General features: G+C 61.4%; 39 protein-coding genes and 3 pseudogenes. 23 read left to right on the top strand and 19 right to left on the bottom strand.

The window, feature by feature from the left end; genetic code table 11:
* From HX869_RS31765 to HX869_RS00220, 20 genes and pseudogenes are all read left to right on the top strand, one after another.
* Nucleotides 1-69: hypothetical protein (locus HX869_RS31765; protein WP_371317765.1), on the top strand; the 69-nt coding region annotated here is incomplete at its 5' end.
* A gap of 142 nt (nt 70-211) precedes the next feature.
* On the top strand, nt 212-1,651 hold the full coding sequence (locus HX869_RS00310) for a cytosine permease (protein WP_087692903.1): 1,440 nt from the start codon (nt 212-214) through the stop codon (nt 1,649-1,651).
* A pseudogene (locus HX869_RS00305) lies at nt 1,638-1,785 on the top strand (histidine ABC transporter substrate-binding protein); the annotation flags it as partial. The gene HX869_RS00310 and the pseudogene HX869_RS00305, both read left to right, overlap by 14 nt.
* A 71-nt stretch (nt 1,786-1,856) precedes the next feature.
* A complete protein-coding gene (locus tag HX869_RS00300; protein ID WP_178902582.1) occupies nt 1,857-2,708 on the top strand; it encodes a proline/glycine betaine ABC transporter permease in 852 nt (283 codons plus the stop codon).
* On the top strand, nt 2,705-3,529 hold the full coding sequence (locus HX869_RS00295; RefSeq protein WP_003209262.1) for a glycine betaine/L-proline ABC transporter ATP-binding protein: 825 nt from the start codon (nt 2,705-2,707) through the stop codon (nt 3,527-3,529). The genes HX869_RS00300 and HX869_RS00295 overlap by 4 nt, the downstream gene beginning before the upstream one ends.
* Nucleotides 3,530-3,675: 146 nt before the next feature.
* Nucleotides 3,676-5,199, top strand: a complete 1,524-nt coding sequence (gene hutH, locus HX869_RS00290) for a histidine ammonia-lyase (RefSeq protein ID WP_178902581.1) — start codon at nt 3,676-3,678, stop codon at nt 5,197-5,199.
* A 114-nt stretch (nt 5,200-5,313) separates the two neighbouring features.
* Nucleotides 5,314-6,852, top strand: a complete 1,539-nt coding sequence (gene hutH / locus HX869_RS00285; protein WP_085984627.1) for a histidine ammonia-lyase — start codon at nt 5,314-5,316, stop codon at nt 6,850-6,852.
* 182 nt (nt 6,853-7,034) lie between these two features.
* Nucleotides 7,035-8,444, top strand: coding sequence for an amino acid permease (locus tag HX869_RS00280; protein WP_003209267.1), 1,410 nt, complete (start codon nt 7,035-7,037; stop codon nt 8,442-8,444).
* Between the two features lie 16 nt (nt 8,445-8,460).
* Entirely contained in the window at nt 8,461-9,666 is a 1,206-nt protein-coding gene (gene hutI, locus HX869_RS00275; protein ID WP_003209269.1) for an imidazolonepropionase, read from the top strand.
* Nucleotides 9,667-9,677: 11 nt separating this feature from the next.
* A complete protein-coding gene (gene hutG, locus HX869_RS00270; protein ID WP_087692905.1) occupies nt 9,678-10,478 on the top strand; it encodes an N-formylglutamate deformylase in 801 nt (266 codons plus the stop codon).
* A 259-nt stretch (nt 10,479-10,737) separates the two neighbouring features.
* Nucleotides 10,738-11,685, top strand: a complete 948-nt coding sequence (locus tag HX869_RS00265) for a choline ABC transporter substrate-binding protein (RefSeq protein WP_178902580.1) — start codon at nt 10,738-10,740, stop codon at nt 11,683-11,685.
* 172 nt (nt 11,686-11,857) lie between these two features.
* On the top strand, nt 11,858-12,793 hold the full coding sequence (locus HX869_RS00260; RefSeq protein WP_102367934.1) for an alpha/beta hydrolase: 936 nt from the start codon (nt 11,858-11,860) through the stop codon (nt 12,791-12,793).
* A 103-nt stretch (nt 12,794-12,896) separates the two neighbouring features.
* Entirely contained in the window at nt 12,897-13,868 is a 972-nt protein-coding gene (gene pip, locus HX869_RS00255; RefSeq protein WP_008439282.1) for a prolyl aminopeptidase, read from the top strand.
* Nucleotides 13,865-14,302 (top strand): D-aminoacyl-tRNA deacylase, encoded by a 438-nt coding sequence (gene dtd, locus HX869_RS00250; RefSeq protein ID WP_087692908.1) that lies wholly within the window; start codon nt 13,865-13,867, stop codon nt 14,300-14,302. Before pip ends, dtd begins: the two co-directional genes overlap by 4 nt.
* Before the next feature lie 267 nt (nt 14,303-14,569).
* Nucleotides 14,570-16,321, top strand: coding sequence for a glucan biosynthesis protein G (locus HX869_RS00245; RefSeq protein ID WP_372864982.1), 1,752 nt, complete (start codon nt 14,570-14,572; stop codon nt 16,319-16,321).
* Nucleotides 16,314-18,889, top strand: a pseudogene (gene mdoH, locus HX869_RS00240) (glucans biosynthesis glucosyltransferase MdoH); the annotation flags it as partial. The gene HX869_RS00245 and the pseudogene mdoH, both read left to right, overlap by 8 nt.
* Nucleotides 18,890-19,126: 237 nt before the next feature.
* Nucleotides 19,127-19,930 carry a transporter substrate-binding domain-containing protein gene (locus tag HX869_RS00235; RefSeq protein ID WP_102605846.1) on the top strand — a complete coding sequence of 268 codons (804 nt, stop codon included), beginning with the start codon at nt 19,127-19,129 and terminating at the stop codon, nt 19,928-19,930.
* Between the two features lie 219 nt (nt 19,931-20,149).
* On the top strand, nt 20,150-20,947 hold the full coding sequence (locus HX869_RS00230; RefSeq protein WP_003209284.1) for a transporter substrate-binding domain-containing protein: 798 nt from the start codon (nt 20,150-20,152) through the stop codon (nt 20,945-20,947).
* 128 nt (nt 20,948-21,075) lie between these two features.
* Nucleotides 21,076-22,035, top strand: a complete 960-nt coding sequence (locus tag HX869_RS00225; protein ID WP_178902578.1) for an amino acid ABC transporter permease — start codon at nt 21,076-21,078, stop codon at nt 22,033-22,035.
* Nucleotides 22,028-22,762 (top strand): amino acid ABC transporter ATP-binding protein, encoded by a 735-nt coding sequence (locus tag HX869_RS00220; protein WP_087692909.1) that lies wholly within the window; start codon nt 22,028-22,030, stop codon nt 22,760-22,762. Before HX869_RS00225 ends, HX869_RS00220 begins: the two co-directional genes overlap by 8 nt.
* 87 nt (nt 22,763-22,849) lie before the next feature.
* On the opposite strand, the gene HX869_RS00215 is transcribed toward HX869_RS00220, so the two are convergent.
* The 12 genes and pseudogenes from HX869_RS00215 to ubiE form a co-directional block, all read right to left on the bottom strand.
* Nucleotides 22,850-24,757, bottom strand: coding sequence for a methyl-accepting chemotaxis protein (locus tag HX869_RS00215; protein ID WP_008439276.1), 1,908 nt, complete (start codon nt 24,755-24,757; stop codon nt 22,850-22,852).
* Between the two features lie 172 nt (nt 24,758-24,929).
* Complete coding sequence (locus HX869_RS31760; protein ID WP_371132926.1) at nt 24,930-25,643, bottom strand: methyl-accepting chemotaxis protein; 714 nt, start codon at nt 25,641-25,643, stop codon at nt 24,930-24,932.
* A gap of 144 nt (nt 25,644-25,787) precedes the next feature.
* Nucleotides 25,788-26,846, bottom strand: a pseudogene (locus HX869_RS31755) (methyl-accepting chemotaxis protein); the annotation flags it as partial.
* 178 nt (nt 26,847-27,024) lie between these two features.
* Complete coding sequence (locus HX869_RS00205; protein ID WP_178902577.1) at nt 27,025-27,732, bottom strand: 16S rRNA (uracil(1498)-N(3))-methyltransferase; 708 nt, start codon at nt 27,730-27,732, stop codon at nt 27,025-27,027.
* Nucleotides 27,729-28,520, bottom strand: a complete 792-nt coding sequence (gene tatC, locus HX869_RS00200; protein WP_026078063.1) for a twin-arginine translocase subunit TatC — start codon at nt 28,518-28,520, stop codon at nt 27,729-27,731. The genes HX869_RS00205 and tatC overlap by 4 nt, the downstream gene beginning before the upstream one ends.
* Nucleotides 28,517-28,963, bottom strand: a complete 447-nt coding sequence (gene tatB / locus HX869_RS00195) for a Sec-independent protein translocase protein TatB (protein WP_003209296.1) — start codon at nt 28,961-28,963, stop codon at nt 28,517-28,519. The genes tatC and tatB overlap by 4 nt, the downstream gene beginning before the upstream one ends.
* 10 nt (nt 28,964-28,973) lie before the next feature.
* Nucleotides 28,974-29,252, bottom strand: a complete 279-nt coding sequence (locus tag HX869_RS00190; RefSeq protein ID WP_003209298.1) for a twin-arginine translocase TatA/TatE family subunit — start codon at nt 29,250-29,252, stop codon at nt 28,974-28,976.
* Nucleotides 29,253-29,277: 25 nt separating this feature from the next.
* Entirely contained in the window at nt 29,278-29,610 is a 333-nt protein-coding gene (locus HX869_RS00185) for a phosphoribosyl-ATP diphosphatase (RefSeq protein WP_003209299.1), read from the bottom strand.
* Nucleotides 29,611-29,612: 2 nt separating this feature from the next.
* Nucleotides 29,613-30,005, bottom strand: a complete 393-nt coding sequence (hisI, locus tag HX869_RS00180; RefSeq protein WP_003209300.1) for a phosphoribosyl-AMP cyclohydrolase — start codon at nt 30,003-30,005, stop codon at nt 29,613-29,615.
* Between the two features lie 41 nt (nt 30,006-30,046).
* The gene (gene ubiB / locus HX869_RS00175) at nt 30,047-31,651 is read right to left on the bottom strand and encodes a ubiquinone biosynthesis regulatory protein kinase UbiB (RefSeq protein WP_087692911.1); all 1,605 of its coding nucleotides are present in this window, start codon (nt 31,649-31,651) and stop codon (nt 30,047-30,049) included.
* Nucleotides 31,648-32,271, bottom strand: coding sequence for an SCP2 domain-containing protein (locus HX869_RS00170; RefSeq protein WP_003209304.1), 624 nt, complete (start codon nt 32,269-32,271; stop codon nt 31,648-31,650). Before HX869_RS00170 ends, ubiB begins: the two co-directional genes overlap by 4 nt.
* Nucleotides 32,271-33,041, bottom strand: coding sequence for a bifunctional demethylmenaquinone methyltransferase/2-methoxy-6-polyprenyl-1,4-benzoquinol methylase UbiE (ubiE, locus tag HX869_RS00165; protein ID WP_003209306.1), 771 nt, complete (start codon nt 33,039-33,041; stop codon nt 32,271-32,273). Before ubiE ends, HX869_RS00170 begins: the two co-directional genes overlap by 1 nt.
* Nucleotides 33,042-33,184: 143 nt before the next feature.
* Between ubiE and HX869_RS00160 the strand changes: the two genes are divergently transcribed.
* From HX869_RS00160 to HX869_RS00150, 3 genes are all read left to right on the top strand, one after another.
* Nucleotides 33,185-33,460 (top strand): polyhydroxyalkanoic acid system family protein, encoded by a 276-nt coding sequence (locus HX869_RS00160; RefSeq protein ID WP_008439272.1) that lies wholly within the window; start codon nt 33,185-33,187, stop codon nt 33,458-33,460.
* Between the two features lie 105 nt (nt 33,461-33,565).
* On the top strand, nt 33,566-33,988 hold the full coding sequence (locus HX869_RS00155; RefSeq protein ID WP_003209309.1) for a phasin family protein: 423 nt from the start codon (nt 33,566-33,568) through the stop codon (nt 33,986-33,988).
* Between the two features lie 12 nt (nt 33,989-34,000).
* On the top strand, nt 34,001-35,008 hold the full coding sequence (locus HX869_RS00150; RefSeq protein ID WP_178902576.1) for a phasin family protein: 1,008 nt from the start codon (nt 34,001-34,003) through the stop codon (nt 35,006-35,008).
* Between the two features lie 171 nt (nt 35,009-35,179).
* Here HX869_RS00150 and HX869_RS00145 read toward each other — a convergent pair whose 3' ends face one another.
* The 7 genes from HX869_RS00145 to hslV all read right to left on the bottom strand — a co-directional run bounded on the left by HX869_RS00145 (nt 35,180) and on the right by hslV (nt 42,985).
* The gene (locus HX869_RS00145) at nt 35,180-35,800 is read right to left on the bottom strand and encodes a TetR/AcrR family transcriptional regulator (protein WP_178902575.1); all 621 of its coding nucleotides are present in this window, start codon (nt 35,798-35,800) and stop codon (nt 35,180-35,182) included.
* Nucleotides 35,801-35,827: 27 nt separating this feature from the next.
* Nucleotides 35,828-37,510, bottom strand: coding sequence for a class II poly(R)-hydroxyalkanoic acid synthase (gene phaC, locus HX869_RS00140; RefSeq protein WP_003209314.1), 1,683 nt, complete (start codon nt 37,508-37,510; stop codon nt 35,828-35,830).
* A 101-nt stretch (nt 37,511-37,611) separates the two neighbouring features.
* Nucleotides 37,612-38,457, bottom strand: a complete 846-nt coding sequence (gene phaZ / locus HX869_RS00135; protein WP_003209316.1) for a poly(3-hydroxyalkanoate) depolymerase — start codon at nt 38,455-38,457, stop codon at nt 37,612-37,614.
* A gap of 152 nt (nt 38,458-38,609) precedes the next feature.
* Nucleotides 38,610-40,289, bottom strand: coding sequence for a class II poly(R)-hydroxyalkanoic acid synthase (gene phaC, locus HX869_RS00130; protein ID WP_003209318.1), 1,680 nt, complete (start codon nt 40,287-40,289; stop codon nt 38,610-38,612).
* A gap of 249 nt (nt 40,290-40,538) precedes the next feature.
* On the bottom strand, nt 40,539-40,916 hold the full coding sequence (locus HX869_RS00125) for a gamma-butyrobetaine hydroxylase-like domain-containing protein (protein ID WP_003209319.1): 378 nt from the start codon (nt 40,914-40,916) through the stop codon (nt 40,539-40,541).
* Between the two features lie 162 nt (nt 40,917-41,078).
* The gene (gene hslU, locus HX869_RS00120; protein ID WP_003209321.1) at nt 41,079-42,416 is read right to left on the bottom strand and encodes an ATP-dependent protease ATPase subunit HslU; all 1,338 of its coding nucleotides are present in this window, start codon (nt 42,414-42,416) and stop codon (nt 41,079-41,081) included.
* 38 nt (nt 42,417-42,454) lie between these two features.
* Nucleotides 42,455-42,985, bottom strand: coding sequence for an ATP-dependent protease subunit HslV (gene hslV / locus HX869_RS00115; RefSeq protein WP_003209323.1), 531 nt, complete (start codon nt 42,983-42,985; stop codon nt 42,455-42,457).
* Nucleotides 42,986-43,245: the final 260 nt, after the last annotated feature.

The raw sequence follows: 43,245 nt of genomic DNA, 5'->3' as shown, positions 1-43,245 counted from the left end.
GATGCGGGCTACCAGATCGCTATCGATTGCGCCAAAGAGCAGGGCCTCAATCTCCCGATGATCAAATAACTAATGTGGGAGCGAGCTTGCTCGCGAATGCGGTGTATCAGTCACTGAAGTCGTTAGCTGACCCATCGCTTTCGCGAGCAAGCCCGCTCCCACATGTGATCTGCGTTTCACCCAAAAACAATCCATCAGAGGTTGAACATAAATGGCAGTAAAAGACGCTCGTGCAAGCACCACCCCGTTGATCGAAAGGCGTTCGATCGACTACATCCCGGAAGCGGAAAGACACGGCCGTCTATTGAGTCAGTTCACCCTGTGGTTGGGTGCCAACCTGCAAATCACTGCGATCGTCACCGGGGCCCTGGCCGTGGTGCTGGGCGGTGATGTGTTCTGGTCGTTGATCGGTCTGTTGATCGGTCAACTGCTGGGCGGTGGCGTCATGGCCCTGCATGCGGCGCAAGGCCCGCAACTGGGCTTGCCGCAGATGATCTCCAGCCGCGTGCAGTTCGGCGTGTATGGCGCGGTGATTCCACTGGTGCTGGTGTGCCTGATGTACATCGGTTTTTCCGCCAGCGGCTCATTGCTGGCGGGGCAGGCGGTGGCGCAGTTGCTTCACGTTGAAGACTGGGTCGGCATCGTATTGTTCGCGGGGCTGATCATGGTGTTTACGATCTTCGGCTACCGGGTGATCCACGGCATCGGTCGCATCGCCAGCGTGCTGGGGGTGGTTGCCTTCGTGTACCTGTTCTACAGGCTGCTGGCCGGTAACGACATCGGTGCGTTGCTGGGCAACAAGCATTTTTCCCTCAGCAGTTTCCTGCTGGCGATTTCCCTCTCGGCGTCCTGGCAGATTGCGTTCGGCCCGTATGTAGCGGACTACTCGCGCTACTTGCCGCGCAGCACGCAGGCCTCGAAAACCTTCTGGGCCGTGGGCCTCGGTTCGGTGATCGGCGCGCAGGCTTCGATGGTGTTCGGTGTGTTTGCGGCAGCCCTGGCAGGCTCGCAATTCGCTCACCACGAAGTGTCGTTTATCGTCGGCCTGGGCGGCACCGGGATCGTCGCGGCGCTGCTGTATTTCAGCATCGCCTTCGGCAAGGTCACCGTCACCACCCTCAACGCCTACGGCAGCTTCATGTCGATCGCGACAATCATCAGTGGTTTCCGTGGCAGCCGGCATATCGGCAGTGGCACGCGGCTGTTGTACATCTTCGTGATGGTGTCGATTGCCGCCGCGCTGGCGTTGCTGGGCAAGGACTCGTTCCTCAAGGATTTCTCCGCGTTCATCCTGTTCCTGCTGGCGTTTTTCACGCCCTGGAGTGCGATCAACCTGGTGGACTTCTACTGCATCACCAAAGAGCGCTATGACATCCCGGCCCTGTCCAACCCCAACGGTCGCTACGGTCGCTGGAACCTGATGGGCATCAGCATCTACGTGTTCGGCGTGCTGATTCAGATGCCGTTCATCTCGACGCATTTCTACACCGGCCCACTGGTCGCGAGCCTGGGCGACACCGATATCTCGTGGATCATCGGGCTGGTGGTGCCGGCGGCGTTGTACTACTGGGCTGCGAAAAAATGGCACAGCCCGATTCCTGAGCGCCTCGTGCTGCCCGATGTGCAGGGCGCCGCTGCTCAACCTGCTTAACCAGAACCCGGTACGCATGACAAACAGCGAATTGAAACAGCAAAACTGGCGAAAACTTTCCTCAAGGGACATCCTGAACTCTGGCACGCATGGTGAGCGACAACGCAGCCAAGAAAATCGACGCGGCCTTGTAGGTTGAGCGTTTCCGGTTGCCGCCACAGGCAACCGGGCGCCCGGCCACAATCCACTGGATCGAGAGCACACTATGTTTCCTGAGAGATTTACGTTTTCCATCGCCGACTGGGTCAACAGTTGGGTCGATGCGCTGGTGACCAACTACGGCGATGTGTTCCGGCACATCTCCGATACGTTGCTGTGGGCCATCGTTAACCTGGAAGGTTTGCTGCGCGCAGCGCCCTGGTGGTTGATGTTGCTGATTGTCGGCGGTATTGCCTGGCATGCCACTCGCAAGTGGTTCACCACCGTCGTGATCGTCGGCCTGCTGTTTCTGGTGGGCGCGGTCGGGCTGTGGGACAAACTGATGCAAACCCTGGCGCTGATGATGGTGGCCACGGTGATTTCGGTGCTGATCGGCATTCCCCTGGGGATTCTGTCGGCCCGCAGCAACCGCCTGCGTTCGGTGCTGATGCCGCTGCTGGACATCATGCAGACCATGCCCAGCTTCGTGTACCTGATCCCGGTGTTGATGCTGTTCGGCCTGGGCAAGGTCCCGGCGATTTTCGCCACGGTGATCTACGCCGCACCGCCGCTGATTCGTCTTACCGACCTGGGCATTCGCCAGGTGGACGGTGAAGTCATGGAAGCGATCAACGCCTTCGGTGCCAACCGCTGGCAGCAACTGTTCGGCGTGCAACTGCCGCTGGCCCTGCCGAGCATCATGGCCGGGATCAACCAGACCACCATGATGGCCCTGTCGATGGTGGTGATCGCCTCGATGATCGGCGCCCGTGGCCTGGGTGAAGATGTACTGGTGGGCATCCAGACCCTCAACGTTGGACGCGGCCTTGAAGCCGGTCTGGCGATCGTGATTCTTGCCGTGGTCATCGACCGCATTACGCAAGCCTATGGTCGTCCACGGCATGAGGCGAGCAAATGACTACTGTCAGCAAAATTGAAGTCAAAAACGTATTCAAGATTTTCGGCAACCGCTCCAAGGATGCACTGGCGTTGATTGGCCAGGGCAAGAGCAAGGACGAGGTGCTGGCCGAGACTGGTTGCGTGGTGGGTGTGAACGACCTGTCCCTGAGCGTCGACACCGGTGAAATCTTCGTGATCATGGGGCTGTCGGGTTCCGGCAAGTCGACCCTGGTGCGTCACTTCAACCGGCTGATCGACCCTACCAGCGGTGCGATCCTGGTGGACGGTGAAGACATCCTGCAACTGGACATGGAAGCCTTGCGCCAATTCCGCCGGCACAAGATCAGCATGGTGTTCCAGAGCTTTGGCCTGCTGCCTCACAAGAGTGTGCTGGACAACGTTGCCTACGGCCTGAAAGTGCGTGGTGAAACCAGGCAAGTGTGCGCCGAGCGTGCGCTGCACTGGATCGAAACCGTGGGCCTCAAGGGCTATGAAAACAAATACCCGCATCAACTTTCCGGCGGCATGCGTCAGCGTGTAGGCCTGGCCCGGGCGCTGGCGGCCGACACCGACATCATCCTGATGGACGAGGCGTTCAGTGCGCTCGACCCGCTTATCCGTGCCGAGATGCAAGACCAGTTATTGGAGCTGCAAAAGACCCTGCACAAGACGATCGTGTTCATTACCCACGACCTCGATGAGGCGGTGCGCATCGGCAACCGCATTGCGATCCTCAAGGACGGCAAGCTGATCCAGGTCGGCACGCCCCGCGAGATTTTGCATTCACCGGCGGATGAGTACGTGAACCGGTTTGTCCAGCGGCGGGTGGCGGTGGTTTGATCCGATATTTGTGATGGGTTGGCTGAGGCTATCGCAGGCAAGCCAGCTCCCACATTTGGAATGCGTTTCCCCTGTGGAAGCTGGCTCGCTTGCGATGAGGCCAGTGAAGCTGCACAACAATTGCGAATTTCATGAAGAGGTCAACGATGTCCCAGGCTGAAAAAATCATCATCGCCGACGCCCCGATGCGTTGGCAGGACGTGGTCGCCGTGGCTCGCCACGGTGCGATCCTCGAACTCTCGGGCCAGGCCTGGGCTCGCATCGACAATGCACAGGCCATCGTCCAGCGCATCGTCACCAGCGGCGAGCGCGCCTACGGCATCAACACCGGCCTGGGCGCCTTGTGCAACGTGTCGCTCAAGGACGAACAACTGAGCCGGCTGTCGCGCAATACCTTGCTCAGCCATGCCTGCGGCGTCGGTGCGCTACTGAGTGTGGAGCAAACCCGCGCGATCATTTGCGCGGCGATCATTAACTACAGCCACGGCAAATCCGGCTTGCATCCGCAGGTGGTGCATTCGCTGCTGGGGCTGCTCAACCATGGCATCACGCCGCAAGTGCCGTCCCAGGGGTCCGTGGGTTACCTGACCCACATGGCGCACATTGGCGTCGCCTTGCTCGGCGTCGGCGACGTCAGCTATCGGGGTCGTATCGTTCCCGCACACCAGGCGCTGGCTGAAGAAGGTTTGCAGCCGGTAGTGCTCGGTGCCAAGGACGGGCTGTGCCTGGTCAACGGCACGCCGTGCATGACCGGCCTCAGCAGCCTGGCCCTGGCCGATGCGCACCGCCTGCTGCAATGGGCCGATGTGATCGGTGCCATGAGCTTCGAAGGCCAGCGCGGCCAGATCGACGCCTTCGACGAAGAAATCATCGCGCTCAAGCCGCACCCGGGCATGCAGCAAGTGGGCATCAACCTGCGCGCGTTGCTGGACGGCAGCGAAGTGATCGCCAGTAGCAAAGGCATTCGTACCCAGGACGCCCTGAGCATCCGTTCGATTCCCCAGGTGCACGGCGCGGCCCGCGACCAACTGGAACACGCCACCCGGCAGATCGAAACCGAACTCAACGGTGCCACCGATAACCCGCTGGTGCTCGGCACGCCAGACAGCTACCGCGTGGTGTCCCAGGCCAATCCCCACGGGCAGTCCGTGGCCCTGGCGGCAGACATGCTGGCCATCGCCATGGCCGAAATCGGCTCCATCGCCGAGCGTCGCCTGGACCGTCTGATCAACCCGCACGTCAGTGGTTTGCCGGCGTTCCTGGTGAGCAACCCCGGGGTCAACTCCGGGATGATGATCGTGCAGTACGTCGCCGCCTCGCTGTGCGGGCAAAACCGCCAGTTGGCGCAACCGGCGGTGCTCGACAACTTCGTCACCTCGGGCCTGCAGGAAGACCACCTGAGCATGGGCACCAACGCCGCGCTGAAGCTGTATTCGGTGCTGGAAAACGTCACCCAGATCCTCGCCATCGAGTACTTGCTGGCGGCCCAGGCGTTCGAGTTCCTCCAGGAACAACGCTTCGGCGCCGGCACCGATGCCGCCTGGCGTTTGCTGCGCGAACACGTCCCGGCCTACGACCAGGACCGCTGGCTGGCGCCAGACATCGCAGCCACCGCCGCGTTGCTCAAGGACGCCGACTTACTGCAACGCACGCTACCGAATTTGCACTGACCTTTTCCCAACAATAACCAGCGTGCCAAGCCGACTGATCCTCTAAAAGAGCACAGCGGCGGATAACGGAAGCATCCGGAGCGACTGGTAGTTAACAACACTCTCAAAAGGAGCATGAATGTGACTGCGCTAAACCTGATTCCAGGCCAACTGAGCCTTGCCCAACTGAGGGCCATCTACCAGCAGCCGGTAACCCTCAGTCTGGATGACAGCGCCTCGGCCCAGATCGAAGCCAGTGTCGCCTGTGTGGAACAGATTCTCGCCGAGAACCGCACCGCCTACGGCATCAACACCGGTTTCGGTCTGCTGGCCTCGACCCGCATTGCCAGCGAAGACCTGGAAAACCTCCAGCGTTCCCTGGTGCTGTCCCACGCCGCCGGCGTCGGTGAGCCCATCAGCGATGCGCTGGTACGGCTGGTCATGGTGCTCAAGGTCAACAGCCTGAGCCGGGGTTTTTCCGGGATTCGCCGGCAGGTCATCGACGCGCTGATCGCCCTGATCAATGCCGAGGTCTACCCGCACATTCCACTGAAAGGTTCGGTGGGCGCCTCCGGTGACCTGGCGCCATTGGCCCACATGTCGCTGGTGCTGCTGGGCGAAGGCAAGGCCCGCTACAAAGGCGAATGGCTGGAAGCTACCGAAGCGCTGAAAGTTGCCGGCCTGACGCCGCTGACCCTGGCGGCCAAGGAAGGCCTGGCGCTGCTCAACGGCACCCAGGTTTCCACCGCTTATGCATTGCGTGGGCTGTTCGAGGGCGAAGATCTGTTCGCCGGTGCCCTGGCCTGTGGCGCCCTGACGGTGGAAGCCGTGCTGGGTTCGCGCTCGCCGTTCGACGCACGCATTCACGCTGCCCGGGGCCAACGCGGCCAGATCGACTCTGCGGCCGCGTATCGCGCCCTGCTGGGTGAAAGCAGCGAAGTGTCGCAATCCCACGAGAACTGCGACAAGGTCCAGGACCCGTACTCCCTGCGTTGCCAGCCACAAGTCATGGGTGCCTGCCTGACCCAGTTCCGCCAGGCGGCCGAAGTACTGGTGGTGGAAGCCAACGCCGTGTCGGATAACCCACTGGTGTTCGCGGCTGAAGGTGACGTGATTTCCGGTGGCAACTTCCACGCCGAACCGGTGGCCATGGCGGCGGACAACATGGCGCTGGCCATCGCGGAAATCGGCTCCCTGAGCGAGCGTCGCATCTCGTTGATGATGGACAAGCACATGTCGCAACTGCCGCCATTCCTGGTGGGCAATGGCGGTGTGAACTCCGGCTTCATGATCGCCCAGGTGACGGCGGCGGCATTGGCCAGCGAGAACAAGGCACTGGCGCATCCCCATAGCGTCGACAGCCTGCCGACGTCAGCCAACCAGGAAGACCACGTGTCGATGGCCCCGGCGGCGGGCAAGCGCCTGTGGGAAATGGCCGAGAACACCCGCGGTGTGCTGGCGGTGGAATGGTTGGCGGCTTGCCAGGGCCTGGACCTGCGCAATGGCTTGAAAACCTCGCCGGCGCTGGAAAAGGCGCGCGGGATCCTGCGCAGCAAAGTTGCGTTTTATGAGAAGGACCGCTTCTTTGCGCCGGACATCAATGCCGCCAGTGAGCTGCTGGCAACGCGTTGCCTGAACGAGCTGGTGCCGGCGAAGTTGTTGCCGAGCTTGTAAGAGCGACACCGATCCAGTGTGGGAGCTGTCGAGCCCCGGCGAGGCTGCGATGGCGCCGGAACAGGCAACACTTTCGTAGCCTGACCCACCGCTATCGCAGCCTCGCTGGGGCTCGACAGCTCCCACATTTGATCTTCTACAGATTCGAATTTTCTCAGGATAAAAATAATTAAGGACGAGAAATGCACCAGCAAGAAAAGACGTTAAAACGCGGGCTCTCCGCCCGACATATTCGCTTCATGGCCCTCGGTTCCGCGATCGGTACCGGGCTGTTCTACGGCTCTGCCTCCGCCATCCAGATGGCCGGCCCCGCCGTGCTCCTGGCCTACCTGATCGGCGGCGCCGCGGTGTTCATGGTCATGCGCGCCCTCGGCGAAATGGCCGTGCATAACCCGGTGTCCGGCTCCTTCGGCCAGTACGCCAGTACCTACCTGGGCCCGATGGCCGGCTTTATCCTCGGCTGGACCTACGCCTTTGAAATGATCATCGTCTGCCTCGCCGACGTCACCGCCTTCGGCATCTACATGGGCTTCTGGTTTCCCGAAGTCGCGCGCTGGGTCTGGGTGCTGGGCATCGTGTTGCTGATCGGCGGCCTGAACCTGTGCAACGTCAAAGTCTTTGGCGAAATGGAGTTCTGGCTGTCGCTGCTCAAGGTCGGTGCCATTGTCGCAATGATCCTCGGCGGCTTCGGCATCATGCTGTTCGGCATTCACTCGGCGGGCGAAGCACCCGCTACCGGCCTCAGCAACCTGTGGGCTCACGGTGGCTTCATGCCGAACGGCGTGGGTGGCTTGATCGCGTCCTTCGCGGTGGTGATGTTTGCGTTTGGCGGCATCGAAATCATCGGCATCACCGCCGGCGAAGCCAAGGACCCGCAGCGGGTGATCCCCAAGGCAATCAACGCCGTGCCGTTGCGTATCCTGCTGTTCTACGTGCTGACGTTGTTTGTGCTGATGGCGATCTACCCGTGGCCGCAGATCGGCAGCCAGGGCAGCCCGTTCGTGCAGATCTTCAGCAACCTGGGGATAGGCTCGGCGGCGACCATTCTTAACATTGTGGTGATCTCGGCCGCCGTCTCGGCCATCAACAGCGACATCTTCGGCGCCGGTCGCATGATGTATGGCCTGGCCCAGCAAGGGCAGGCGCCCAAGGGTTTTGCCCAACTGTCGAGCCAGGGCGTGCCGTGGATGACCGTAGTGGTGATGGGCGCCGCGTTGCTCGGCGGTGTGGTGCTCAATTACCTGATCCCGGAAAACGTGTTCCTGGTCATCGCCTCGATTGCGACCTTCGCCACGGTGTGGGTATGGCTGATGATCCTGGTCACCCAGGTGGCCATGCGTCGCTCGATGACCAGGGAACAGATTGCCGAGCTGAAATTCCCGGTGCCGTTCTGGCCCTACGCGCCAGCGGCCGCCATCGTGTTCATGCTGTTCATCTTCGGCGTGCTGGGTTACTTCCCGGACACCCAGGCCGCTCTTATGGTCGGTGCCGTGTGGATCGTCTTGCTGATCGTCGCCTATCTGCTGTGGGTCAAGCCCGCCGCCGGGCAAACGGCCAAGGTCCACTACGACCCGGCTTTGTCTCATCGATAACCTAATGGAGGCGTTGATGAAAACGCTTTGGCAACACTGCCACGTTGCAACCATGGCCCAGGGCAACTACTCGATCATCGAGGACGCCGCCATTGTTACCTCGGGCACGCTCATCGAGTGGATCGGCCCGCGCGCCGATCTGCCGGATGCGAACTACGCAACCACCCATGACCTGCAAGGGGCATGGGTCACGCCCGGGCTGATCGACTGCCACACCCACACGGTGTTCGGCGGCAATCGCAGCGGCGAGTTCGAGCAGCGGCTGCAAGGCGTGAGCTACGCCGAGATCGCAGCGGCCGGTGGCGGTATTGCCAGCACCGTGCGCGCCACGCGTGCGGCGAGCGAAGATGAACTGTTTGCCAGCGGCCACAAGCGCCTGCGCAGTTTGCTGCGCGACGGTGTAACCACCGTCGAGATCAAGTCCGGCTACGGCCTGGACCTGGCCAGCGAGCGCAAGATCCTGCGGGTGATCCGTCGCCTCGGCGCCGAGTTGCCGGTCAGTGTGCGCAGCACCTGCCTGGCGGCGCATGCGTTGCCGCCGGAGTACGTGGACCGGGCCGATGCCTACATCGATCACATCTGCACCGAAATGCTCCCGGCGCTGGCAGCGGAAGGCCTGGTGGACGCGGTCGACGCCTTCTGTGAGTACCTGGCGTTCTCACCGGAGCAGGTGGAGCGCGTGTTCATCGCCGCCCGGAAACTTGGCTTGCCGGTAAAACTGCACGCCGAACAGTTGTCGTCCCTGCATGGCTCCAGCCTGGCGGCGCGTTACCAGGCGCTGTCGGCGGACCACCTGGAATTCATGACCGAGGAAGACGCCATCGCCATGGCCGCTTCCGGCACCGTCGCGGTGCTGCTGCCGGGCGCGTTCTACTTCCTGCGGGAAACCCAGTTGCCGCCGATGGATGCCCTGCGCAAGCACGGCGTGAAGATCGCGATCGCCAGCGACCTCAACCCGGGCACCTCGCCGGCGTTGTCGGTGCGCTTGATGCTGAACATGGCCTGCACCCTGTTCCGCATGACCCCGGAAGAAGCCCTGGCCGGCGCCACGCAACACGCGGCCACCGCCCTGGGCCTGGGCAACAGCCATGGCTCGCTGGAAGTGGGCAAGGTCGCGGATTTTGTCGCCTGGCAGATTGATCGTCCCGCCGACCTGGCCTACTGGCTGGGTGGCGAGCTGGATAAACGCGTCGTGCGCCACGGCGTCGAAGTCACCGTCTAAGGAGTACCGCTGTGGATAAGGTTCTGAACTTCAAACAAGGCCGTGTGCCGCTGCTGATCAGCATGCCCCACGCGGGCCTGCGCCTGACGCCGGCGGTGCAAGCCGGGCTGATCCCCGAGGCGCAAAGCCTGCCGGACACCGACTGGCACATTCCCACGCTGTATGACTTCGCCGAAGCGCTGGGCGCCAGCACCCTGGCGGCGGAGTATTCGCGCTTTGTCATCGACCTGAACCGGCCTTCAGACGACAAGCCGCTGTACGTTGGCGCAACCACCGGCCTGTACCCGGCGACACTGTTTGACGGTGTGCCGCTGTTCCGCGAAGGCCTGGAACCGTCCAAGGCCGAGCGCGCCACGTACCTGGAGCAGGTGTGGACGCCGTATCACCGCACCCTGCAAAACGAACTGGCCCGGCTCAAGGCCGAGTTCGGTTATGCGCTGCTGTTTGATGCGCACTCGATCCGCTCGGTGATCCCGCACCTGTTCGAAGGCAAGCTGCCGGACTTCAATCTCGGCACCTTCAACGGCGCGGCCTGCGATCCGCAGCTGGCCAGCGAACTGGAAGCCATCTGTGCCGGCCACCCGCAGTACAGCCATGTGCTCAACGGGCGCTTCAAGGGCGGGCACATCACCCGTCACTACGGCAACCCGGCCGAGAACATCCACGCCGTGCAGCTGGAGTTGGGGCAGTGCACCTACATGGAAGAGTTTGAGCCCTTCCGTTATCGCGCCGACCTGGCCGAGCCGACGCGGGTGGTGTTGAAGGAACTGCTGGAAGGGTTCCTGGCGTGGGGCAAGCGGCATTACTCCTGAGTGGCGTCGCTGCTGAGATAGCCTTCGCGAGCAAGCCCGCTCCCACATTCGACCGTGTTTCTTCAGGAGGAACACGGTCGAATGTGGGAGCGGGCTTGCTCGCGAAGAGGCCCTCAACAGCAACACACCTCCCAAGTCGTCTGTGTGCAAATCCCTGTCGCCACAGTTCGCTTTGATCGAGGTCTCGCTGGGTAAGGTGTTGGGCACGGCGCGTCAGACGCCACTCCCACAATAAAAACTGCCGAGTGAGACCGCATCGATGAAAAGACTGTTCAACCGTTGTCTGTTGATTCTCACCGGCGCCGCACTCTTGAGCGCCAACGCGATGGCTGCCGACCCGGCCTCGTGCAAGGTCGTGCGCATGGGCGTGGTCAGCTGGACCGACGTGATCGCCACCAGCGGCATGGCCGACGTGCTGCTCAATGGCCTGGGCTATGACAGCAAGCAAACCAGCGCCGTGCAGCAGATCATCTTTGCCGGCATCCGCGACAAGCGCCTGGATATATTCCTCGGCTACTGGAAACCGGCGATGGACAACAACATCGCGCCATTCCTCGCGGCCAAGCAGGTCAAGGTGTTCGACAGGCCGAGCCTGTCCGACGCCCAAGCGACGCTGGCGGTGCCGCAGTACGTTGCCGACGCCGGCTTGAAAACCTTTGCCGACATTGCCCGCTTCAAGGACAAACTGGGCGGCAAGATCTATGGCATCGAGCCGGGCAGCGGTGCCAATACCGATATCCAGAAAATGATCGACAGCAACCGCTTTGGCCTCGGCGGCTTCAAGCTGGTGGCGTCCGGCGAGGCAGGCATGCTGGCGGCGGTGCAGCGGGCAGTGAATCGCAAGGAGTTCGTGGTGTTTGTCGGCTGGACCCCACACCCGATGAACATCAACATGAAAATGGCGTACCTGACCGGCAGTGAAGATGTGTTCGGTGCCAACGAAGGCATGGCCACGGTCTCCACGGTGACGGCGCCGGATTACGCCGAACGTTGCCCCAACGTGACACGCCTGCTGGAAAACCTGACCTACACCGCGGCCCAGGAAAGCCAGTTGATGGTGCCGATCATGGACCGCAAGACGCCGCAGGAGGTGGCCAAACAATGGTTGCGCGACAACCCCGAGGATTTGCAGAGCTGGCTGGCGGGTGTAACGACCCTGGATGGCAAGGACGGCGTGGCGGCGGTGCAGGCCAGCCTCAAGCCCTGATGCGAACACGATAGATCGAACAATAGAGCACCCCTGTGGGAGCCGGGCTTGCCCGCGATAGCGGTGTATCAGTCGCCGATGGCGTTGGTTGATACACCGCTATCGCAGGCAAGCCAGCTCCCACATTTGTCTTGTGGTGTGCTTCAAGTTTTCAGCAGCAGGGCAATTTCTGATGTCCCATTACCCGATTTCCGCGCAGATGTGCGCCTTCGTCGAAAAAACCGAATCCTTCACCAGCGACGACACATCGCTGGCCGGATTGCGCCGAGGCTATGACCGCATGTGCCAGGCGTTCACCCCGGCGCGGCCCGAAGGGTTACAGGTGTCAGACGTTTCCCTGGGTGGCGTGGGCGTACGCATTTATCAACCGGCGACGCAAACCCCTGATAGCGGCTGGCCATGCATCCTTTATATGCACGGTGGCGGCTGGGTGGTCGGCGGCCTGGATTCCCATGACTTCATGTGTGCTGAGCTGGCCGACTCACTGCAAGTGCTGGTCATCGCCATCGATTACCGCCTGGCACCCGAACACCCGTTTCCGGCCGCCTTTGAGGATTGCCGTGCGGTCTGGCAGGCGATCCAGGTGGGCGAAGCGCCCCAGCCGATCAACCTTCAGCGTCTGGTGGTGGCCGGTGACAGCGCCGGCGGTAACCTGGCGGCGGCCCTGTGCCTGGGCCTGCGGGATGACCATCAGCCGCAGCCCCTGGCGCAAGTCCTGATCTACCCCGGCCTGGGCGGCCCCGCCGACCTGCCGTCCCGCCGCGATTGCGTCGACGCGCCGTTGCTCAGTACCGCCGACACCGAGTGCTATCTCGCCCTTTACCTGCGTGGGCCGGGCAAGCCGTCGCCCTACGCCATGCCATTGCTGGCTGTGGATTTCAGCGGGTTGCCGCAGGCTTTGATCGCTGTCGCCCAGTTCGACCCGTTGCGGGACGACGGCATGCTCTACGCCGAACGCCTGCAAGGCGCCGGGGTGGCGGCCACGCTGTATCCCGGCAAAGGCCTGGTTCACGGCTGCCTGCGGGCCCGGGGCCAGGTGTTGGAGGTCGACCGGCTGTACGTTTATTTGCTGGACTACCTGCGTGGTGTTCTGCTGACACAGGTCTAGGTCCACGAGGACATGCTCATTGCACAATTCGGGTTTATGATGCCAGACGGCAAAATAATAGACGTCCCCCCAGGGATGAACTCGACCCCTTACGGAGCGCGCAATGCAGACTTTGTACCCGCAGATCAAACCCTACGCCCGGCACGATCTGGCCGTCGATGAAACCCACGTCCTGTACGTCGACGAAAGCGGTTCCCCGGAAGGCTTGCCCGTTGTGTTCATCCATGGCGGCCCCGGCGCCGGGTGTGATGCCAATAGCCGCTGCTATTTCGATCCTAATCTGTACCGAATTGTTACTTTTGATCAGCGTGGCTGCGGGCGCTCCACCCCACGGGCCAGCCTGGAAAACAACACCACCTGGGACCTGGTGGCCGACCTTGAGCGGATTCGCGAACATCTGGGCATCGAAAAATGGGTGCTGTTCGGCGGTTCCTGGGGCTCGACCCTGGCCCTGGCCTACGCGCAAACCCACCCGGAGCGTGTGCACGGCCTGATCGTGCGGGGCATTTTCCTGGCCCGCCCCCAGGACATTCAGTGGTTCTACCAGGCTGGCGCCAGCCGGCTGTTCCCCGATTACTGGCAGGACTACCTGGCGCCTATCCCGGCGGAGGAGCGGCACGACCTGCTCAGCGCCTACCACAAGCGCCTGACCGGCAACGACCAGATCGCCCAGATGCACGCCGCCAAGGCCTGGTCCACGTGGGAAGGGCGCATGTTGGGCCTGTGCCCGAACCCGCAATTGATCGAGCGTTTCTCCGAACCCCAGCGCGCCCTGTCGATTGCCCGTATCGAATGCCATTACTTCACCAATAACTCGTTCCTTGAACCTGACCAGTTGATCCGCGACATGCACAAGATCGCCCACCTGCCTGGCGTAATCGTGCATGGCCGCTACGATATGATCTGCCCGCTGGACAATGCCTGGGAGCTGCATCAGGCCTGGCCCAACAGTGAGCTGCAGATCATCCGCGAGGCCGGCCATGCGGCTTCCGAACCCGGAATTACCGATGCGCTGGTGCGTGCGGCGAGTGAAATGGCACGGCGCCTGCTTGATTTGCCGCCTGAAGAAGCATGAAGGGGCTTTTGCAACGGGTGCGCGGCGCCCGGGTCGAGGTAGAGGGGCAGGTGGTCGGGGCGATAGACCAGGGTTTGCTGGTGCTGGTGGCTGTCGAGCCTTCGGATACGCAAGCCAGCGCCGACAAGCTGCTGCATAAGCTGCTTAACTATCGGGTGTTCAGCGACGACGAGGGCAAGATGAACCTGTCCTTGAAAGACATTGGCGGCGGTTTGCTGCTGGTGTCGCAGTTCACCCTGGCGGCAGACACCAAGAGTGGGCTGAGGCCGAGCTTCTCCACGGCGGCACCGCCGGCGTTGGGCGAGGCGCTTTTCGACTATCTGCTGTTACAAGCGCAACAATTGCATGGCACGGTAGCGGCAGGGCGTTTTGGCGCTGATATGCAGGTGCATTTGGTCAATGATGGGCCGGTCACCTTCCTGTTACAGACGTGAATGTACTGAAAACGACTTGTGATGCCCAAAAAACCGGGTTTTCGCTACAAATACTTCGCTGACCCTGATGCGTTGTCACGCGGGCTACTAGATAATCGCGCGCTACGGGGATCAGCGTTAATTGGTCCATTTTTGACTTAGGTAGAGACTTGTCCGATAGCCATTGGGGAATCATTTAGCCCCATGGGAGTCGGAACAATGCTCGCCAACCTGGCATATAGATAGCTGGCCGTTGGTTTTTTGATCTGTTTTCGGCGAGGGTTGCTCGTGATTGTTAGTCCCTGTAATGCACCAAAATTGTCTGCCAAACGGTTACGAAACGTACTGGTGACGGGCTCTGCCCTGTTTTGCCTGTTCGGCGCGGGTCAACTGTGGGCATTCAGTCTGGATGATGTGTCGGCCAAGGCAAAAGAGCTGGCCGGGCAGAAATACGAAGCTCCGCGCAGCAATTTGCCGAACGAATTCCGCGAAATGAAATTCGCTGATTACCAGAAAATTCGTTTCCGCAACGAAAAAGCCGAGTGGGCCGATCAGAACACCCCGTTCAAGCTGTCCTTCTACCACCAGGGTATGCATTTCGATACACCGGTGAAAATCAACGAAGTCACCGCCGACAGCGTTCAGGAAATCAAGTACGACCCGTCCCGCTTCGATTTCGGCGACGTCAAGTTTGATCCCAAATCCACCGAACAGCTGGGTTATGCCGGTTTCCGTGTGCTGTACCCGATCAACAAGGGTGACAAGCAAGACGAAATCATGACCATGCTCGGCGCCAGCTATTTCCGCGTCGTGGGCAAGGACCAGGTCTACGGCCTGTCTGCCCGCGGCATGGCGATCGACACTGCGTTGCCGTCCGGCGAAGAATTCCCGCGTTTCACCGAGTTCTGGATCGAGCGTCCAAAACCGGGTGAGAAACAACTGGTGATCTACGCCCTGCTGGATTCGCCGCGGGCAACCGGCGCTTATCGCCTGATCCTGCGCCCGGGTACCGACACCATCGTCGACGTCAAATCCCAGATGTACCTGCGTGACAAGGTCACCAAGCTGGGCATCGCCCCGCTGACCAGCATGTTCCTGTTCGGCGCCAACCAGCCGTCCAAGGTCCTCAACTACCGTCGCGAGCTGCACGATTCCAGCGGCCTGTCGATCCATGCCGGCAACGGCGAGTGGATCTGGCGCCCACTGAACAACCCCAAACACCTGTCGGTCAGCAACTTCACCGTGGAAAACCCGCGTGGTTTCGGCCTGCTGCAACGCGGCCGCAACTTCAGCCACTACGAAGACCTCGACGACAACTACGACAAGCGCCCAAGCGCCTGGATCGAGCCTGAAGGCGATTGGGGCAAGGGCTCCGTCGACCTGGTAGAGATTCCGACCGCCGATGAAACCAACGACAACATCGTTGCGTTCTGGAGCCCGGAAACACTGCCGGAGCCAGGCAAGCCGCTGGACGTTGCCTATCGCCTGCACTGGACATTGCAAGACGCCGAGTTCCATTCGCCGGAAAGCGCCTGGGTCAAGCAGACCCTGCGTTCCACCGGCGACGTCAAGCAATCCAACCTGATCCGTCAGCCAGACGGCAGCGTGGCTTACCTGGTGGACTTCGAGGGCCCGTCCCTGAAGAAACTGCCAGCTGACGCACCGGTTCGCAGTCAGGTCAGCGTGGGCGACAACGCCGAAATCGTTGAAAACAGCGTGCGCTACAACCCGCACACCCAAGGCTGGCGCCTGACCCTGCGCATGAAGATCAAGGACGCAGGCAAGCCGACTGAAATGCGCGCTGCTCTGGTTCAGGACATCGTGCAGCCGGAACCGGAGAAGGTTTCGACCCAAGTGTTGAAAGCCGACAAGGTCCTGGCCAAGCAGCACGAGAAAGCGGCCAAGAAAGACGCCAAGGACAAGGACGCCAAGCAGCCGGAAGCGACTGCCCCAGCCACACCACTCCCTACCCAGGATCAGGCCAAGACAGAGCAAGTCCTGACCGAAACCTGGAGCTATCAGTTGCCTGCCGATGAGTAATTCTCAAGTCCAGCCAGAGACTCTTGCCGAGTACCTGGCGCATCTACCGATGACCGATGAGCAGCGCGCCGAACTGGCGGGCTGCGAGTCCTTCAGTGAATTGCACAAGCGCCTGTCATCGTCCACGTTCGACGCACCTGCCGACGCTGCCCAGGCATCGGTAGGCGCCCGGCTGACCCTCAACACTGCCGAAGAGCTGCAAGACGCCGAAATGCTGGTGCTCGACGCCAGCGGCCGGGTTTGCCTCAAGGCCACGCCGCCGATCCGTCGGACCAAGGTCGTGCCTGAGCCGTGGCGCACCAATATCCTGGTGCGTGGCTGGCGCCGCCTGACCGGCCGCACCAATCCACCGGCCCCGCCGAAGGATGAGCGCGTACTGCCGGCCGCCCGCTGGCGCACCGTCGGTTCGATCCGTCGCTATATCCTGCTGGTGCTGATGCTCGGCCAGACGATCGTTGCCGGCTGGTACATGAAAGGCATCATGCCGTACCAGGGCTGGTCCTTCGTCGACTTTGACGAGATCCGCAACCAGACCCTGCTGCAAACCGCGACCCAGGTACTGCCTTACGCCCTGCAAACCAGCATCCTCGTGCTGTTCGGGATTCTGTTCTGCTGGGTCTCGGCCGGTTTCTGGACCGCGCTGATGGGCTTCCTGGAACTGCTGACCGGTCACGATAAATACCGTATCTCCGGTAAAAGTGCCGGTGACGAGCCGATTCCGAAAGACGCCCGCACCGCCCTGGTCATGCCGATCTGCAACGAAGACGTGCCCCGGGTATTTGCCGGCCTGCGCGCGACGTTCGAATCGGTGGCTGCCACCGGTGACCTGGACCGTTTCGACTTCTTCGTCCTCAGCGACAGCAACGAGGCCGACATCTGCATCGCCGAGCAGCAAGCCTGGCTCGACGTGTGCCGCGAAGCCGGTGGCTTCGGCAAGATCTTCTATCGCCGCCGTCGCCGTCGCGTCAAACGCAAGAGCGGCAACCTCGACGACTTCTGCCGTCGCTGGGGCGGTGACTACAAGTACATGGTGGTGCTCGACGCCGACAGCGTGATGAGCGGCGAATGCCTGACCAGCCTGGTGCGCCTGATGGAAGCCACGCCGGATGCCGGGATTATCCAGACCGCGCCACGTGCGTCGGGCATGGATACCCTGTATGCGCGCATGCAGCAGTTCGCCACCCGGGTGTACGGCCCGCTGTTCACCGCCGGCCTGCACTTCTGGCAGCTGGGTGAATCCCACTACTGGGGTCACAACGCGATCATCCGCATGAAGCCGTTTATCGAGCACTGCGCCCTGGCGCCGTTGCCGGGTAAAGGTGCGTTTGCCGGTGCGATTCTTTCTCACGACTTCGTTGAAGCGGCGCTGATGCGCCGTGCCGGCTGGGGCGTGTGGATTGCCTACGACTTGCCGGGCAGCTACGAAGAGCTGCCGCCGAACCTGCTGGACGAACTCAAGCGTGACCGTCGCTGGTGCCACGGCAACCTGATGAACTTCCGCCTGTTTTTGGTAAAAGGCATGCACCCGGTGCACCGTGCGGTGTTCCTCACCGGCGTGATGTCGTACCTGTCGGCGCCGTTGTGGTTCTTCTTCCTGGTGCTGTCCACGGCCTTGCTGGCGGTCAACACACTGATGGAGCCGCAGTACTTCATGGCGCCGCGCCAGTTGTATCCGTTGTGGCCACAATGGCATCCGGACAAGGCGGTGGCGCTGTTCTCCACCACCATCGTGCTGCTGTTCCTGCCTAAATTGCTGAGCATCATCCTGATCTGGGCCAAGGGCGCGAAAGAGTTCGGCGGCAAGTTCAAGGTGACCCTGTCGATGCTGCTGGAGATGCTGTTCTCCATGTTGCTGGCGCCGGTGCGGATGATTTTCCACACCCGTTTCGTACTGGCCGCGTTCCTCGGCTGGGCGGCGACCTGGAACTCGCCACAGCGTGACGACGACTCCACGCCATGGAGCGAGGCAGTCAAGCGCCACGGTCCACAGACCCTGCTCGGCTTCTTCTGGGCGCTGCTGGTGGTGTGGTTGAACCCAAGCTTCCTGTGGTGGCTGGTGCCGATCGTCGGTTCGCTGATGCTGTCGATTCCGGTGTCGGTGATTTCCAGCCGGGTCAAACTGGGCCTCAAGTCTCGCGACGAGAGCCTGTTCCTGATCCCCGAGGAATACAATCCGCCCCAGGCGCTGTTGTCGACCGACAAGTACACCCACGAAAACCGTTGGCATGCGCTCAATGACGGTTTTGTGCGGGCGGTGGTCGATCCGCAGCAGAACGCCCTGGCGTGCGCCTTGGCAACTTCCCGTCACGGGCAGGCGGAGCCGATTGAGTGGCTGCGTGTTGACCGGGTTCGCCACGCGTTGAAAGTCGGCCCGGCCGGCCTCAACAACGGTGAACGCCTGGCCTTGCTCAGCGACCCGGTCGCCCTGGCACGCTTGCACGAGCAGGTCTGGAGCGAAGGCCACGCCGAGTGGCTGAGCGCCTGGCGCGAATCGGTCAAGGCCGATCCGCATGCGCCATTGCTGCCATTGAAGCCGCTGTCGTCCCAGGCTCAACCGGCCTGATTCCGACGCCCCCGAGGTGCCACCTCGGGGGCGTTTGCGATAACCGTCCTACGTTGTTTTTCCCTTCTGCTGCATCGCGCTAACTCCTTGTTATTTCGAAACAAAAGACCCTTCTCCGAGGCATATTGCCGTGCCTGCGAGTGGGTTAGCATCGCCCCCCAAATCTGACTCGAAGCCTGCGGCTTACGCGAACTTGCGCGTGGCCGGGTGTGGGAGTGTTTAATGGAACAGGGGCTTTTTTCATGATCAAAAGGTATTTGTCGATGCTGCTGCTCGGCATCGTCACATTTTCCCACGGTTACCTGGCGCATGCCGGGGCCATAGATGAGGCCGTTCGGCGAGGTGTGTTGAAAGTCGGCACCAATCCAGCCTACGTGCCCTTTGAGATGACCGACAAGAAAGGCCGGATCGTCGGGTTTGAAATTGACCTGCTTCGGGAGATGAGCAAGGCGCTGGGGGTCAAGCTGGAGCTGGTTTCGGTACCGTATATCGACCTGATTCCCGGCCTGCTGGCCAGCCGGTTCGACCTGATCGGCAGCGGCATGACTGTCACGCAGGAGCGCAACCTGACCCTCAATTTCAGCGACTCGTTCATCATCGTCGGCCAGACTGTGCTGCTGAACCCTCGGTTGGCCGACAAGGTCCAGAGCATCGAGGACTTGAACGAGGCCGGTTACCGGATCGTGGCCGCCGAAGGCACCACAGGCGAGGCGGCGGCGAAAAGGTTTCTCGGCACTGCACGGCTGCGCAGTTTTCCAACACCTGAAGAAGGCGTGCGCCAGGTGGTGGAGGGCAAGGCCGATGCGTTTATCCATGATGCGCCGTATAACCTGATCGCCATTACCAAGCCCCAGAACAGTGCGCTGTTGGCGCTGGAGCAACCCTTCACCTACGAGCCCCTGGCGTTCGGCTTGAAAAAGGGCGATTACGACAGCCTCAACTGGATCAATCATTTCCTCAACCAGGTGGCCCAGGACGGCACCTACGATCGGCTGCATGACAAGTGGTTCAAGGACTCGGGTTGGATGGCGGAAGTGGGCTGGTAGTCATAACTGCTTACACATCAAGCAATTGGCTGGGCCGTGGGTCGAGGTGTCTAGCCATGCCTTTCTCTGCACGGTTGTGGGGCTTTTCTGTCATACCTTGGCAACAAATCCCGGCGAAACCTTTGTACCCGGCGGTGAGTGAGTTAGGATCGCACCCCGAAATGGTGCAGCCCTTTTGCGCGCCGACCTCACAAGAAAATGAGTTCAGGGGACTTGATGATGAAAAAGTATCTTTCGATGCTGCTGCTGGGTGTCACCGCACTGGTGGCGGTCAACGCGGCACATGCCGGCGCCATCGATGATGCGGTCAAGCGCGGTACGCTGAAAGTCGGCATGGACCCGACCTACATGCCGTTCCAGATGACCAACAAACGCGGTGAAATCATCGGCTTTGAAGTCGACATCCTCAAGGCCATGGCCAAGTCGATGGGCGTGAAGTTCGAGCCGATTTCCACCGGTTACGACGGCATCATCCCGGCCCTGTTGACCGACAAGTTCGACATGATCGGCAGCGGCATGACCCTGACCCAGGAACGCAACCTGCGCCTGAACTTCAGCGAACCGTTCATCGTGGTCGGCCAGACCCTGCTGATCCGCAAGGAGCTGGAGGGCACCATCAAGTCCTACAAAGACCTGAATGACGAGAAATACCGCCTGACCTCCAAGCTCGGCACCACCGGCGAGATGGTGGCCAAGAAGCTGATCTCCAAAGCCAAGTACCACGGCTATGACAACGAGCAGGAAGCTGTTCTGGACGTGGTCAACGGCAAGGCTGACGCCTTCGTCTATGACGCCCCGTACAACGTGGTGGCCGTGAACAAGGTCGGCGCCGGCAAACTGGTGTTCCTTGATCAGCCGTTCACCTTTGAACCCCTGGCGTTCGGCCTGAAGAAGGGCGACTACGACAGCATCAACTTCATCAATAACTTCCTGCACCAGATCCGCAACGACGGCACCTACGATCGCATCCATGACAAGTGGTTCAAGAGCTCTGAGTGGCTCAAGGACATGGAATAAGGTTGGCTTAATACCGAGTCGAGCCCTTCGCGAGCAAGCCCGCTCCCACATTAGATCGCGGTCGAAATGTGGGAGCGGGCTTGCTCGCGAATAGGGCCTGCCAGGCGATACACATCCCGGAACCTGAAATGAAACAGAAAAAAGCCCAATGGCCCTGGCACCTGCTGACGGTGCTGGTGCTGGTCGGCCTGGCCGGCGCGTTGTATTACGCCACCTCGCTGATGTCCTACGAATGGCGCTGGAACCGCGTGCCGCAGTACTTCGTCTACCAGGCCGAAGAATCCCAGCGGGCGTCGGACATTTCCACCGTCAGCGAGCTGGTGCGCAAGGGCGATGTGGCTGAAGTCACCCTGCGTAATGACGAGGGCAACGAGCAGCACCTGACCGTGGCCGAGAACAGCCTGCAAGTGGCCAAGGGCGATGACGTGGCCGAGGGCGATGTGATCGGCGTCACCCGGCATTGGGCTGCGGGCCCTCTGCTGTGGGGCTTGTGGACTACGTTGTGGCTATCGGTGGTGTCCGGGGTGCTGGGACTGTTGATCGGCCTGGCGACCGGATTGTGTCGCCTGTCGAACAACCCGACTTTACGCGATCTGTCGACGATCTACGTCGAACTGGTACGCGGTACGCCGTTGTTGGTGCAGATCTTCATTTTCTATTTCTTTATCGGCACGGTGCTCAACCTGTCCCGGGAATTCGCCGGGATCGCCGCGCTGTCACTGTTTACCGGCGCGTATGTGGCGGAAATCATCCGTGCCGGCGTGCAGTCGATTGCCCGTGGGCAGAATGAGGCAGCCCGCTCCCTGGGGCTCAGTGCTGGCCAGTCGATGCGCCACGTGGTGTTGCCGCAAGCCTTCAAGCGCGTGCTGCCGCCCCTGGCCGGGCAATTTATCAGCCTGGTCAAGGACACATCCCTGGTGTCGGTGATCGCGATTACCGAGCTGCTCAAAAGCGGCCGCGAGGTCATCACCACCTCGTTCTCGCCGTTCGAAATCCTGTTCTGCGTCGCAGGCCTGTACCTGCTGATCAACCTGCCGCTGTCGAAAATCGCCAGCCGGCTTGAGCGGAGGCTCGCGCAAAGTGATTGAAGTCCGCGATCTGGTAAAAGTCTTCGACACCCGTGGCCACGTCGTGCGCGCGGTGGATAACGTGACCACGCAGGTGGCCAGGGGTGAAGTGCTGGTGGTGATCGGCCCGTCCGGTTCCGGCAAGTCGACGTTCCTGCGCTGCCTTAACGGCCTGGAGGAATTCGATTCCGGCTCGGTAAGCATCGACGGCCTGCAACTGGCAGACCCGAAGACCGACGTGAACGCCTATCGCCGTGAAGTCGGCATGGTGTTCCAGCACTTCAACCTGTTCCCCCACATGACCGTGCTGGAAAACCTCTGCCTGGCGCAAAAAGTCGTGCGCAAGCGCGGCAAGAAAGAGCGCGAGGCCAAGGCCCTGGCGCTCCTGGAGAAAGTCGGCATTGCCCAGAAAGCCCACGAGTTCCCGTCGCGGCTTTCCGGTGGCCAGCAGCAACGCGTCGCGATTGCCCGCGCGCTGGCGATGGAGCCCAAGGTGATGCTGTTTGACGAGCCCACCTCGGCCCTGGACCCGGAAATGGTCGGTGAAGTGCTGGACGTGATGAAGACCCTGGCCCTGGAAGGCATGACCATGGTCTGCGTCACCCATGAAATGGGCTTTGCCCGGGAAGTGGCTGATCGGGTGCTGTTCTTCGATCACGGCAAACTGTTGGAGGACGCCGCCCCGGCGCAATTCTTCGATGCGCCGAAGGACCCTCGCGCCCAAGCCTTCCTGCGCCAGGTTCTATAAATGCGTGGGAATGCTTCTTGTGGCGAGGGAGCNNGAGCGCTGCGCACTCCAGCGGGAGCAAGCTCCCTCGCCACAGGTTGGGTTTTTTCAGACCTTGAACTTGCCCACCCACACCTGCAAATCCGCCCCCAGGCGCGCCAGTTCGACACTGGCCGCCGCAGTGTCCTGACTCGCGGCCCAGGTCTGTTCCGATACATCCTTGACCTTCAACACGCTGCGGTTGATCTCCTCGGCGACCGCGGTTTGTTCCTCGGCGGCAGCGGCAATCTGCGGGTTCATCTCCTGAATCACTGACACGGTACGGGTGATGCCAGCCAGAGCCTCTCCTGCGCGGCGGGTCAGTTGCACGCTGTTGTCGGTGAGGCTGCGACTGTTGTCCATAATGTCCGCGACCTGCTGCGTGCCCCGGTGCAGGCCGCTGATCAACTCCTCGATTTCCTCGGCCGACTGCTGGGTGCGTTGTGCCAGGCTGCGCACTTCATCGGCGACCACGGCAAACCCCCTGCCGGCTTCGCCTGCGCGAGCCGCCTCAATCGCGGCGTTGAGGGCCAGCAAGTTGGTCTGTTCCGATACCGACTTGATCACTTCCAGCACGCTGCCGATCTTCCGGCTTTCCTGTTGCAGGCCTTGCATGGCCTGGCTTGAACGAGCCATCTCCTGAGCCAGGTGCTCGATGTGGGTAATGGCCTCAGCCACCACCTGATCGCCCTGGCCCGCCTGCCGGTCGGCCTCGGCAGCAGCCAGCGACGCTTGCTCGGCATGGCGCGCAACTTCCTGGGAGGTGGCGAGCATCTCGTTCATGGCGGTGGCCACCTGTTCGGTTTCCTGCTTCTGGCCGTCGACCCCGTCGCGAGTTTGCTCGGTGACCGCCGAGAGTTGCTCGGCGGCGCTGGCGATCTGCTGGGCGCTGTCGCCGATGCCGCTGATCAAGCCCCGCAGGTTGAGGGTCATTTGCCCGATGCTGCGCTGCAACTGCCCCAGTTCATCCTGGCGCGAGGCCTGGATGTCGTGGCTCAGGTCACCTTCGGCGATCCGGTTGGCCACGGACAGGGCCTGGCGCAGCGGCGCGACGATCTGGCCGGCGATCAACCAGGCGGCCACGACGCCGAGCAACAGCGCCGCTGCAGTAACGTTGAGCAGCAGGGTGCGGGCGAGGCTGGCTTCGTTGTCACGCTTGGCGGTCTGGTCCTGGCTCAGCAGGTCGCTTTCCGTGAGCAATTGATCCAGCCACTGTTCAAGCTGGTTCTGGGTGGTTTCGGCGCTGAGTTGGGCGTCCTTGAGGCGTGTCAGGTGAGTCCGAAAGTCGAGCAGGACTTTTTTCAGGGCGCTGGCGTCAACCGGCAGCGCGCCTACCGCTGCCTGGGCGCCATCCAGGGCCAGTAGCGCATCACTCACGTCCTTGGCATAGGCGTCCAATGACGCAGCGGCCCAGGCGGGGCTCTGGGCGCGGTCTTCGGCTTGTTCCAGGGCCTGGCGCAATTGTTCCACGGCATCGAGAGCCTTTTCATCGTCTTGATTGGGCAGGTTGCTCGACAGTTCAGAGAGGCTGTCACTGCTCTGGACTGAGCTGCGCTTGAGCTGTTCACGGGCGTTTTCACGTTGCTTGATCAGCCCCTCCAGGCCGCTTAAGGCGGTCTTGAAACTGGTGACGAAGCGTCGGCTTTCCTGCAGCTGTTGTTGGTTGACCGGGTCGGTAAATCGCGGGGAAAGATCCACCAGGAACTGGTCGATCTTGTCCATGTGCAGCTCTATTTTGGACAGGCTGGCCGGGTCGTTAAGGGTGCGATAGACGATGCGATCAGCGCGCAACTCTTCGCCGACGACTGCCAATTGCGAGAGCAGCGTGAGTTTTTGGGAGCGCTCGAGGGATGCGCTCAAGGCTTGCCAGCCGGTAGAGGCGATGATCAGGCTGAGGCTGAGCACCAGGCCAAAGCCCAGGGCAAGTTTGAGGCTGATGCTGATGTTTCCGAGCAGGCGGGTCAGTGGACGAAACATGGTGAACCTCCAACGAATCAAAAGGAGCGTCTCAAGCGTCCGGCCAACAATGGTCAGGGGAGTTGAAACGCTACTTTTATTCGGCGCCAGGTGTGTGATCCACGACCTGAAAAACGCGTAGGAAATTTCACATATTGTCGGAGCGGCGGCCCTGATGGCCGCCGCAAGCGGGTCAGACCTTGAAGCGACCTACCAGGCTTTGCAGGTAAACCCCCAGGCGCGCCAGCTCGGCACTGGAAGCCGCAGTTTCTTCGCTGGCCGCCGAGGTTTGTTCGGAAACGTCCCGCACGTTGAGCACGCTGCGGTTGATCTCTTCGGCCACGGCGCTTTGCTGCTCGGCGGCGGTGGCGATCTGCTGGTTCATCGCCTGGATCGCCGAGACGGTACGGGTGATGTTCTCCAGGGCGTTGCCGGCCCGACGGGTCAGCTCGACGCTGCTGTCGGTCAGGCCGCGACTGTTGTCCATGATGGTCGCCACCTGCTGGGTGCCGCTTTGCAGGCCGACGATCAACTCTTCGATTTCCTCGGTGGACTTCTGCGTCCGCTGGGCCAGGCTGCGCACTTCATCGGCAACCACCGCAAAACCGCGTCCGGCCTCACCGGCGCGCGCCGCTTCAATCGCTGCGTTAAGGGCCAGCAGGTTGGTTTGCTGGGCCACCGACTTGATGACGTCCAGCACACTGCCGATCTTGTCGCTCTCACGCTTGAGATGGCCCATGGCTTCGGTGGAGTTGCCCACCTCGCTGGCCAGGCGCTCGATCTGGGCGATGGCCTCGCCGACCACCTTGTCGCCTTCACGGGCCTGTTGGTCGGCGGCTACGGCGGCTTCCGAGGCTTCTTCAGCGTTACGGGCGACTTCCTGCACGGTAGCGGCCATTTCGTTCATGGCGGTGGCCACCTGGTCGGTCTCGACCTTCTGGCTGTTGACCCCGGCGCTGGTCTGCTCGGTAACGGCCGATAGCTGCTCGGCGGCACTGGCGATCTGGGTGACGCCGTCGCTGATACCGCCAATCAGCTCCCGCAGGCCCACGGTCATGCTTTGCATCGACCGTTGCAGCTGCCCCAGTTCATCCTGGCGCAGGGAGATCAGGTTGTGGCTCAGGTCGCCGGACGCCACGCGCTCGGCGACTTTGAGGGTCTGGTTCAGTGGAATCACGATCTGCCGGGTAATGGCCCAGGCGGCGAGTACACCAAACGCCAGCGCGAGGGCGGTGGCCAGTAACAGCAGGTTCTTGGCGTGGGCGGCATCGGTATCACGCACCACGGTTTGCGAAGTGGTGAGTTTGTTACTGCGGTCGAGCAGGATATCGCCCTGCTCGCCCATGATTTTCATCGCGGCGGCACTGGCCACCTGAGAGTCGCGGTACTGGCTCACGGCGGCGCGGTAGGCCTGCAGCGAGACGCTCGCCTCTTGCAGGTTGGCCCGGTATTGCTCGGGCAACTGGTCGTTGAGGTCGGTGATTTTCTTCAGGGCGTTGTCGATGGCATCCAGCGCCGGTTGTTCGGCCTCGACCTTGCCACTGTAGGTGTAGCCGCGCACCTGGAAGCGCGCTTGCTGGATCAGTTTGCTCAGGTCGACCACGCTGTTGAACAGGGTGACGCTGTCGCCTTGCAGCAGGGATTTTTCCACTTCGTTGATTTTTGCGACGGCGTTGTCGGCGGTATCGCCCAGTTTGCTGCGGGCGCCTTCACGCTTGAGGCCGGCCTGCACCATGGCGCCGAAGGCTTTTTTGTATTGGCCCAAGGCATCCTGTTGCTGCTCTACCACGAGCTTGTCGTCGGGTTGCTCGATCAGGTCTGCGGCGGTTTTCAGGCCACTGTCCAGCTGGGTGATCAGGTCGTTGACCGCGCTGGTGCCTTGTTCGCCACGGCGCATTTCGAAGTCCAGTCGCGCCAGGCGCAGGTCCTTGGTCAGCCCGTTGAGGCTGGAGATGTAGCCCAGCTTGTCGCCACGGCTGATCACGCCGCTGAGGCCGGTCCAGCCGGTGAAGGTGATCAATAGGGTCAGGACCAATACCAGGCCGAAGCCTATGCTCAGCTTGCGGTTGACGCTGACATTCCCCAGTTTCTCGGCTAACCAACGATACATGCTGCGAACTCCCCTGGAACAAGGCTTGGACTTATTCAGAGCGTATCGGCAGATTCGGATGTTTCTGTAGGAGCGAGCTTGCTCGCGAAGGTCGTCAACGATAACGCGGGCATTCTGAGTGAGCGCGGTGTCCTTGAGTTTTTCGCGAGCAAGCTCGCTCCTACAGGAGAGGGCGGTGTTAGAAAAGGCGGGCGAGCAGCGCGGTGACGGCGGTTTCGACTCTCAGGATGCGCGCGCCGAGTTGCACCGGCTGCAACCCGGCCTTGGCCAGCAGGTCCACCTCGTAGGGAATCCAGCCGCCTTCCGGCCCGATCGCCAGGGTGACCGGCTCATCCAGCCCGCGAGGGCAGGGCGGATAGTCGCCAGGGTGACCAATCAGCCCGAGGGTGCCTTGCGCCATGGCGGGCAGGCGGTCTTCGACGAATGGCTTGAAGCGCTTTTCGATCACGATCTCGGGCAGCATCGTGTCCCGGGCCTGTTCCAGGCCGAGGATCAATTGCTCGCGAATCGCTTCCGGCTCCAGGAACGGCGTCTGCCAGAAGCTTTTTTCCACGCGATAGCTGTTCACCAGCACCACTCGCGGCACGCCCATGGACGCCACGGTTTGCAGAACCCGGCGCAGCATTTTCGGACGGGGCAGGGCCAGCAGCAGGGTCAGGGGCAGTTTGGCCGGCGGCGGCTGGTCGAAGGTGACTTCCAGCTCGGCTTCCCGGGCTTCCAGGCGCAGCAACTGCGCGTTGCCCATCAAACCGCCGATGCGTCCGACCCGCAGGCTGTCGCCTACGGCGGCACGGTGGACTTCCTGCATATGCACCAGGCGCCGATCACGCAGCACCACCCGGTCGGCCGCGATAAAGTCGGCCTCCTCAAGCAGCAGCAGGTTCACGGCTGGGTCGCTGGCGGCTGGTCGTCGTCGGCGGGTTGGTCATCGGGGTGATCGCCACGCTTGCTCACCAGGCTGCCAAACAGGATGCCAATCTCGAACAGCATCCACATGGGTACGGCCAGCAGGGTCTGGGAGAAGATGTCCGGCGGGGTCAGGATCATGCCGACCACGAAGCAGCCGATGATCACGTAGGGGCGGATCTTCTTCAGGTATTTGACGTCGACCACGCCGATCCACACCAGCAGCACCACGGCCACCGGGATTTCGAAGGCCACGCCAAAGGCGAAGAACAGCGTCATCACGAAGTCGAGGTAGCTGGTGATGTCGGTCATCATTTCCACACCGGCCGGCGTAGCGGCGGCGAAGAACTTGAAGATCAGCGGGAACACCAGGAAGTAGGCAAAAGCCATCCCGGTATAGAACAGCAGGATGCTCGACACCAGCAGCGGCACGGCGATGCGTTTTTCATGCTTGTACAGGCCCGGCGCGATAAAGCCCCAGATCTGATGCAGGATCACCGGGATCGCCAGGAACAGCGAAACCATCATCGTCAGCTTCAACGGCGTGAGGAACGGTGACGACACGTCGGTGGCGATCATCGTCGCGCCAGCCGGCAAGTAGTCGCGCAGCGGCGTGGAGACGAAGGTGTAGATCTGCTGGGTGAAGGCAAACAGCCCGGCAAAGATGATGAAGATCGCCGCGACACAGCGCAGCAGGCGGGTGCGCAACTCGGTGAGGTGCGAGACCAGTGGCATGTGCTGGTCGGTTTCCGGTTTATCAGCGCTCATGGGGCTCGCGGCGGCAATGTAGGGTCGTGGGGCGCGGGCGACACGGCAGGTGTCGGCGCGGGTTCGGTCGGGGTCACGGGCGCAGTGGGCGCAGGCTCGACGGCGTGCACGGGTTCAGCGACCGGTGCAGGCGCGGGTGCGGCGGGCGGAGCAATCGAATGCTCGGCCACAGGCTCGACCGGCTTGGGCGTTTCCTGCACCGGCGAGAGAATCTTCCGTGCCTCCTGCTCCAACGACAGAATGTGTTCGTTGTGCAGTTGCCGGCGAATCTCGTCGGCGCCGATTTCCCGTTCAACTTCCTGTTTGATGGCGTTGAAACTGCGTTTCAGGCGCCCGATCCACAGGCCGGCCGTGCGCGCGGCACCGGGCAGGCGTTCCGGCCCCAGTACCAGCAGGGCCACGAGGCCGACGAGCAGCAGTTCAGAGAAGCTGATACCAAACATTATTCAGTACTCACGAGTCTTTTTGGTTCTGCTCTTTGACGTGCTCGGCCTGCACGTCGAAGGTGCGACGTTCAGTGATCGGCTGAGTGGCCTGCGGGTGTACAGGCTGCGCCGGTGGCACCGGATTGACGGCCGGGTCGGCAGGCTTTTCGTCGTCGTTCATGGCCTTGCGAAAGCCCTTGATCGATTCACCGACGTCGGTGCCGAGGTTTTTCAGTTTCTTGGTGCCGAACACCAGCACAACGACCACAAGAATGACGATCCAGTGTTTCCAGTCAAAAATGCCCATGCTGCAATTCCTCTGTAAAAGTTGGTCAGGCGGACGGGCGCGAGGCCTTTTCGGCATGCCCGGACAAGCCGAAGCGACGGTCCAGTTCATCAAGCACTGCCTGTGGATGCTGCCCCAGTTGGGCGAGCATGACCAGACTGTGGAACCACAAGTCGGCAGTTTCGTAGATCACGTCGCTGCAGTCGCCGCTGATTTGCGCGTCCTTGGCCGCAATAATCGTCTCGACGGATTCTTCGCCGAGTTTTTCCAGGATCTTGTTCAGACCCTTGTGGTACAGGCTGGCGACGTAGGAGCTGTCGGCGTCCGCGCCTTTGCGGTCTTCCAGCACCTGGGCCACACGGTTGAGGGTATCGCTCATGTTCAGTGTCCTGCCGAATAGATAGCGTGCGGGTCTTTGAGCACGGGCTCGACGGTCTTCCACTCGCCGTTCTGGAACACGCGGTAGAAGCAGCTGTGACGGCCGGTGTGACAGGCGATATCGCCGATCTGCTCGACCTTGAGGATCACCACATCGGCATCGCAGTCGATGCGCATCTCATGCAGGGTTTGCACGTGCCCGGACTCTTCGCCCTTGCGCCACAGTTTGCCACGGGAACGTGACCAGTAGATGGCGCGGTTCTCGGCGGCGGTCAGGCTCAGGGCCTCGCGGTTCATCCAGGCCATCATCAGCACGCGCCCGGTCTTGTAGTCCTGGGCAATGGCCGGCACCAGGCCGTCACTGTCCCACTTGATCTCGTCCAGCCAGTCTTTCATTTTCGGCTCCGGCAATTTGCGACAGTGTATAACCGGATTGGCTATCGACGCACGATCAGATACACGCCCACCGCGACCATGATGCCGGCCGGCCAGTGGCCCAGTTCATTCAACGGCCCGCCGGCGGCCAGTATCGTACCGCCCACCAGGTGCGCGGCGCCCAGCAGGCGCAGGAACCAGTCGTCCTTGCGCTTGTGCCACGGCGGTGCCGGGTCCTGGGCGTGGGGCTGGGACATGCGCTCCAGCAGGTCACGGGTCATGTTAGCCAGGTGCGGCAGTTGCTCGACCTGGCTTTGCAGGTTGCCCAGCAGGGTTTTCGGGCTGATACGGTCCCGCATCCAGCGCTCGAGGAACGGCTGGGCGGTGTTCCACAGGTCGAGGTCCGGGTACAGCTGGCGGCCCAGGCCTTCGATGTTCAGCAGGGTCTTTTGCAACAGTACCAACTGCGGCTGCACTTCCATATTGAAGCGCCGCGCCGTCTGGAACAGACGCATCAGCACCTGACCGAAGGAAATATCCTTTAACGGTTTTTCAAAGATCGGCTCGCACACAGTGCGGATCGCCGCTTCGAATTCGTTGAGCTTGGTTTCGGCCGGCACCCAGCCCGAATCGATGTGCAACTGCGCCACGCGGCGGTAATCACGCTTGAAGAAAGCGAACAGGTTGCGCGCCAGGTAATCCTGGTCTTCCGGGGTCAGGCTGCCGACGATGCCGCAGTCGATCGCAATGTACTGCGGGCTCCACGGGTTCACGGTGCTGACGAAAATGTTGCCGGGGTGCATGTCGGCGTGGAAGAAGCTGTCGCGGAACACTTGGGTGAAGAAAATCTCCACGCCGCGCTCGGCAAGCATCTTCATGTCGGTGCGCTGGTCGGCCAGGGTCGCGAGGTCGGTGACCTGCACGCCGTAGATGCGCTCCATGACCAGCACTTTCGGGCGGCACCAGTCCCAATAGACTTGCGGCACGTACAGCAGCTGCGAGCCTTCGAAGTTGCGCTTGAGCTGGCTGGCGTTGGCCGCTTCGCGCAGCAGGTCGAGTTCGTCGTAGATGGTTTTTTCGTAGTCCAGCACCACGTCCACCGGGTGCAGCAGGCGTGCATCGGCAGAAAAGCGCTCGGCGGCGCGGGCAAGGATGAACAGCCACGCCAGGTCCTGGCCGATGATCGGCTTGAGGCCCGGGCGGATCACCTTCACCACCACTTCTTCGCCGCTTTTCAGTTGCGCGGCATGCACCTGGGCCACCGAGGCCGAGGCCAGCGGCGCGATGTCGAAGCGGCTGAAGACTTCGCTGATCTTCTTGCCCAGCTGTTCTTCAATCAGCGTGACTGCCAGTTGCGAGTCGAACGGCGGCACGCGGTCCTGCAACAGCATCAGTTCGTCGGCGATGTCTTCGGGCAACAGGTCGCGGCGGGTGGAGAGGATCTGCCCGAACTTGATGAAGATCGGCCCCAGGTCCTGCAACGCCAGGCGCAGGCGCGCGCCACGGCTCAGCTCGAGGGTCTTGCGCGGGAACCAGCGCCACGGCAGCACATAGCGCACCGCCAGCAGAAACCACGGCAGCGGCAGGGCGAACAGCAGGTCATCGAGGCGGTAGCGGATTACGACGCGCTGGATACGAAACAAACGGCGGACGGCGAGCAGCTTCATGCGTTATCGCTTGAATCAAGGGAGCGGCTCAGGCGCTCGAAGCGCGCCTCAAGTCGTTCCAGGTCGAGTTTGGCCTGGTCGAGTTCGCGAAAGCGCGCTTCCGCTTCCCGTTGTCCGACCAGGGTGCGCGATTCTTCGCTCAGGTATTCGGCGAGGTTCTGGTTCAGGCTGGCGAAACCCTGCTGGTACCAGCGCGTACGGCTGCGCAGATGACCGCTGATCAGTTGGGTGGCCACCGGGCCGAGCCAACGTGACAGCTCGTATTCCCAGTCCAGTTCCAGGTCTTGCAGCACGGCGGCCAGGTCCATCAGCACCGCGCTGTCGCCTTCAAGTTCCACGTCCGGGCCGTGGAGGATCGCCGTCTTGTCCCGGCTCAGGGCCAGGCGCAGCAGGCTTGAGCCGGAAGCACGCAGGGTGCAGTCGGCGTCGGCGGCCCAGTGGGACGCCAGCAACAGGCCTTCATCGCTGGGCAGGATAAACAGCTGCAAGGCGGGGCTGGTGCAGTCGACGGCGATGATCCTGCCGTTCAGGTGCGCCAGCCGTGCCAGGGCGGTGCTGTCCAGGCGCAGTACACGGTTGAGGCCGTGTTCGACGCTGGCGAGAAGGCCTGCGAACAGCATCAGGGCTTGATGCCGCGGTGCAGGGCGACGATGCCCGAGGTCATGTTGTGGTAGGTCACGCGGTCGAAACCGGCCTCTACCATCATCGACTTCAGGGTTTCCTGGTTCGGGTGCATGCGGATCGATTCGGCCAGGTAGCGGTAGCTTTCGGCGTCATTGGTGATCAGCTTGCCCATCAACGGCATGAAGGCGAACGAGTAGGTGTCGTAGACCTTGGACATCAGTGCGTTGGTCGGCTTGGAGAACTCCAGCACCAGCAGGCGACCGCCGGGCTTGAGTACGCGCAGCATCGAGCGCAGTGCGTCTTCCTTGTGGGTCACGTTACGCAGGCCGAAGGCGATGGTCACGCAGTCGAAGTGGTTGTCCGGGAACGGCAGCTTTTCAGCGTCGGCCTGGACGAACTCGATATTGCCCGCCACACCTTTGTCCAGCAGGCGATCACGACCGACCTTGAGCATCGAGCCGTTGATGTCGGCCAGTACCACCTGCCCGGTGGGGCCCACCAGCTTGGAGAACTTGGCGGCCAGGTCGCCCGTGCCGCCTGCGATATCCAGCACACGGTTGCCGGTGCGTACACCCGACAACTCAATGGTGAAGCGCTTCCACAGGCGGTGCATGCCGCCGGAGAGCACGTCGTTCATCAAGTCGTACTTGGCGGCGACCGAGTGGAACACCTCGGCGACTTTTTCCGCTTTCTGGCTTTCCGGGACGTTCTTGAAGCCGAAGTGAGTGGTGGGTTCGGCATCGCTGCCTTTGCGCTGATCAGTCATATCGCTGTCACCAAAAGAGAATGGGGGCATTCTAATCCCCAAGGCATGCTTTGTCTTGGCAAGGCTGAAGGTAAGATAGGTGGTCACCGAGACCTTTTGCCGCATGGCGGGTCGACAAGTCTCTATAACGAGGAGTCATTCAAATGGCCCGTATACAGGTTGAACGTGCCCACACACTGGGCAAAGACGCTGCCCGAGAAAAAGCCGACAAGTTGGCGAGCAAACTCAAGGAGCAATATGGCCTGGAGTCTTCCTGGGCCGGCGACACACTGAACCTCAAACGTTCGGGCGTTAAAGGCACCGTGAAAGTGGCGGAAGATTCCCTGCGGATTGAAGTCGAGCTGGGTCTGTTGATGTCGGCCATGAGTGGCACCATCAAGTCCGAAATCGAGAAGGCACTGGATAAAGCCCTGGCCTGATTTGCGACCTTCTTAGGGTGCCGATTCTAATTTTTCTGCCTACTTTGTGCCCAAGCCCCCAACTTCTGTGGGCAGTTCCTCCCCCCTTTATGCGTGAGGTGCACCATGGCCAAAGTTATTTTGAAGAAAAAAATTGCTACCGGAACTAACGCCCTGACTGACGTTAAATCCTATGCCCGCAAGATCTGGCTGGCCGGTTTGGGGGCTTACGCCAAGGTCGGAAGCGAGGGCGCCGAGTACTTCAAAGAGCTGGTTAAGACTGGTCAACATGTTGAAAGTAAAGGCAAAAAAGTTGTGATTGAACAACTTGATGCAGCCAACAGTCAGATTGATCAAGTCAAGAGCGAAGTCTTCGGCATCAAAGGTCGAGTCGAAGTGCAACTGGATAAAGTTGAAAGCGCTTTTGATAGTCGTGTTGGAAGTGCCTTGAATCGGATCGGCATTCCGTCTAAACATGACGTGGAGACACTCTCTGCTAAGCTCGATGAGCTGACGGCATTGCTCGAACGTGTCGCGCGTAAACACTAAGGAGACAACGGGATGGCTGGTAAAAAGACTACTGATAAAGAAGGCAGCTCGTGGATCGGGGAAGTTGAAAAATACTCCCGCAAGATCTGGCTGGCCGGTTTAGGCGTGTACTCGAAGGTGAGCAGTGACGGCGGTAAATACTTCGAGACTTTGGTTAAGGACGGCGAGAAGGCCGAGAAGTTGACCAAGAGCACAGTGGGTAAACAAGTCGATGCGGCAAAGGCTTCCGCCGGTTCTGCCAAATCACGTATCAGCGACAAGTGGGGCGAACTGGAAGGGGCTTTTGACAAGCGCCTGAACAGTGCCATTTCGCGACTCGGCGTACCTAGCCGTACTGAAGTGAAAGCGCTGCACAGCAAGGTCGATACCTTGACCAGACAAATCGAAAAACTCACCGGCCTGAAAGCTGCGCCAGTTGCGGCTAAAACTGCAGCGGCTAAACCGGCTGCCAAGCCTGCCGCAAAAACTGCCGCGGCCAAGCCTGCTGCTAAAACCGCCGCTAAACCGCTGGTCAAGGCCGCCGCCAAACCGGCAGCCAAGCCAGCCGCCAAAGCGCCGGCCAAAGCTGCTGCAAAACCGGCTGCCAAGCCTGCGGCGAAAACCGCAGCGGCTAAACCGGCCGCCAAGCCTGCCGCTAAACCAGTGGCCGCTAAAGCAGCTGCAAAACCTGCGGCGAAACCTGCAGCCAAGCCGGCAGCAAAAGCAGCAGCCAAGCCAGCGGCGAAAACCGCTGCCGCCAAACCTGCTGCCAAGCCAGCCGCTGCGAAACCTGCAGCCAAGCCGGTTGCTGCCAAACCCGCCGCCAAGCCTGCGGCTGCAAAACCTGCAGCGGCCAAGCCAGCTGCAAAACCGGCTGCGGCGAAGAAGCCTGCCGTAGCCAAAAAGCCAGCAGCGCCGAAGCCAGCGGTAGCGGCCAAGCCTGCAACTGCAGCGCCGGCGACCAACTCGGTCACGCCACCGACGCCTGCTGCTACCCCGACTGCAACGCCGGCAACCCCGACGCCTACCAGTCAGTCCTGATTTTTACGGGACACATAAAAACGCCCGGCCTGCGAAGGTCGGGCGTTTTTTATGGAATCTACAGAACAACACAAATCCAATGTGGGAGCGGGCTTGCTCGCGAAAGCGGTGGATCAGTCACACATGTGCTGACTGACACTCCGCTTTCGCGAGCAAGCCCGCTCCCACATTTTAGTCCGCGTCGTCCAGGTAGCGCAGCGCCAACCTCTCTGTCGCCAGCCTCGCCGGCACCAGCAGATGCGGGGCCACCAGCATCATGATCTGGTACACCACCACCCGCACCTCACCTGCTCGGTCGAGAATCCGCTGGTAGTCCAGGGAAAACAGCAAGGTCATGGTGATCTGTTCCACCAACTGCCCCAGCGCCTGGGTTTCACTGACCAGTTGCCCATCCGTCTTGAGGCGGGCCAGCAACGAGGCCAGCGTGCGCTTGAGCGCCGTCAGCAGGTTGCGGATGCCCTTGGCCAGTTTCGGCAAGCGGCCCGCCAGGTTCGACAGGTCCTGGAACAGAAACCGATAGTGCGCCATGCGCTCCACGATCAGGTGCAGGAACAGCCAGTAATCCTCGGCCGCCAGTTGTGCGTCTTCCGGCGGATCGAGCAACGGCGCCAATTCGTTTTGAAAGCGCTCGAACAGACCGAGCACCAACGGTTCCTTGCCATGGAAGTGGTAATAGAGATTGCCGGGGCTGATCCCCATTTCATTGGCCACCTCCATGGTCGACACGTTCGGCTCGCCCTTGTGGTTGAACAACTGCAAGGCACATTCAAGGATACGGTCGCGGGTCTTCATCCAGTCTTCTTAAAGTCGTCGTGGGGCTCAGCGGACTCGCACATAGGTGCCCGGCGCCGCTTCCATCGGTGGGTAATTCTGGTTGCCCAGGGCGGTCAGTGTTTCGCGCTGTACACCGGAGCGCTGCTGGATCCACGCCAGCCAGTTGGGCCACCAGCTGCCCTCGACATGATTGGCGTCGTAGTACCAGGCGCGCGGGTCGCTGCTCAGCTTGAGGTTCTCGACGTAGTTGGCCTTGGGGTTGCCCGGCGGGTTGAGGATGCTCTGGACATGCCCGCTGTTGGACAGAATGAAGCGCTTGTCGCCGCCCAGCAGCTGGGTGGAGCGGTACACCGCGTCCCACGGCGTGATGTGGTCGTTGATGCCGCCCACGCTGAAACTGTCCACCGTGACTTTCTGTAAGTCGACGGGCGTGCCGCACACCTCCAGGCCGCCGGGATGGCTCAGCGGGTTGTGCTTGAAGAAGTCCAGCAAGTCGCCGTGCAGCGCGGCGGGCAGGCGGGTGTTGTCGTTGTTCCAGTACAGGATGTCGAAGGCCGGCGGTTCCTTGCCCAGCAGGTAATTGTTGATCCAGTAGTTCCAGATCAGGTCGTTGGGACGCATCCAGGCGAATACCTTGGCCATGTCCCGGCCGTCGAGTACGCCTTGCTGGTAAGAGCGGCGCTTGGCGGCTTCCAGCGTCTGTTCGTCGGCGAACAGGGTGGCGGGGCTGTCGATCTGGCTGTCCAGCAGGCTCACCAGGTAGCTGGCGCTGGAGATGCGGCGCAGCTGGCGCTTGGCCTGCAGATGGCCTTGCAGCGCGGCGATGGTCAGGCCACCGGCGCAGGCGCCCATCAGGTTGACCTCACGGGCGCCGGTGATTGCGCGGGTTACGTTCAGCGCTTCTTCCAAAGCCGCGACGTAGGTGGACAAGCCCCATTCGCGGTGGCGTACATCCGGGTTGCGCCAGCTGACCATAAACACTTGCAGGCCATTTTTCAGGGCGAACTGGACGAAGCTGTTGTTCGGGCTCAGGTCGAAAATGTAGTACTTGTTGATTTGCGGCGGCACCACCAGCAGCGGCTTGGCGTACTGTTTTTCGCTCATGGGCTTGTACTGGATCAGCTCCAGCAGTTCATTGCGAAACACCACCGAACCGGGTGTGGTGGCCACCGTCTTGCCGACTTCAAAGGCCTGCTTGGTGACCTGGCGCGGCAAGCCGTTGTTGTGCAGCAGGTCGTCGAACAGGTTGCTGACGCCACGCACCACGCTGTTGCCGCCGGAGTTGAGCAGCTCCTTGATCGCCAGCGGGTTGAGCAGGGTGTTGGATGGCGACACCGCATCGTTGAGCAGGGCAAAGGCAAAGTGCGCCCGCGCCCGGTCGTCGGCGCTGAGGTTGCTGTCGTCGATCCAGTGGCGGGTCTGTTTTTGCCAGCTCAGGTAGGCTTGCAGGCTGCGCCGATAAAACGGGTTGAGCTGCCAGGTCGGGTCGGCGAAGCGGCTGTCCTTCGGGTTCGGCTCGTGCACCGTTTCCCCGAGCAGCACGCGGCCCAATTGCCCGCCCAACTTCAGGGCGTGGCGGGCGGTGTGCACCGGATTGCGCAAGCCGTGTGCGGCGACGCTGCGCAGGGTCGAGAGCAAATCCCGGCCGCGCAGGCCGGTGATCGCACTTTCAATATTGATGAACGCGGCGGGTGTGGGCACCGGGTTCGATACGGGTCTTTCTCGCATGCGCCAACACTCCTTCGTCAAGCCATCAACAAGCACGCCAATTCAGAACCATAGTCGGTTCTGGCCAAGTTGCGCGGCGCGGTCGTCCTGACCGCCGCCGTCTAAAGTGCGGGTTGCGGGTGAATCACCGCCCTCAGGCGTTCCTCCTGGAGAAACTTCATGATGATCGGCGCCACGGCCTCGGCCCGGGTAATCAGGAACAGATGGCCGTCGTCGATGATGTGCAATTGGGCGTTGGGAATACGCCAGGCCAGCATACGCATGTTGATCAGCGGGATCAGCGGGTCGTCGTCGCCGGCCAGCACCAGGGTCGGCTGCTTGATCTTGTGCAGCCAGTGGATGCTGGTCCAGCCAAGCCCGGCGAACAGTTGCCAGTAGTAACCCAGCTTGCCCGCCGAACGCACTTTGCTCGCGTGTTCGGCGGCCAGTTTCGAATCCCGACGGAAGGAGCCGCCGTAGATCATCGGTGCAATGCGCACCACGTGGGACGGTTGGATATAACGCCGGGGGCTGGCCATCAGCCACAAGACCTTCGGCTTGCCCGGCACCATGAAGGCACCGGCGGCGGTGGCGGCCAGAATCAGCTTCTTGCAGCGTTCCGGATAGTCATAGGCGAACTGCTGCGCCAGCGCGCCGCCCCAGGAAACGCCCACCGCGTTGACCTGGCCATAGTCCAGGTAATCGAGCATGCGCGCGGTGAGTTTGGCCAGGCCGGGAAAGCGATAAGGCCGGCTGGGGGTCGACGAGCCGCCGACGCCTGGCACATCAAAGGCAATCACTTCCAGGTCCGGGTCCAGGGCCTGGACGAACGGAAACACCAGCTCAAGGTTGGCGCCGATGCCATTGAAAATCAGCAGCGGCGTCAAGTGAGGCTTGCCCGGGCGTACCGCCGTGCGGATGGCTTGGCCATCCAGGTCGATGGTACGGAAGATGAACGGTTGCGGCATGGGCTTACCCTGCAAAGTGGCGCTATTTCCCTGCGGGAACACGGTCAATGTGGGAGCTGGCTTGCCTGCGATACAGACGCTACGGTGTATCAGGCACACCGAGTTGATGCCATCGCAGGCAAGCCAGCTCCCACATTTGATCCCATTCCCGCCTACCTTTCGTGAACGTATGTGCCCGGCGCCGCTTCCGCCGCTGCATAAGTCTTGTTGCCCAGGTTCGCAGGCGCCTTCTTCAACTTGCCCGACCGCTCCGCCTGCCACGCCTGCCAATGCAACCACCACGAATCGGTGTGCTTGGTGGCGTTCTCCTGCCAGTCCAGGGCCTTGCCCGGCATCGTATCGCTGGTCTGGTAACGCGATTTTGGATTGCCCGGCGGGTTCAGAATGCTCTGGATATGCCCGCTGCTGGACAGCACAAACTCCACCTTGCCGCCAAACAGCTGCGCCGACTTGTAGCAGGACTGCCACGGTGTGATGTGGTCGTTGGTGCCGGCCAAAGAATAAATATCGGCAGTGACCTGCTTCAGGTCGATCGGCGTGCCGCACACTTCCAGGGCATTGGCCCGCACCAAGGGATTGTTCTTGAACAGTTCGATCAGGTCGCCATGGAACGCGGCCGGCAAGCGGGTGGTGTCGTTGTTCCAGAACAGGATGTCGAACACCGGTGGCTCGTTGCCCAGCAGGTAGTTGTTGACCCAGTAGTTCCAGATCAGGTCATTGGGGCGCATCCAGGCAAACACCTTGGCCATGTCGCGGCCTTCCAGCACACCGGCCTGGTAGGAATGGCGCTTGGCTGCTTCCAGGGTCTGTTCGTCGACGAACAACGCCACCTGGGTGTCCAGGGTGGTGTCCAGCACGCTCACCAGCAGGGTCAGGGCGTTGACCTTCTTCTCGCCCAGCGCCGCGTAGTGGCCCAGCAGGGCGGTGCAGGTGATGCCGCCGGAGCAGGCGCCGAGCATGTTGATGTCTTTGCTGCCGGTGATCGCGCTCACCACATCCACCGCTTCTTTCAGCGCCTCGATGTAGGTCGACAGGCCCCACTCGCGCTGGGCCTTGGTCGGGTTGCGCCAACTGACGATAAACGTCTGCTGGTTATTGCGCAGGCAGAAGCGCGCCAGGCTCTTGTCCGGGCTCAGGTCGAATACATAGAACTTGTTGATCTGCGGCGGCACCACCAGCAGCGGGCGTTCGTGCACCTGCTCGGTGATCGGCCGGTACTGGATCAGCTCCAGCACATCGTTGCGAAACACCACGGCGCCTTCGGTGGTGCCCAGGCTCTTGCCCACTTCAAAGGCGCCCATGTTGACCTGGCTCGGCATGCCGCCGTTGTGCACCATGTCCTTGGCCAGGTGGGACAGGCCATCCAGCAGGCTCTTGCCGCCGGTTTCAAAGAAGCGTTTGACCGCCGCCGGGTTGGCTGCGCTGTTGGTGGGCGCCATGGCTTCGGTCATCAAGTTGATGACGAAGTGGCCGCGGCTGATGTCGTGTTCCGACAGGTTGCTGTCACCGATCCAGTCGTGCAGCTCCTTGCGCCACGCCAGGTAGGTTTGCAGGTAACGTTTGTAGAGCGGGTTCTGGGTCCACGCCGGGTCGTTGAAACGACGGTCGTCGGCCTCGGGTGTCAGCTGTGATTTGCCGAACACCACGTTCTTCAATTCGACGCCGAAATGGGCGACATGCTTGACGCTGTGCAACGGTTGTTTGATGGCCTGGGTCAGCACCATCCGAGCGGATGCCAGTAAATCCTTTTTCCGTAACGCGATGATCGGGTTCAGCCCCAGGGTGTTTTCCGAGGCCTGGCGTTTCAAGTCATCGTTGTTCTTGTTACTCATCTACGACGCTCCATTGTCCGACAGACGAGTACCGGGTACCGCTGTGTACCACTACTTGCCACACAGCACAGCCTGGTACTACTGCTCGGGTGACCGTTAATACCGCATCGTCAAATGCAGGGAACTTGCCAGTTCCATTGGTTACCCGAGTTTAATTTTTTTCGCAAGCGGGCCAATCGTTGGCCACGACAGAGGGGCATTCAAGCAGATGGAATTAGAAAATGCCCACTAATGAGCAAGAGGCCTGGGCTAGAGCATCAGCCGCACGACCGACTGGCTCGGGTCGCGGGTTTTTCCGGCGGCTTTCAGCTCGGCAAGATAGTCAGCCCACAGCGCGTCCTGACGCACGGCAAGTTGATAGAGGTAGTCCCAGGTGAACAATCCGCTGTCATGGCCATCGTCGAAGGTCAATTTCAGTGCGTATTGGCCGGCGGGTTCGATCTTGGTCAAGCCGACATTGAGCTTGCCGAATTGCAGGATCGGTTTGCCGTGGCCCTGGACCTCGGCGGAGGGGGAGTGCACGCGAAGGAATTCGGCGGGCAGTTGATACACCTCGTCGGGACCGTAGGTGAGGCCCAGGGTCCTGGAGGCTTTGTGCAGGTTGATGGCGGTAGGCAGTTTGGTCATTTGGGGAACCGCTCAGAGATGATCCTGAAGGAACCGGCTTTAAACTGTGGGAGCGGGCTTGCTCGCGAATGCGGTGGGTCAGTTCATGCAATTGTGACTGACCCACCGCATTCGCGAGCAAGCCCGCTCCCACATTAAAGCAGAGCGGTTCCTGCGTGAAGCTTACAGGATATAACGAGACAGATCTTCGTTCTGCGCCAATTCGCCCAGGTGGCTGTTGACGTAGTCGGCGTCGATCTTGATTGCCACGCCATTCTGCGCGCCCGCCATGTCGCCGGCGCTGAAGGACACTTCCTCCAGCAGGCGCTCAAGCAGGGTGTGCAAGCGACGGGCACCGATGTTCTCGGTCTTCTCGTTGACCTGCCAGGCAATCTCCGCCAGACGCTTGATACCGTCCGGCAGGAACTCAATCCCCAGGCCTTCGGTTTTCAGCAGCTCGCGGTATTGCTCGGTCAGCGACGCGTGGGGCTCGCTGAGGATGCGTTCGAAGTCGCCCGGCGTCAGCGCTTTCAGCTCAACGCGAATCGGCAGACGGCCTTGCAGCTCCGGCACCAGGTCACTTGGCTTGCTCAGGTGGAACGCACCGGACGCGATAAACAGGATGTGGTCGGTCTTGACCATGCCCAGCTTGGTGTTGACGGTGCAGCCTTCGATCAGCGGCAGCAGGTCGCGCTGCACGCCTTCGCGGGACACGTCGACGCCGCCGGAATTGCCGCGCTTGGCCACCTTGTCGATCTCGTCGATAAACACGATGCCGTGCTGCTCGACTGCTTCCAGGGCCTTGGCCTTGAGTTCTTCCTCATTGACCAGGCGCCCGGCCTCTTCGTCACGCACCAGTTTCAGCGCTTCCTTCACCTTGAGCTTGCGGCTTTTCTTCTTGCCCTTGCCCATGTTGGCGAACAGGTTCTGCAACTGGCTGGTCATTTCTTCCATGCCAGGCGGTGCGGAGATGTCGACACCGGACACTTCGGCGACTTCGATCTCGATTTCCTTGTCGTCCAGCTGACCTTCACGCAGGCGCTTGCGGAACAGCTGGCGGGTATTGGAATCCGAGCTTGGCGCGGCGTCTTCGTTGAAGCCCATGCGTGCCGGTGGCAGCAAGGCGTCGAGGATGCGTTCTTCAGCGGCGTCTTCGGCGCGATGGCTGACCTTGGTCATTTCCTGTTCGCGCAGCAGCTTCAGGGCAGCGTCGGCCAGGTCACGAATGATCGACTCGACGTCACGGCCCACATAGCCCACTTCGGTGAACTTGGTGGCTTCGACCTTGATGAACGGAGCATTGGCCAGCTTGGCCAGGCGCCGGGCGATCTCGGTTTTACCGACACCGGTCGGGCCGATCATCAGGATGTTCTTCGGGGTTACTTCAACGCGCAATTCTTCGGGCAGTTGCATCCGGCGCCAGCGGTTACGCAGGGCGATGGCAACGGCGCGCTTGGCATCGTCCTGGCCGATGATATGGCGATTGAGTTCATGGACGATTTCGCGGGGAGTCATGGACATAGTAATTGGCGGTCCTCAAGCGGGAATAAGCCTGCGGCTTATTCGGCGAGGTCCTGCTCCTCAATGGTCAGGTTGTGGTTGGTGAAGACACAGATGTCGCCAGCGATACCCAGGGCCGTCTCGACGATTTCCCGGGCCGACAGGTCGGTTTTCTTCAGCAGGGCGCTGGCAGCGGCCTGGGCGTAACCGCCGCCGGAACCCATGGCGATCAGGCCTTCTTCGGGTTCAACCACGTCGCCGTTGCCGGTGATGATCAGCGAGGCGTCTTTGTTGGCGACGGCCAACATGGCTTCCAGGCGGCTGAGGGAGCGGTCGGTGCGCCATTCTTTGGCGAGTTCGACGGCGGCACGGACCAGATGGCCCTGGTGCTTCTCAAGTTGGCCTTCAAAGCGCTCGAACAGGGTAAAGGCGTCAGCGGTGGCGCCGGCAAAACCGGCGAGGACCTGGCCGTGGTACAGGCGACGGACTTTTTTCGCGTTGCCTTTCATCACGGTATTGCCAAGTGAAACCTGGCCGTCGCCGCCCATGACGACTTTGCCGTGGCGGCGAACTGAAACGATGGTGGTCAAGGGGAGAGTCTCCACGCTGCGGGGCGAAAATGCCCTGATGGAACTCATATGGGGGTGGCGGGGGGGATTTCAACTGTAGGACGGGAGGGCGGACGAGTGGTGTTTATGTGTCGGACTCGGTCCTGAGGCCGATGAAAATCAAATGTGGGAGCGGGCTTGCTCGCGAATGCGGTGTGTCAGTCACCTTAAATATTGACTGATCTACCGCCATCCCGAACAAGCCCGCCACCACACTACCCCGAAGCTGTGTCCGGAATCAG

The organism is Pseudomonas sp. P7779, from assembly GCF_013386315.1.
Taxonomy (GTDB): Bacteria; Pseudomonadota; Gammaproteobacteria; order Pseudomonadales; family Pseudomonadaceae; genus Aquipseudomonas.
Note: the sequence above shows the minus strand (reverse complement) of the source record. Positions and strands in the feature narration are given on the sequence as shown.

Excerpts from the sequence above, each read along its gene's own strand:
- HX869_RS00225 (WP_178902578.1), top strand. The coding sequence starts at position 21,076 with ATGAAACAGAAAAAAGCCCAATGGCCCTGGCACCTGCTGACGGTGCTG.
- HX869_RS00265 (WP_178902580.1), top strand. The coding sequence starts at position 10,738 with ATGAAAAGACTGTTCAACCGTTGTCTGTTGATTCTCACCGGCGCCGCA.
- HX869_RS00160 (WP_008439272.1), top strand. The coding sequence starts at position 33,185 with ATGGCCCGTATACAGGTTGAACGTGCCCACACACTGGGCAAAGACGCT.
- HX869_RS00170 (WP_003209304.1), bottom strand. The coding sequence starts at position 32,271 with ATGCTGTTCGCAGGCCTTCTCGCCAGCGTCGAACACGGCCTCAACCGT.
- dtd (WP_087692908.1), top strand. The coding sequence starts at position 13,865 with ATGAAGGGGCTTTTGCAACGGGTGCGCGGCGCCCGGGTCGAGGTAGAG.
- tatB (WP_003209296.1), bottom strand. The coding sequence starts at position 28,963 with ATGTTTGGTATCAGCTTCTCTGAACTGCTGCTCGTCGGCCTCGTGGCC.
- hutI (WP_003209269.1), top strand. The coding sequence starts at position 8,461 with ATGAAAACGCTTTGGCAACACTGCCACGTTGCAACCATGGCCCAGGGC.
- ubiE (WP_003209306.1), bottom strand. The coding sequence starts at position 33,041 with ATGACTGATCAGCGCAAAGGCAGCGATGCCGAACCCACCACTCACTTC.
- tatC (WP_026078063.1), bottom strand. The coding sequence starts at position 28,520 with ATGAGCGCTGATAAACCGGAAACCGACCAGCACATGCCACTGGTCTCG.
- HX869_RS00300 (WP_178902582.1), top strand. The coding sequence starts at position 1,857 with ATGTTTCCTGAGAGATTTACGTTTTCCATCGCCGACTGGGTCAACAGT.
- HX869_RS00230 (WP_003209284.1), top strand. The coding sequence starts at position 20,150 with ATGAAAAAGTATCTTTCGATGCTGCTGCTGGGTGTCACCGCACTGGTG.
- HX869_RS31760 (WP_371132926.1), bottom strand. The coding sequence starts at position 25,643 with ATGAACGAAATGGCCGCTACCGTGCAGGAAGTCGCCCGTAACGCTGAA.
- HX869_RS00295 (WP_003209262.1), top strand. The coding sequence starts at position 2,705 with ATGACTACTGTCAGCAAAATTGAAGTCAAAAACGTATTCAAGATTTTC.
- hslU (WP_003209321.1), bottom strand. The coding sequence starts at position 42,416 with ATGTCCATGACTCCCCGCGAAATCGTCCATGAACTCAATCGCCATATC.
- hisI (WP_003209300.1), bottom strand. The coding sequence starts at position 30,005 with ATGAAAGACTGGCTGGACGAGATCAAGTGGGACAGTGACGGCCTGGTG.
- HX869_RS00185 (WP_003209299.1), bottom strand. The coding sequence starts at position 29,610 with ATGAGCGATACCCTCAACCGTGTGGCCCAGGTGCTGGAAGACCGCAAA.
- HX869_RS00145 (WP_178902575.1), bottom strand. The coding sequence starts at position 35,800 with ATGAAGACCCGCGACCGTATCCTTGAATGTGCCTTGCAGTTGTTCAAC.
- phaZ (WP_003209316.1), bottom strand. The coding sequence starts at position 38,457 with ATGCCGCAACCGTTCATCTTCCGTACCATCGACCTGGATGGCCAAGCC.
- HX869_RS00235 (WP_102605846.1), top strand. The coding sequence starts at position 19,127 with ATGATCAAAAGGTATTTGTCGATGCTGCTGCTCGGCATCGTCACATTT.
- HX869_RS00260 (WP_102367934.1), top strand. The coding sequence starts at position 11,858 with ATGTCCCATTACCCGATTTCCGCGCAGATGTGCGCCTTCGTCGAAAAA.
- phaC (WP_003209314.1), bottom strand. The coding sequence starts at position 37,510 with ATGCGAGAAAGACCCGTATCGAACCCGGTGCCCACACCCGCCGCGTTC.
- HX869_RS00125 (WP_003209319.1), bottom strand. The coding sequence starts at position 40,916 with ATGACCAAACTGCCTACCGCCATCAACCTGCACAAAGCCTCCAGGACC.
- hutH (WP_085984627.1), top strand. The coding sequence starts at position 5,314 with ATGAATGTGACTGCGCTAAACCTGATTCCAGGCCAACTGAGCCTTGCC.
- HX869_RS00190 (WP_003209298.1), bottom strand. The coding sequence starts at position 29,252 with ATGGGCATTTTTGACTGGAAACACTGGATCGTCATTCTTGTGGTCGTT.
- phaC (WP_003209318.1), bottom strand. The coding sequence starts at position 40,289 with ATGAGTAACAAGAACAACGATGACTTGAAACGCCAGGCCTCGGAAAAC.
- hutH (WP_178902581.1), top strand. The coding sequence starts at position 3,676 with ATGTCCCAGGCTGAAAAAATCATCATCGCCGACGCCCCGATGCGTTGG.
- HX869_RS00280 (WP_003209267.1), top strand. The coding sequence starts at position 7,035 with ATGCACCAGCAAGAAAAGACGTTAAAACGCGGGCTCTCCGCCCGACAT.
- HX869_RS00310 (WP_087692903.1), top strand. The coding sequence starts at position 212 with ATGGCAGTAAAAGACGCTCGTGCAAGCACCACCCCGTTGATCGAAAGG.
- HX869_RS00155 (WP_003209309.1), top strand. The coding sequence starts at position 33,566 with ATGGCCAAAGTTATTTTGAAGAAAAAAATTGCTACCGGAACTAACGCC.
- HX869_RS00215 (WP_008439276.1), bottom strand. The coding sequence starts at position 24,757 with ATGTTTCGTCCACTGACCCGCCTGCTCGGAAACATCAGCATCAGCCTC.
- ubiB (WP_087692911.1), bottom strand. The coding sequence starts at position 31,651 with ATGAAGCTGCTCGCCGTCCGCCGTTTGTTTCGTATCCAGCGCGTCGTA.
- pip (WP_008439282.1), top strand. The coding sequence starts at position 12,897 with ATGCAGACTTTGTACCCGCAGATCAAACCCTACGCCCGGCACGATCTG.
- HX869_RS00150 (WP_178902576.1), top strand. The coding sequence starts at position 34,001 with ATGGCTGGTAAAAAGACTACTGATAAAGAAGGCAGCTCGTGGATCGGG.